Raw genomic sequence first — 56903 nt, forward strand, 5'->3', positions numbered from 1 at the left:
GCTTGTTGAAGGTGTACACGTGCAGGCCGGGCGTGCCGGCGTCGAGCACCTCGCGCGCGAGCGCCGCGGAGTACTCGATACCGTGCGCGTGCTGGGCCTCCGGATCGACGGCGCCGTCGGGCGCGGTGAGCCGGTCGAGGTCCCGCAGGAGCTCGGCGGGCGCCGCCACACCGGTGAGCTCCTGGACGCGGCGCAGACGGCGGGCCTCGGTGGTGGGCAGGATCCCGGCGAGGATCGGGATGGTCACGCCCTCCGCCCGGGCCGCCTCGACGAACCCGGTGTACGAGTCCGCGCGGTAGAAGAACTGGGTGATCGCGAAGCTCGCGCCCGCCTCCTGCTTCTCCAGCAGCCGGCGCACCTCCTGCTCACGCGTGGTGCCGGCCCCGGGGTTCCCGTCCGGGAACGTGGCGACGGCGATCGCCAGGGGCCGGGCGGCCGAGCGCAGCGCCGTGCTGACGTCGGCGGCACACCGCCGCTCGTCCACCTGCCGCAGGAGCCGCACGAGGTCCACGCTGGACCGCACGCCGTCGGCCGGCGGGCTCCAGTCCGGCTCGTCGCGCGGCGGGTCGCCGCGCAGTGCCAGGAAGGACCGGACGCCGGCCTCGAGAAACTCCTCGATCACCTCGGACACGTCCTCCCGGGACGCGCCCACGCAGGTCAGGTGGGCCACCGGGAGCACGGGCGTGCCCCGCAGCAGCGTCGCGAGCACCTCGCGCGCGGTGGCCCGGTCGCCGCCTGCCGCGCCGTAGGTCACGGACACGAAGTCCGGACGGGCCGCCACGAGCCGCTGCGCCGTCTCCCAGAAGTTGGGCGCGGCGTTCGGCCGACGCGGAGGCATCAGCTCGAACGACACGGTGGGACGGTGTGGGTGCGGCTCGGCGACCATGGCTGCTCCATCGAACCTGGCGTGAGCACCTTGCGTCCTCGGCTCCGCGGCGACGCGGCACCAGGTCGGCAGGTTGCTGCGGTGTCAGGGAGCCAGGACTCTCGACCGCTCTGGATGGGGTTCGCCACCATGCTAAGCGACCGTCCAGCACTGGGACAGAATTCGTCCGGCGGTCGAGACGGCCCGGTCCACGGAGCGTGGACCGGGCCGTCCCACTACTTCACGGAACCGGCCACCAGGCCGCCCACCAGGCGCTTCTCGATGATCATGAACAGGATGACCACGGGCACGATCGCCACCACGGACACCCCGAACACGTAGTGCCAAGACGTCTCGTACTGGCCCACGAACTTGGTGAGCGCCACGGACAGCGGCTGGTTGCCCGCCGTCGTCAGCAGCACGAGCGACGCCGCGAACTCGTTCCAGGAGGCGACGAACGTGAACACGACCGCCGTGACGATGCCCGGCCAGACCAGCGGCAGGTTGATCTTGGTCAGCACGGCGAAGGTTCCGGCGCCGTCGAGCTGCGCCGCCTCGTCGACCTCCTTGGGGATGCCGGCGAAGAAGCTGTGCATGATCCAGACCGCGAACGACAGGTTGAACGCCGCGTTGACCAGGATCATCGCGGCCCACGTGTCGAGGATCCCGAGGGCGATGAACTGGCGGAACAGGCCCGAGGTGAGCACCGCGGGCTGCACCATCTGGGTCACGATCACGAGGAACAGGAAGAACAGCCGCCCCGGGAACCGGAACCGTGCCGTGTAATAGGACGCCGGCAGCGCCACGGCGAGCACGAGCAGCGTGGCGCACAGCGAGATCACCAGGGTGGAGATCAGGTTCTGCGCCAGCGGTGTCTCGGGCGTGGACCACATGGTGACGTAGTTGTCCCAGTGCCACTCGGTGGGGAAGTAGGTGGGGTCGACCGACCTGATCTCGGCCTTGGTCTTCACCGAGCCGAAGAACATGATCAGGTACGGCAGCAGGAACACCACCAGCACCACGAGCCCGGCCAGCAGCCGCAGCAGCAGGGACCCGAGCGGCACCTGGTCGCTCGTGTACTTCCGTACCCTCTGCCGGCTGTCCGACGGCGGCCGGGTCGCCTTGCGCGGGGTGGTCCCCGAATCGGTGATCGCGGTCATCAGACCTCCTCCAGGGGGCGGACGACCCGCACGTAGACGGCGACGATCACGACGACCACCAGGAACGCGATGACGGACAGCGCACTGGCCAGGTCGATCTGCCGCTGGTTCTGCATGTACTTGAAGATCATCGTCATGACGGTGTCGGCGTCGTACCCCGGGATGGACCCCGTCATGACGCGCAGGATCGGCAGCGAGTTGAACACGTTGATGATGTTGATCAGCACCGCCACCGAGATGGCGCCCCGCAGCTGCGGCAGCACCACGCTGAAGTAGGTGCGCGGGCCGCTCGCGCCGTCGATGCGTGCGGCCTCGACGGTCTCGCCGGGAACCGTCTGCAGGCCGGCCAGGATCGTGTACGTGGTGAAGGGCAGCGACACGAAGACGGCCACCGCCATCGCCCACGCGAACGCGGTACCCGGGTGCCGCGTCCAGCCGTAGCCCTCCGGCGTGCCGATCAGGCCCACGTCCACGAGGAACGAGTTGATGATGCCGAAGTACGGCTCCAGCCCGTAGTGCACCACCAGCGTGGTCATGACCACGCTCGAGGCCCACGGCACGATGACGGCCATCCGCACCAGGCGCCGGCCCGGGAACGCCTTTTTCAGCAGCGCTGCCAGGGCCAGCGACCCGACGAGGGTGCAGCCGACGACCACCACGACCCACACGACGGTGCGCCCGAGGATCGGCCAGAAGTACTGGAAGCCGATGACCGTCGCGAAGTTCGCGAGGCCCACTCCCCCGTCGTCCACGCCGCTCTGGCTGATGTCGCGCGTCGAGTTCCAGAACATCAGGCCTACCGGGAACAGGACCACGGCCGCAATGAGTGCGACCGCGGGCCCGATCCACGGCAGGGCCTTGGCAAGGTCCTTCACCGGTTTCCCCTGTTGCTTTCCGTTCGGCGTCGTTCGTGGCAGGCCGTGCCGGGCACGGCGGTCGGTGCGGGCATCAGCCCGCGTCGACCTGCTCCTGGATCTCCGTCAGGACGTCCTGGGCGGACTTCTTGCCGTCCAGCTGGCCGAAGAGCGCCTTGAACGCGGAGTCGGCGGCCTGCCAGTCCGGGTTGGTGCTCGGGTAGAACTGCGCGTCCGGCAGCACCTCGAGGAACGGCGCCAGGGCCTCCTCGCCGGCGAGCTGCTCCGAGCCCGACAGGGTGGTAGGCAGGAAGCCCTCGGCCTGGACCCACGGCACGTACACGTCGGCGGAGTAGAAGTAGTCGAAGAAGGCGGTGATGGCCTCCTGCTTGTCGCCGTCGTTCTGGAACGCCATCAGGTGGTCCGCGACGCCCAGGGTGAACGGCGAGCCGTCCTTGGTGGGGATCGGGTGGATGGAGTACTCCAGGTCGGGGTTGTCGGACTCGATCTGCCCGACGCTCGGCGGCAGGCCGATCTGCATGCCGACCTTGCCCTGCACGAAGATGTCGAAGAGCGGGCTGCGGTCCGTCGCGCCGGCGTCGGCCTGCGTGGCGCCCTCGTCGATCATCTTCTTGACGAACTCGGCACCCGCGAGGTTCTCCGGGGTGTCGATCGTGATGGACTCGGCGTCGCCGAAGCTGCCGCCGCCGCCCCACAGCCACACCGCCGCCTCGGCCTGCGCCTCCTCCGAACCGAGCGGCATGCCGTAGCCGGCCACGCCGCCGCCGAGGTCGGAGACCTTCTTGGCCGACTCGAGCAGCTCGTCCCAGGTGGCGGGCACCTCGGCGCCGGCCTCCTCCAGGAGCGCGTCGTTGACGAACAGGGCACGGGCCGACGCGATGAACGGCAGGCCGTAGGTGGTGCCGCCCACCTGGGCGTTCTCCAGGAACGTCGGCTGGAAGTCGGCGTAGGTCTCGTCGGAGGTGACGTCCTCGACCGGGTACAGCAGCTCGTCCTCGGCGAAGCCGGCGAAGGGGCCGCCGTTGTAGATGTCGGGTGCGTCGCCGCCCTGGATCTTGGTGGCGATGACGGACTCGAGGTTGTCCCATGACTCGACCTGGAGGTTCACGTCGATGTCGGGGTTCTCCTCCTCGAACCCGGCGATCACGTCGTCCCAGTTCCCCTGGGTGGCGTCGGAGTAGCTGGGGACGAGCAGGTCGAGAGTCGTGCCGTCACCGGTCGCCTCCCCGGTGGACCCGCCGAACCCGCAGGCCGTCAGTCCGGTCGTCGCGGCGAGCGTGATCGCCATGATCCCGCCGAGCCTCTTGTACTGCGCCATTGCCGTCCCTCTCCTTCGTGGTGGTGCAGGTCACGTTTTCACTTGGGTCATAATCTGTCAATGGTTCTAACAAACCTGTGACAAACGGGTGACGCGGCGTGTCGCGAGGGTTCGGCTGCTCGGCGCGGCGGCGGCAGAAAGGGCCGCAGCGCGCGGCTGCGGCCCTGTTCCGGCAGGCCTCGGGGCCGCCGTCGTGGGTACGGAGATGCGGCAGCGCCCGCCCGGTCAGGGACCGGGCGGGCGCTGCGCGTGCTTCTATCGTTCGGTGGCGCCGATCATCGGCAGGCCGAACGACAGGCCGACGGCGAGGATGCCGCCGACGAACAGGTAGGGCGACGACGCAGCGTCACCGATCGAGCCGACGGCCATCAGCGCGAACCCGCCCAGGAACAGGGCGAAGCACACGATGAAGCGAACCACCAGCGCCGCCGTGGGCTCCTGCTTCTGCCTGCGGGCCACCTCGAAGTTGCTCATGAGGTAAATCTACCGGCTCGTCGTGACCATGAGCTCGCCGCGCGTCCCGTTGACCGTGACGGTCACGGTGGCGCGCCCCGGGCGCAGGGCGGTCAGCTCGTGGGTTGCGGGGTCGAGCGCGAGCGCCGCGCGGCGGGAGCACTCCCGCAGGGCGGCACGGCCCTGCTCATCGGTCACGCACACGCCGGGGCCACCCCAGCTCGCGGAGACCGGCCACGCCACGGGCACCTCGCGGGACCCGTCCTGCACGACGACGGCGCTCACCGGCGCGGAGCCGCCCACCCGCAGCGACTCCGGCCCGGAGAGCGTGACCTGCTCGGCGCGCGTGTTGACCTCCCAGGTGAGCCACGGGTCGGCGGGCCGGCGGCCGCCGCTCGACGACTTGCCCGCCGCCGGACGCACGCCCAGCATCGACCACCCCGTGAACCCGCCGTCGGCCGGGGTGCTCGCCGGGCTCTTCCCGGAGTTGCCGTTGACCAGGTACGGCACGCCGTCCTGCGTGCTCGCGTGGAAGACGCCCACGTGGGAGCCCACCGACGCGACCGACTTGCCGGACCTCTCCTCGAAGTCCTCGAACCAGCCGCGCAGCGTGTCGGCCTCCAGCCGGTCGGTGAGCTGACTGGCCTTGGTCGGCAGCGGGTCGTCGAGCGGGTGGTGCGCGAACACCACGACGCCGGTGACGGCGCGGTCGGTCGCGGCGTCGTCGAGCGCCTCGCGCAGCATCCGGACCTGGGCGAAGTCGGCGCCCAGGCGGCCGGCCGACGAGTCGAGCATGACCAGGCGCGTGGTTCCGCCGGCCCGGCCCGGCGTCGGGACGTCGAGCACGCGGGTGCGCTCGCCGAACTCCTCCTCGAAGTTCGCGATCGAGCCGCCCATCACCTCGTGGTTGCCCGGCAGGTAGTACCAGGGGAAGTCCGCGTCGGCGAGCTCCTCCGTCAGGACGCGCCGTGCGAGGTCGAAGTCCTCGGGCGCGGCCTCGTCCACCAGGTCGCCGTTGATGACCAGCAGGTCGGGGCCGTCGGCGACGATCTCGCGGAGCGCGGACCGGGCCCCGGCCACCGCACCCGACTCCGGGTCGCGCGCGACGAACTGGGCGTCGGACAGCACGGCGACCCGCAGGGGCGCGTCGTCGGTGCCGCCGTCGGCGGCCACGACCGCGTCCTCGACCCGGGGTGCCTCGGGCGCGTCCACCGCGGGCGGCACCTGGGCGGCGATCGAGGACAGCGTGAGCGCGCCCGTGTACTGCTCGCCCGCCGTGGTCTCCAGCGCGCGCACACGCTGCAGCTTCAGAGGGAACGCGACGCCGTCGGGCACCGGGAAGGTGACCTGCCGCCAGCCGGTCCAGGTGACCTCCGGCCCGTCGAGCTGCGTGACGACGCCGTCGCCCTGCCGCACCTGGAGCCGCAGCCAGGCGCCGTGGCCGTCGCCGTCGACCCACATGGTCACCGCGCGCGGTGCGCCGGGTAGCTCGCGGCCGCCCGCCGCGGACTCGGGCAGCACCGCGTACTGGCCGCGCGTGGCCGTGGACCGCGTGAAGTCGTAGGTCATGCGCAGTCCGGCCGCACCGTCGTGCCCGGCCGCGGGGGCGAGGGTGCCGCCCGGCGCGCGGTCGTTCGCCGAGGTCCAGGAGGCCGCGTCGGCGAAGTCGGCGACGACGTCCTCCTCCAGGCTGACCGTCACCGCCACACGGGTCGTCAGCGGCGTCCCGTCGGGTCCGGGCACCGACAGCTCGAAGGTGGTGCCGCCCACCTCGGCGAGCGCGCGGACCTCGAAGGAGCCGTCGGCGGCCGGGACGAGCTCGGCGACCGGTTCGCGGGTCGCGCGCACCCCGGCGATCCGGGGCTCGCCCGGCTCGACGGCCGTCACCGTGACGTCCCGCGCCTCGATCGGCGCGGTGAAGCCCTGCGCGTCGTAACCGGTCAGGACGAGCGGCGCGGTCGCGTCCGCGTCCTCCAGCCCGACGACCGGGGTGTCCACGCCCGTGCGGACGAGGTCACCCAGCACCTCGACCTCGGTGGTGCCGGTGGCCAGGCCCCAGCGGCTCAGGGACGCCGCGGTCACGGTGGTGCTGCCCGCCCTGCGGCCGGTCACCACGCCGTCGCGCACCGAGGCGACTGCGCCGTCGCGGGCGCGCCACGAGGACGGCTCGGTCGCGACGGGGCCCATCGTGTCGTCGTATCCCTTGCCGACCAGCGTGCGGTGCAGGCCGGGGAAGACGCGGTCCGCGTCGTCGGCCGGGACCGTGGTGCGCACGTCGTACGCGGCGACGCGGCCCGAGCCGGCCGGGACGTACAGGCCGAGGCCGTTCGCGTCGGCCCGCTCGAACCCGTCGGACGGGCTGTTCAGGATGGTGTTGGCGGCGTCCCCCGGCAGCCGGGCGACCATCTCGGAGGAGCCGCCGCCGTCGAGGTTGATCGCGTCGTCGGCGCCGAGCTGGGCCATGAGACCTCCGAGCTCGTACAGGTTCATGCCGATGCTGTGGGTCTGGCGGCCGTCGACCACCACGAAGTACGCGCGGGTGCCGGACTCGTCGAAGCCCACCGCGGTGCGCGGGTGGCGCAGCTCCACGTGGTCGCCGGTCGCGGAGGTGACCTCGCCGTCCTCCAGCAGCGGGTCCTCGACGCCGCCGCCGATGGCGACCGCGACGTCGCCCGCGTCCTCCCGCAGGCCGTACGCCAGGTCGATCCGGTCGCCCGGGCGCAGGGTCGCGAGCGCGTCGGCCGCGGCCCCGGGCCGCGCGACGACGGCGCGTGTCCCGTCCGGCAGCTGCCCGCCTGCCGGCTGCCCGACGGTGGTCACGGTCCCGTCCGCCGAGACCGTCACCTCGATGCCCTGCTCACCCGCGGCCAGGGGCCGCGTGCGGGTGAAGGTGCCCCATCCGGCGTCGAACACGGCGACGCCGCCGGGCGGCACGGCGGTGACGTTCAGGCCGCTGACCGGCACCTCGGTGCGCGCGCCGTCGTCAGCCGGGGCCCAGCTCACCGAGCCCTCCAGGAAGATCTGCGCCAACCGCCCGACGGCGCGCTGCCCTGAGCCTGAAGGGTCGGACCCGATCACGACCGAACGTTCGCGGCCCGGGGACGCCGACTTGAGGAGCCTGCCGTCGTCGACGCTCGCTCCGAGGGCGGCGCCCGAGTTGTTGATGTCGAAGTAGTCGCCGTTGATCGCGGCGATGGCGCCGCGCGCGGCCGCCATCTGCGAGACCGTCGCGTTCCCGGCCACGTGCTCCGGGCCCACGTAGCCCACCTGCACCTTGCCCTTCGGGACGACGCCGTCGGCGCCCGGGGCGCCGAGGTCCGCGACGAGCACCTCGCCGCTGAGCCAGCCGTTCTCCCCCAGCCGGGCGAACCGGGTGAGCTCCAGACCGGGCGCGATCCGGCGCTCCTCGCGGCGCGTGACGATCGCCGTGCCGTTGTCGTCGAGGTCCAGCGGGGTGACTTCTCCGGACTTCTCGGCTGACGCGCCGGAGACGAGCGGAGCGTTCGCGAAGGGCACCGGAGCGCTCAGCGCGGAGGCGTCGCGCGGCACGTCCTCGGGGGCCAGGAGCGGCGCCGCGAACGCGGCGCCGCTCGGCGCGACAAGAAATGCCGCGGTAACTGTGCAGGTCAGCGCTTTGGTGACAATTCCTCGCGGCTTTTTCGGGCGCACCGATGACATGTCTGGTCGCATGCTCGTTCCTTCTGGGGAATCGGGGGGGAGCGGACTGCGGCAGGCTTGCGCGGCGAGGTTATGACCCAACGACCAATGTGTGAATATCACCCGAATCGCAACGTTGTTCACTGAACGCGAAACATGGGCGAGTTCGGGTGACACTACGATGCCTTCGTGGCAAACACGTCCCCGGCCTTCGACCAGCGTCCTGCCCGTGTGCGCACGGACTGGGGCATCTCAGGTGCTCTCGCCCTCACCGCCACCGATGCGCGCTCGTCGCTCGTGGTCGTCGTGGACGTGCTCTCCTTCTCGACCACGGTCACCGTCGCCTGCGAACAGGGCGCCGGCGTGTACCCGTTCCCGTACCACGACCCCGCCGGGGCGGCACGGCTTGCGCGCACCATGCGCGCCGCCCTCGCCGGCCCGCGGTGGGAGGACGGCATCAGCATCTCGCCCGCGTCGCTGCAGGACCTGGACGCCGAGCGTCTCGTCATCCCGTCCCCGAGCGCCGCCCAGATCTGCCACACCATCGCGAACCGCGGCGCCCTGATCGTCGCGGGCAGCCTGCGCAACGCGAAGGCCGTCGCCGGCCTCGCGGCCGCGCACCTGGACGCGTCCGAGCGGCACGACGTGGTGCTCGTGCCGGTGGGCGAGCGCTGGCCCGACGACACGCTGCGCCCCGCGCTCGAGGACTACCTGGCCGTGGGCTCCATCGCCTCGCGGCTCACCTCGATGCTGCCCGACGTGAGCATCTCCCCCGAGACCGAGGCCACGGTCACGCTGTGGAAGGGCACCAAGGACATCGCCGACTCCGTGGGCGGCACGGCGAGCGGCCGCGAGCTGCTCGACTCCGGGTTCGCCGACGACGTCACGATCGCCACCGAGGTGGATGCCACCGACGTCGTGCCGGTGCTGATGGACGGCGCGTTCGTGCCGCTGGGGCACCGCGTCGCTGCGGCCCGCGGGCGCAGGAACGTGGGCGCGGGCGCGCGCTGAGCGTCCGCTCTCCTCGGGGCCCGCTACCTCGGCGCGAGGTAGGGCGCCAGGGCGCGCACGATCTGCACGTCGCCGGGCAACCAGGGCACGTCGTCGAGCTCGGCCGCCGTCAGCCAGCGCAGCTCGTCGTGATCCTGGAGCGGTTCCGGGGTGCCACGCTCCGACAGCGCGAACCACACCCGCATCCGGTGCCGGGCCGTGATGGGCCACGCGCCGTCGGCGGGTCCGGGCACCTCGGTGCCCACAGCGACCCGTACGCCGAGCTCCTCGGCGAGCTCCCGGCGCAGCGCGTCGAGCGGCGTCTCGCCCGGCTCCACCTTGCCGCCGGGGAGCTCCCATCGGCCGGCGAGGGACTCCGGCGCGGACCGACGGGCGGCGAGCAGCCGGGTCGGGCGGTCCAGGTGGTCCACGATCGCGGCGGCCACCACGTCGATGAGGGTCTCCTGCATGCGGAGCAGTCTCCCACCGGCCGGATGGTGGCGGCCCTGCGGCTCACCACCACCCGGACACAGCACGACGACGGCGCCTCTGGGGAATGGCGCCGTCGTCGGTGAGCTGCGTGTGTCAGGCGACGATCTCGAACTCGTTCGCCTTGGCGATCGCCTCCGCGCGCGAGGACACGCCGAGCTTGCGATACACGCTGCGGACCTGCGTCTTCACCGTGTTGCGGGTGACGTACAGGCGTCGAGCGATCTGCTCGAGAGTGGCGTCCTCGGTGAGGTTCGCCAGGATCACCCGCTCACGACGAGTGAGGCTGGGGAGACGGTGGTCAAGGGTCATCGCGGTCATGATCGTTTTCCTCCACACAGCGGCCGGTTCTGGGGTTCCGGCCTACGGTTGCTGCTATGAGAAGGACTTCGCCGACGCAGATTCATGACGCGGTTCTGCAAGAACTTCTTGACCGTTATCCTTCCGAGACCAAAACCGCCCCCCAAGCGCATGAAAGTGCACGTCGGAGGGCGGTTTCGCCCGAAGGACCAGCCGGCCCGGGATCGGTCAGCTCCCGGTGTGCTCCGCGTACTGGGCCGCGGAGAGCAGCTCGCCCGCGCCCGTCACCTCGACCTTGAAGAGCCAGCCCTTGCCGTACGGGTCCTGGTTGACGATCTCCGGGTTGTCCACGGCCTCCGAGTTCACCTCGGTGACGGTGCCGCTCACCGGGGAGTAGAGCTCGGACACGGACTTGGTGGACTCGATCTCGCCCACCACGGAGCCCGCCTCGATCGTGGCGCCCACCTCGGGCAGCTCCAGATAGACGACGTCGCCGAGCGCCTCGGCCGCGACGTCGGTCACGCCGATGACTGCGGGGGTGGACTGGTCCAGCCACTCGTGCTCGGTGGTGTACTTCAGGTTCTCGGGGAAGTCAGCCATGAAAGCTCCTTGCGTGTAGGTCAGTTCTGGGGACGACGGTAGAACGGCATGGGCACGACCACGAACGGTTCGGCCCGGCCGCGCACGTCGACGGCGAGCTCGGTGCCCTCGGCCGACACCTCGGGCGTCACGTATGCCATCGCGATCGGGTAGCCGAGCGTGGGCGACGGCGCGCCGGACGTCACGCGGCCCACGACGGCGCCCACCTCGGTGCCGACGCCGCGCTGCACCACCTCGTAGTCGGCGCGGGCGGGGCGCCGCCCCTCGCCGCGCAGCCCGACGAGCACGCGCGCGGGCGCCGACTCCTTGCGGGCGGCCAGGGCCTCCCGGCCCACGAACGGGATCGGCGTGCCGTCCTCGGTCGCCTTGTCGAGCCGCACCACGCGGCCCATCCCCGCCTCGAACGGCGTCGTGGTGGTGTCGAGCTCGTGACCGTAGAGCGGCATGCCGGCCTCGAGGCGCAGCGAGTCGCGGGCCGAGAGCCCGGCCGGGACCAGCCCGAGGGGCTCGCCGGCGGCGAGGAACGCGCGCCACAGCGCGACCGCCTTGTCGGCGGAGACCCAGATCTCGAACCCGTCCTCGCCCGTGTACCCGGTGCGGCCCACGAGCACGGGCTCGCCCTCGAACCGCATGCCCATGCACGCGTAGTACTTGAGGTCGGCGAACGCGGTGCCGCCCGAGATCTCGGCGTCCTCCACCAGGCCCGCGGTGGCGAGCATGATCTCCTCGGCCCGCGGACCCTGCACGGCGATCAGCGCCTGGCCGGGCTGGACGTCCTTGAGCACCACGTCGAACCCGGCGGTGCGCTCCTGGAGCTTTGCCAGCACCAGCTCGGCGTTGGACGCGTTGGCGATGACCGAGTACTCGCCGGGCGCGTTGTGGTAGACGATCAGGTCGTCCAGCACGCTGCCGTCCTCGGCGCAGATCATCGAGTAGCGCGCGCCCATCTCGCGGACCTTCGAGATGTACCCGACCAGTGCGTGGTCGAGGAACGCCGCGGCGTCCGGCCCGGTCACGCTGATGTCGCCCATGTGCGACAGGTCGAACAGGCCCGCGGCCTCACGCACCGCGCGGTGCTCGGCCAGGTCGGAGGTGTAGCGCAGCGGCATGAGCCAGCCACCGAACGGCGTCATCGACGCTCCGAGCGCCACGTGCTCGTCGTGGAGCGGGGTCTTGCGGTCCTCACCCATGGATCAATCCTCTCGTCGGCGACGCGTCAGACGTACAGGCCACCCGAGTGGCCCGTACGTCTGACACGGGCGGCGTGTTCTGACAGGTCACTCGGCGAAGGCCTCGACCGGCGGGCACGAGCACACCAGGTTGCGGTCGCCCTTGGCACCGTCGATGCGGCGCACCGGGGGCCAGTACTTGTTCCCGCGGAGCGACGCCACGGGGAACGCGGCCAGCTCGCGCGAGTAGGGCTTGTCCCACTCGTCCGTCATGACCGACGCCGCCGTGTGCGGCGCACCGCGCAGCGGCGAGGTCTCGGCGGTCCAGCGGCCGGCCGCGACGGCGTCGATCTCGCCGCGGATGGCGATCATCGCGTCGACGAACCGGTCGAGCTCCGCCAGGTCCTCCGACTCCGTGGGCTCCACCATGAGTGTGCCCGGCACCGGGAACGCGAGCGTCGGAGCGTGGAAGCCGTAGTCCATGAGGCGCTTGGAGACGTCCTCCGCGGTCACGCCGGTCTCGGCGGTGATCTTGCGCAGGTCGAGGATGCACTCGTGCGCCACCAGGCCGTTCGGGCCGGTGTAGAGCACGGGGAAGTGCGGGTCGAGCCGGCTCGCCACGTAGTTGGCGGTGAGGACGGCGGCCTTGGTCGCCTCGGTCAGCCCGTCCGGGCCCATCAGGGCCACGTAGGCGTACGAGATCGGCAGGATGCCGGCGGAGCCGTAGCGCGTCGAGGCCACGGGGATGCCCGCCGCGCCGGCGTCGCCCTGCCCGAGACCCGGCGTCGGGTCGCCCGGGAGGAAGGGCACGAGGTGCTCGGCCACCGCGACCGGGCCCACGCCCGGGCCGCCGCCGCCGTGCGGGATGCAGAACGTCTTGTGCAGGTTCAGGTGCGAGACGTCGCCGCCGAACTCGCCCGGCTTGGCGAGGCCCACCAGCGCGTTCAGGTTGGCACCGTCGATGTACACCTGGCCGCCGGCCTCGTGCACCAGGTCGCAGACCTCACGCACGTGCTCCTCGTACACGCCGTGCGTGGACGGGTAGGTGATCATGATCCCGGCGACCTGGGGGCCGTGCTGGTCGAGCTTGGCGCGCAGGTCGTCGAGCAGGATCTCGCCGTCGTCGGCCGTGGCCACGACCACGACACGCAGGCCCGCGAGCGCCGCCGACGCCGCGTTGGTGCCGTGCGCGGAGGCCGGGATCAGCACGATGTCGCGGCTCTCCTCGCCGCGCGAGGCGTGGTAGCCCTTGATCGCGAGCAGGCCGGCGAACTCGCCCTGGCTGCCGGCGTTGGGCTGCACGGAGACGGCGGCGTAGCCGGTGATCTCAGCGAGCTGGGCCTCCAGCGCGGTGACGAGCTCGGTGTAGCCCTGCGTCTGGTCGGCGGGGGCGTACGGGTGGATGTCCGCGAAGCCCGGCCAGGAGATGGCCTCCATCTCGGCGGTCGCGTTGAGCTTCATGGTGCAGGAGCCCAGCGGGATCATGGTGCGGTCGAGCGCCAGGTCCTTGTCCGAGAGCTTGCGCAGGTAGCGCAGCATGCTGGTCTCGGAGCGGTGGCTGTGGAAGATCGGGTGCTGGAGGTACGAGGTCGTGCGGACCATCTGCGCCGGCAGGGCTGGGTCGAGGACCGGGCCGGACACCTCGAAGGGCTCGTCCGAGAACACGGCGAGCACTGCCGCGACGTCCCGTGCCGTGGTGGTCTCGTCGGTGCTGATCTGCACGTGGTCGGCGTCCGGCACGAACAGGTTGTACCCGGCGTCGGCCGCGGCGCGGGCGATCTCGCGGGCCCTGCCCGGGACCACGGCGCGGACCGTGTCGAAGAAGACGTCGTGCTCGACCTCGACGCCTGAGGCGTGAAGGCCCTCGGCGAGAGACAGCGCGTACCCGTGCACGCGAGTCGCGATCGCCCGGAGCCCCTCGGGGCCGTGGTAGACCGCGTACATGCTGGCGACGATGGCCAGCAGCGCCTGGGCGGTGCAGATGTTGCTCGTGGCCTTCTCGCGGCGGATGTGCTGCTCGCGGGTGGCCAGCGCGAGGCGGTAGCCGGCGGCGCCGTCGACGTCGATCGAGACGCCGACCAGGCGACCCGGGAGCTGCCGCTCCAGGCCCTTCTTCACGGCCATGTACGCGGCGTGCGGGCCGCCGTAGAACAGCGGGACGCCGAAGCGCTGTGCGGAGCCCACGGAGATGTCGGCGCCGAGCTCACCGGGGCTGACCAGGAGCGTCAGGGCGAGCAGGTCGGTGGCGACGGTGACGAGCGCGCCGGCCTCCTTGGCCTCGGCGACGACGGCGCGGGCGTCGAGCACCCGGCCGGACGCCCCGGCCTGCTGCAGCACGACGCCGACCAGCTGGCCGGCCGGCAGCTCGGCGGGCAGGCCTGCCCGGAGGCCGTTCGAGAGGTCCGCGACGACGACCGGGAGGCCGATCGCCTCGGCTCGGCCTCGCGCCACGGCGAGCGACTGACCGAACAGGTCGGCGTCGAGGACGACGTAGCCCTCCTTGGCGCGCGAGGCGCGCCACATCAGCGCGACGGCCTCGGCCACGGCGCTGGCCTCGTCGAGCAGGGAGGCGTTCGCGATCTCGAGGCCCGTGAGGTCCTCGACCGCGGTCTGGAAGTTGAGCAGGGCCTCCAGGCGGCCCTGGCTGATCTCCGGCTGGTACGGCGTGTAGGCCGTGTACCAGGCGGGCGACTCGAGCACGTTGCGGCGGATGACGGCGGGTGTGTGCGTGCCGTAGAAGCCCTGCCCGATCATCTGGGTCTTGACCTGGTTCTTGCCCGCGAGCTCGCGCAGGTGGGCGAGCACCTCGGCCTCGGTGCGGGCGGCGGGCAGGTCCAGCGGCGCCTGGGTGCGGATCGCCTTGGGGACGGCCCGGTCGACGAGGGTGTCCATCGTGTCGATGCCGAGCTGGTCCAGCATGGTGCGAACCTCGCGGCCGCGCGGGCCGAGATGCCGGTCGGCGAAGACGTCGGGGTCGAAGACGTCGGAATGGTGGGGCGTGCTCACGGCGGGCTCCTGGCTGTCCGAGGGCGTGGGGACGACTGCGGTCCCTCCCCGCTCTGTCATCGGACTCCTGCCCGCTCGCGGGCACGCGTCGACCTGAGAGTTTTGCCGGTCCGTCGTGTTCCCTCCCGGACGTCGGGGAGGAGGGCGGGACGCGCCGGCTTGCACCGTCGGTGGAGCCCCGCGCCGGTTGCCCGACGTCGGAAGCTCGCTTTCCAGAGTTGCCTCACCGCGGCGGTACGGGGGCCTGAGAGATTCCCGGGGAGGAACTTGCTCCTTCGGCGCCGGTTCGCGCGGCGTCTGGACGACGACGGCGCGGGGCCGGACTCTCCCGCCGCGGTTCTGGCGGCACGGTCCTGGTCGGCTGAGCGAGCCAGAGCCGTTGAAGATGTTCAGTTATGCGGACATCGTAGCCGCCGCTACCCCAGGTCGATCTCGCGGGCCGCGAGGACCATCTCGTCCACCACCGCACGGACGATCGGGCCGGGCTCGTGCCGGTTCTGGCGGTGCCGCACCACCAGCCGGCGCGAGCCGAGCCCGGCGAGCGACACGACGACGACGTTGTCCGGCACCTCGCGCTGGAGGGCCAGCGCGGGCAGCATCGCGACGCCCTGACCCGCGGCGACCAGCGAGATGGCGGTGTCGAAGTCGTTGTACGCGTGACGGGTCTCGAACGTGGTGCCGAGCTGGGCGGCCAGCCGGCTCAGCGCACGCTCGGCCGCCGACTCCGCCTGCGGGCCCACCCAGGCGAGCGTGGCGAGGTCGTCGAGCCGTTCGGGCTCGGGCAGGCTGGTGGGCACCACGATGCGCCACGGCTCGTCGAGCAACGGCACGTCGTGCGCGCCGCGCGGCGCCGGGGCGTCGACGGCCACGTCGCGCTCCAGCACGACGGCGTCCAGGTCACCGGCCCGCAGCCGGCGCACGGACTCGATCGGGTCGTACTCCTGCACGTCGACCTCGATGTGCGGGTGCCGCTCGACGAGCGAGACGAGCATGGGCGCGATGACGGTACGGATCGCCGTCTGGATGGACCCGATCGAGATCCGGCCCGTGAGCTCGCCCTCCAGGGCGGCCACGGCCTGCCGGGCCTGGACCAGCTCTGCCTCGATGCGCTCGGCCGCCTCGGCGAGCACCCGGCCGGCGGGCGTGAGGGTCACGCCGCGGGGCCCGCGGTCCAGCACGTCGATGCCCTCCTCGGCCTCCAGCCGGGCGATCTGCTGCGACACCGCCGACGGCGTCACGTGCAGCAGGTCGGCCGCCGCGAGCACCCCGCCGGCACGGTGCACGGCAAGGAGGAAAGCGAGTCTTCGCGGGTCAGTGGCCATGTAGCGATGCTACATCCCGGAGTCACAAACATTCGATTGTGCTGAAGGCGCGAGTGACTCATGATTGACCCTGGCAGCGGCCGGACCCAGCTCCTCCCGGACCGCCGGCCACCCCTTCCCCCTTGGACGCCACATCTCGGCCTCCGCCACTTCCTCGAATCGTTTCGAGCAGTTGCCCCAGGAGTTTCATCATGTCCCTCATGCTGGTCGTCACCGTCCTCGGCTGGGTTGGCGCTATCGCCGGCCTCGTGGCCTATGCCATGGTCAGCCGCGGGCGCTGGAGCGCCGACTCCCTCGCGTTCCAGGGGACCAACATGCTGGCCGCTGTGACCCTGCTCAGCGTGGCCGCCGCCAACGGCATCTGGCCGTCCGCCGCATCGAACATGGCCGCCCTCCTGATCGGCGTGAACGCGGTGTTCACCGTGGTGCGCGGCAAGAAGCGCTCCGCCAAGGAGCGTGTCGCCAGGGAGGCGGCCGCGCTGCGGGCCGTCGAGGACACCGTTTCCGACGTGGCCCCCGACCACGTCCCGGACCACCTCGTCGACCACGCGCCCGCGCCGCGGCCCGCGGTCAGCTACCGCGCGTACGCCGAGGCCGCCTGACGCACCGCGTCAGCCCGCCCCGCGGGATCCGGTGTCTCCCCCCGGATCCCGCGGGGCACGTCTGTTTCCGTCGAACGTAGGCTTCGTCGCTCTCTGCGCGCTCGGACGCCGACGAACCCTACGTTCGAGGGCGGCAGCCTCTACGTTCGACGGCGGCGGCGCCGGATTTGTGGTGCGCTGGCACCATGACCCCGCACATCCGACAGGTGGTGCTCGACACCACGGACGCCCGCGCTCTCGCCGAGTTCTACCGGGAGCTGTTCGGGCTCACGTACCGCCCCGGCGACGAGCCTCCGCCGGAGGGCGAACCCGACCACAACGGCGGCGACTGGCTGGTGCTGCGCAACGACGACGGCGTACAGCTCGCGTTCCAACAGGTCGACGACCTGCCGAGGTCCACCTGGCCCGAGTCCGGCATCCCGCAGCAGCTCCACCTCGACACCACGGTTCCGGACGTCGACGCGCTGGTCGCGGCCCGCGACCACGCCCTCGCGCTCGGCGCGACGCTGCTCCATGACCGGTCCGACGACCCGGAGGAGCCGCTGTACGTGTTCGGCGACCCGATGGGTCACCCGTTCTGCGTCTTCGTGGGCTGACGGCGGGGAGGCCGACGGCGGGCACGTCTAGAAGGCCACGTCCACGACCAGTGCGCGGTGGTCCGAGACGCCGGTGTCCACGACCCGCCCGACGGCGGCGGGAACAGGGGCGCCGGCCGCGGCGTCGGCCCGGGCGCCCGCGTCGTCGTCCAGCAGCACGTGGTCGATCTGGAACCGCGGGTCGTGGCGCGGGAACGTGTCGCCGATCCCGAGCGGGCGCCAGCCCGTGCGGTCGGCCGGGACGGATCCGCGCAGGTTGAAGTCGCCCAGCAGCACCAGAGGACGCGGCAGCCCCACGAGCCGCCGGCGCAGGTAGTCCACCTGGTGCTCCGCCTGCCGCTCGCCGGGGGCACCCAGGCGGTAGCCGACGGCGCGGCGCACCATCCCGGCCGCCCGGCCGACAGCGGAGAACCGGTACACGCTCAGGTGGGTGCACACCACGGTGACCGGGCCGGACGGGGCGTCGACCCGGGCCGCGAGCGCCACCCGCGGCTCGTCGGTGCCGAGCTGCACCCGGCCCCAGACCCAGGGCGTCGCGGGTGGGAGCAGCACGCTGTGCCAGCTCAGCACCGGGAACCGCGACAACAGCGCGACACCGTAGCCGGGGGCGCCTGGCCGGTCCGCGCGTCGGGCGCGGCGTCGGACACCGGGGTAGCGGAACGGGCCCGCGAGCGCAGGCCGGAACCGGTGGTCGACGGCGCCCATCGCCGCCGCGCACAGCGCCGCCTGGTCCGCTCCCCCGGACCGCGCCTGCCCGCGGTCCACCTCTTGCAGCCCGACGACGTCGGCGTCGAGCGCGGCGACGGCCTGAGCCAGCCGGTCGTTGTCGACGCGGCCGTCGGGACCGAGGCCGTGCTGGACGTTGAACGTGGCGATGCGCACGTGGACGATCCTGGGCCCGGCAAGCGGGGAGCGCGACCCGGCAGGAGGGCGCCAGGTCCGCCGCCCCGGGCGAACCGTGCAACCTTTGACCCGGACTCCCCGTAGTGGGTGGCATGACGCATGAGGGCAGGACGAACGTGAGCGACCTGTGGACGAACGAGCCATCGGGCGAGGACCTGGCGGGTGGCGTGCGGGTGTCCGTCGCGCGTTCCCGCGACGCGGAGTTCACCGCGTTCGTCCGGGAGTCCAGCGCGTACCTGCACCGCACCGCGTACCTGCTGTGCGGGGACCGGCATCGGGCGGAGGAACTGGTCCAGTCGACGTTCGAACGGGTCTACCGCACGTGGGCCAAGGTCCGGCCCGGCACGGCGCGCGCCTACGCCCGCCGGGTCCTGGTGAACCTGCGGATCGACGGGTGGCGGCACGGGCGCCGGGAGTTGTTCCCCGGTGACGAGAAGATCCCGGTCGCTCCGGCGTCGGACCATGCCGGGCAGGTGGTGCTGCGTGACGAGCTGGTCCGGGGGCTGGCGCTGCTGCCGGTCAACCAGAGGCGGGTCGTGGTGCTGCGGCACCTGCTGGACCTGCCGGAGGCGGAGGTCGCCCGGGAGCTCGGGATCGCCGTCGGGACGGTCAAGGCGGCGAACTCGCGCGGGCTGGCCCGGTTGCGGGACCTGTTGGTGGCGCAGGCCGAGGTGGTCGAGCCCGTGGTCGTCGACGAGCAGGCCGTGCTCGACCGGAGCCGCGCCGCGCTGCGGCGACGCCGGACGGGTCAGGTGGTCGGGGCGGCGTGCGTGGTGCTCCTGGTGGTGCTCGGGGTGCTGACCCGCGGGCCGGTGCCGCTGCCCGGGATCGGGCCGGTGGTGCTGCCGGGCGGGGACCTGATCGCCCGCCTGCTCGACGACGGACCCACCGACGGTTTCGGACCTGTCCCGCGGACGGAGCCCCGGCCGTCCGCGGTGGTGGACCTGGCAGGCAGCACCCCGCTCCCGTGCCCGGAGGAGCTGCCCGCGCCGTCGCCGGTGCGGGCCGCCGAGCCGGGCGACATCGGCCCGTTCGAAGGATCCGTGGTGGTCGATCTGACCGACGCACGCCCGGTGACCTGCTACGACGTCCGCACCGAGAGGGTCACACCCGGGCGGTTCGACGAGCGGACGGGAAGGCCCGTCACTGACGACGGGGGCGAGCAGATGCCGCTGCTCGACGGGCTCGCCGAGAGCGGGGACATCTGGGCCGCCGCCAGCGAGCTGAGGCCCGGCAACAACACGATCGAAGGCGCCTTCGTCCGTGCCAATGCCCACCGGAGCGACGGACCGACCGAGTCGATCCCGACCGACACGATCGACGACGTGATGCTGGTGCCGTACGACGTCGCCGCACGGGGCGCGCGGGTGGTGTGGGGCGAGACGACCGGTGGGGAGGGCGCCACACGCACCAGTCAGATCCGCACCACCCGGGCCGGGGCGGTGCCGAGGACGCTCGCCACGTACGAAGGGTACGTGTGGGAAGTCGCTCTCACCCGCGACCACGCACTGTGGACGGACGGGGCGACGGAGGACGAGCCGCGACTGCTCAGCACGACCATCGACGACCCTGGGACGCCAGTGGTGCTGGCGGACCCCGTCACGGCTTTCGCGGCCGACGACAACGAGGTCGTCGCAGCCGTGCTGGAACCGGGGTCCGGCGACACCCGAACGACGACGATCTGGCTGCTGGACAGCCCGGCCGGCGGGAACCTGTCCGGCTCCACGGCGCTGTTCTCGATCGACCACGGGGTGACGGACCAGATCACGGAGGTCGCCGTCTCGGACGACCTCGTCGCATGGACGACCGTGTCCGAAGAAAAGGGAACCACTCTCTTCGTCTTCGACCGGCGCGACGGAACGCACAGCATCGTGCGGGCTGACGACGAGAGCGTCAACGGGCTGCGCGCCTCGGGCGGCCTGCTCCTGTGGAACAGCGCGGACGACGACGACCCGGAAGGGCCGGCCTACCTGTACCGCGCCACGCGTACAGCTTCCGGGTACGACGGCCCGGACGTCGCACGGTTCCCGAGCGGCTCCGAGAGGGCGAGCCTGGCCGGCGACCGCCTCGCCTGGGGCGAAGGCTTCCGACGAGACGCTCTCGGCCGAGCCTGGATCATCGAGGGCGCCGTCGCCCCGACACTGGCGCGCGGATGACCAACACGCCGCGGCGCGGAACGACGTGGGTCCGCGGTCCGGATCGGCGTCCGCCCGGTGCAGGGCTGACACACCGGCCGGACGGCTCCGAGCGTGCGGGATGTGCGGCGGGTCAACCCTCGGGCTAGCGTGAAGTGGGTTCAACGAGGAGCCGTCGAGACGTCGCACGACGATGGAGGACGACATGAGCGAGGACCAGGCGTTCCCACCGCAGCAGCAGAATCCGCCGGGAACCACCGACCGGATGGACCCCCAGCCGGACCACGGCGAGACGAGCTACGTCGGCAGTGAGAAGCTCGTCGGCCGCAAGGCGCTGGTCACCGGCGGAGACTCCGGGATCGGGCGCGCGGTCGCCATCGCGTTCGCGCGGGAGGGGGCGGACGTCGCCCTGTCCTACCTGCCCGAGGAGGAGCACGATGCCCGGGCGACGGCGGAGCTGGTGCGCGACGCGGGACGCCAGTGCTCCCTGCTGCCGGGCGACCTGCGGGACGAGGCCACGGCGAGGGGCGTGGCGCACCGGGCCGCGGGCGAGCTGGGCGGCATCGACGTGCTGGTCAACAACGCGGGGTACCAGATGGCGCGGCGGCGGTCGGTCGCGGACGTGACCACCGAGGAGCTGGACCGGGTGCTCAAGACCAACCTGTACGCCCTGTTCTGGGTGACGCAGGCCGCGCTCGGGCACATGGGTTCGGGCAGCTCGATCATCAACAACTCGTCGATCCAGGCGTTCCAGCCGTCCACGTCGCTGCTCGACTACGCGGCCACCAAGGCAGCGATCAACAACATCACCGTGAACCTCGCGGCCGAGCTGGGACCCCGCGGCATCCGGGTGAACGCGGTGGCTCCGGGGCCGATCTGGACCCCGCTCCAGCCCGCGACCCAGCCGGAGGAGAAGATCACGTCGTTCGGCACCGATACCCCGCTGGGCCGGGCCGGGCAGCCCGCCGAGGTGGCACCCGCGTTCGTCTTCCTCGCGTCGCCGGTCACGGCCTCGTACGTCTCCGGGACGGTGCTCGGCGTGACCGGCGGCAAGCCGGTCTTCTAGCCGCCCTCACCTGGCGCGAGCACCTCGACCGTGCCGTGCTCGCCGTCGACCCGCACCCGGTCGCCCGTGCGCAGCCGCATGGTCGCGTTGCCGCAGCCGACGACAGCCGGGATGCCCAGTTCCCGCGCGACGATCGCGGCGTGCGACAGGGGCGCGCCGACGTCGGTCACGACGGCGGCCGCGCGCGGGAAGAGCGGGGTCCAGCCGACGTTGGTCACCACGGTCACCAGCACCTCGCCGGGCAGCAGCGCCTCGCCGTCGTCTGCCGAGAGCACCACGCGGGCGACGCCCTCGGCCACGCCGGACGCCCCGGGGAAGCCGCGGACGTGGTCGGACCGCTCGGCCTCCTGGCCGTGCTCGTCGAAGACGTCGGACCGCCGCTCCGGATCCGCGGCCCACCGCACCGGGTCGAACCGGCCGCGGATCACCGTGGGATACGGCGGCAGGCTCCGGTAGAGGTCGTAGGTCGCGCGGCGCACGGGGACGACGTCGGGGCCCCGCTCCCCCGCACGTCGGCTGGGGCCGGACGGCGCGCGAAGCACCGCCAGCAGCTCGTCGACGTGCAGGTAGAAGACGTCGTCACCCAGGCCGGTGAGCTCGCCCGCCCGCACCGCGAAGGCGCGCAGGGCCCAGAACGCGCGGATCACCTCGGACCGCGCGCTCTCCCGGCCGCGCGCGTTGCGGGCCCACCGGTCGAGCTGCCTGCGCAGCGTCGCGGCCCGGCGCGGGGACAGGCCCTCCAGCCGCTGCCAGACGGCGGCCCGGGCACGTTCCTGCCGTTCGAGCAGCGCGTCGACGTCGGTCCCGGCCGCCGCGGCGATCTGCCGGTCGAGCCAGGCGGGGTCCTCCGCCGGCCGGGGCCGCGAGACCTCGAACTCGTCGACGCAGCGGTGCCCGAACCGCGTCACGTACGTCGCGCGGTCGAGCCGGCCGAGAGCGACCTCGCGCAGACCGATCAGGGTCTCCATGCTGGCCAGCGCGTGCCCGCCGGACGACAGGCCCGAGGTCAGGGTCTCCGTGTCCGCGTCGCCGAGCAATGCGCGCAGGTCCCGGCGCAGGGTGAGCAGCCTGGTGCCGTCCTGCCGGGCGGCACCCCGCAGCACGCGCGACGCAGCCTCCAGGTACGGGCCGAGCTCGGCGTCCCAGAAGTCCGCGAGCTCGGCCGGGCCGACGACGGCGGCCGCGCGCTCCCGCAGCTCCGTGCCGCGCCGCTCGGCGGTGCGCAGAAAGCCCGGCACGGCCCGCACGTCCCGGACGAGCGTCGTGAGGTTGCGGCCCACCATGGGCAGGAGCCGCCGGATCAGCTCCGCGCGGCCGATCGGGACCACCGGGATGTCGGGCTGACCGGGCAGCCGCCCGAACACCTCCCGGTACGCCGCGTCGACGGTCTTCTGCAGGCCGAGCGTCCGGGCAACGGTCTCGGTGGTGCTGAGGTTCATGTAGAACCGGCCGCCGATGGTGCCGTACGCGGGCACGCCGATGTCGGTGTCGGCCATCGCGTTGGCCATGAAGATCTGCACGAGCGACCAGGTCAGCGGCGTCATCACGCTGGGCAGCGCCTCGCCGAGGTTCGCGTTCGTCCACAGGAAGTCGCCCAGCAGGCTGTCGTTCCACACCTCGGTGACCGCGACCTCGCCCGCCGCGCCCGTGACAGGGCGCGCCTGGAGCACCGCTGGCTCGCCGCCGTGCAGCGCCCACTCCACGTCCATCGCGACGCCGTACAGCTCCTCGATGCGGACCCCGAGCGCGGCGAGCCGCGCCGCCTGCGCGTCGGTGAGCGCGGGGCGGTCCCGGAGCTCGGCGGGGACAGGCTCGTTACGGGTACCGGCGGCGGTCCGCACGGTGCGGACCTCCTTGGTGCTCACCGTGCCCTCCACAGCGCCGCCCACCCGGGCCACCAGGTAGGTGTCGGGCGTGACCTGCCCGCCGACGACAGCTTCGCCCAGCCCCCAGGCCGCGTTGATCAGCACCCGGTCCCGCGAGCCCGTCATCGGGTCGACCGTGAACAGGATGCCGGCCACGTCGGCGTCGACCAGCCGCTGCACCACTACCGCGAGCGCCGCCTCGTCGGCAGGGATGCCGTGCCGCGCCCGGTAGCCGATCGCGCGCGCCGTCCACAGGGAGGCCCAGCAGTTCCGGACCGCGTCGAGCACGGCGTCCGCGCCCCGGATGTCCAGGAACGAGTCCTGCTGACCGGCGAACGACATGCCGGGCAGGTCCTCAGCCGTCGCGGAGGAGCGGACGGCGACGGCGGGGTCGCGGTCGGGCGCGGCGTCGGGCGAACCGCCCGGGGCGAGCAGACCGGCGTACCCGGCCCGGACGGCGTCGGCCACGGTCCGCGGGATCTCCAGGGCGGCGAACACCTCGGCGATCCGGACCGCCGCGGCCTCGTGCGTCTCGGGGCGGTCGGGGACGACGTCCCGCGCGGCGGCCACGATGGCCTGCTGCGGGGCGCCCGCCACGGCCGCCCGGTAGGCGTCGGTGGTGACGTGGAAGCCGCCGGGCACCGGCAGCCCGGCCGCAGCCAGACGCGCGAGGGACGCCCCCTTGCCGCCGGTTATGGCCAGGTCGACCGCCGCGGGATCCGCGAGCGGCAGCGTGAACGAGCTAGTGACCTCGGTGCTCACGACGGTTCCCCTTCTTCTGGCGGGAGGTCGTCGCCGAGCGATTCCCGCAGCTTGGCCCGCGCGACCGCGTAGGCCTGGTCGACGAACTCACGGGTGGCGTCCGCACAGGCGGCACGGGCGGCGTCGGACGGCGGGTGGTCCGCGGCGAAGGCGCGCGCGAGCGTGTCGCCGATCAGCTCACCGGCGCGCTCGTCGGAGACCCGCAGGGACTCGGGCATCATCCGGAGCGAGACCAGCGAGCCGTGCAGCACCGCGGCGATCACGGTGAGGTGGTCCTCGACGCTCAGGTCGCCACGCACCGCCCCGTGCTCCCGGAGCGTGGCCAGGTACTCACCGAAGGGGACCACGATCTCGGGCGTCGTGGTGCTCGTCTGCTTGCGGGCCACGAGCTTGCCCAGCACCGCGGAGTCCTGCACCATCGCGGCCTGCAGCAGCGGACGCCGGTGGATCTCGTGCGCGAGATGGCCGAACAGCCCGGGCAGGGTCGCGGACGCCGGGTCCTCCCCGAGTCGCCGACGCACCGCGCCGATCATCTCGGCCCGGTCCCGGCGCATGAGCGCGGCGAACAGGTCCTCACGACTGCCCCAGTGGAGGTAGATCGTGCCCTTCGCGACCCCGGCGAGTCTGGCGACGTCGTCGATGGTGGTCTTGTCGTAGCCCCAGCGCAGGACGAGCTCGGTGCCGGCGTCGAGGATCCGCTCCGCCCGCTCGACCCGTCGCTGCGCCGTGCCGCGCCGCCGCGTCGGTGCTGCCGCACTCATACCCGCCTCCGCTTCGTGAAAGTATGACCAGATTCGTTGATCTGGTCATACTTGGAGGCTAGACCTGGTCTCTGCCCTGGTCAAAAGCTCATCGGATGGTGCGGGGCGGACAGATACTGCAGTGGAACCGGCACGCGAAAGGTCCGCCTCCGGAAGGCGATCCGGCCCGGTTCTGCACAAGAACCCATGCCTGATGGCCTCCTGGAGGCGGACCTTCGCGCGGCCGAGGCGGCTAGCGGACCGTGATGGTCACCGAGCGCTTCGACGGCGCCTGGAGGCTGGTGCCCTCGTACTTGGCGATCCACGTGCCGGACCTGCTGGTCCTGACGGTCGTCCGGTAGGCGCCCTTCGAGTTCGTGTGGACGGTCTTGTTGTAGACAGGACCGGCCGAACCGGCCGGGTCGAAGTACAGCTTCACCGCGGTGTTCGGCGCCAAACGGTTCGCCGCCTCGCGGAAGTTGATGAGTTGCACCTTGCGCACCGATCCCCGCAGCTCGATGTTCCGGGACCCGGTGAACGACGTCGATGACGCGGCGACAGTGGTGGTGCTGGCGCGCCGGACCCGGATGGTGGTGATGGGCTTGCGCGACATCCGGATGATCTCCTGCGTAGCTCTCACGCCGTCGCCGTCACTGTCCCACTGGTCCTGGTAGACGCCTATCCAACCGTCGTAGTAAACGTCGTAGAGACCTGCGGGATGAACCGCGGACATCCTAAGAGTCCGCACGCCGTTGTAGGCCGTAGACCACTTTGCCGTCCCACCTGCATGGAATTCGCCGACGCCGTACCGCCCCTCGGCCCTCCGATTGTTCAGGTACGGGATGTCATACAGGTTGTGGTGAGTGCCCGGCACCATAATGCCGAAGTCGAGGTAAACGGTCTGCGGCTCAACCCCGGTCACGACATCCTGAGTGACCACTCGCATCTTCGCGGTGTAACCGTTCTTCGAGGCCGAGGTGACAGCGGATCGAATGGTCTGACTGGTCGGCCGAACCGTGAACTCCCTGGTGTTGACCCCCCGGACCTCGCCTCCACCTACGACAAGCACCTCGTAGGTACCCGATGTGCGAGGCTGGAGCGTCGTCGCGAACCAGCCTTCGTCGTCGGTGACAGCAGTCGCGACGGCTCGGCGCGCCAAGGTCCCGGCGGGATCGACGTAGATCGTCACTGTCACTCCGACCTGCGGGTTGAACATGCCTTCGTCCCCGACATACCCCTGCACCTGGACCGGTGCACCAGCCGGCCCGGCGTTCGGCGCGAGAACAAGGTCATAGCTCGTGGCCGCAGCCGACGACCCGACCGAGTTCGGGGCCATGTCATCTGTGCTCGCGGCAGTCGCCGGCGACCCGCCCAAAAGCGTCCCGGCGAACACTAGGCTGAGCGCAGAAGTGAACAGTTTTCGGACACCGACAACCATGGGATACCTCGCGGGGAGAATGGGGCCCGGGAACCGGGAGCAAACCCAAATCCTGCCAGCCCAGGACACTTCGAAAGGCCGCTATACGCACTTCGGGCGGGTGAACTTCTGTGCGGCACAGCCGGTCCGCCACCAGAATGCGATCAGACAGGAAATCGCGTGGAAGCCCATGCCTGATGGCATTCTCGAGGCGAAGCTTCGTGTTACCAACGGCTAGCGGACCGTGACCGTCACCGAGCGCTTCGACGGTGCCTGGAGGCTGGTGCCCTCGTACTTCGCGATCCACGTGCCGGACCTGCTGGTCCTGACGGTCGTCCGGTAGGCGCCCGTCGGCCCCGTGCGGACGGTCTTGACGTAGGAAGGCCCGGCCTGACCGGCAGGGTCGAAGTACAGCTTGAGCGCCGTGTTCGGCGCCAGGCGATTCTCCGCCTTGGTGTCGCTGACCAGCTGCACGCGGCGCAGCGAGCCGCGCAGATCGATGTTGCGGGGGCCCGTGAACGACGTCGACGACGCGGCGATGGTGGTCGTGCTGGCGCGGCGGACCCGGATGGTGGTGATGGGCTTGTGCGGCATCTGGACCTCTGTGAGGTGGGTGATGCCGTCACGGTCCATGTCCCAGTACTCGTTGTAGACACGGACGGAGTCGTCGTAATGGACGTCGTACAGACCTGCAGGATGCAAGGCGGACATGCGATAGGTACGCACCCCGCTGTAATTGGAAGTGAGCTTCGCCGACCCGGGGGCAGCGAACTCACCCACCCAGTACCGCCCCTCAGCGCGGCGATTGCTCAGATACGGGAAACGGTCGCTGGGCGCGGAAGCGCCCAGCGTCTGAATCCCCATATCGAGGTAGACCGTCTGTGCCTCTACCCGGGTCACGACGTCCTGGGTCGTCACTCGCATCTTGGCGGTGTAGCCGTTCTTCGATGCAGAGATGACTCCGGATCGGACGGTCTGGTCGGCCGGCCGTACGGTGAAGTTCGCCTTGTTCGTACCACGGACGTAACCCGCAATCTGGGCAACGACTTCGTATGTCCCGGAGGTACGGGGTGTGAACATCCGAGCGAAGGCACCGTATTCATCGGTGATGACCGTGTCCACGACCTCACGCGGCGCCGTCCCGACCGGGTCGAAGTAGATCAGCAGTTCCGCCCCGATGGAGGGCCGGGCCTCTGAGTCCCAGAGGTACCCGTGGAGCTGGACCGGCGCACCCACTGTCGAAGTATTCGGCGCCAAGTACACGTTGTAGTTGGTGTACGAGTTCTGTGGGCCGACAGAGCTCGAGCCTGCGTCGACGGGGCTCGCCGCGACTGCCGCCGGCACGCCCAGCAAACTCCCGGCGAGCGCCAGCCCAAGCGCAGAAGTGAACAGCTTTCGGGCACCGACAACCAAGGGACACCTCGAGGGGGAGAAGGGGGCCCGGGAACCGGGAGCAAGCACAGATCCTGCCAGTCCAAGCGATTCCCAGCGGGTCCTTTTCCGGGTGAACTTCCGCCCAGCACAAAGGTCCGCCCCCACCAGCCGATCAGGCATGGATCCGCGTGAGAACCCATGCCTGATCGCCTGGCGGAGGCGGACCCCTGTCCGCCGTCGGCCGAGATGGAGCTAGCCGACGGACACGTTCACGCCCGCCTTCGACGGCGCCACCAGGCTCGTCCCGGCGTACTTGGCGATCCACTTGCCCGACGTGGTGGCACGGACCGACGTCGTGAACGTGCCGTCAGCGCCCGTGGTGACCTCCTTCTTGAGGACCGGCGCCGCCGAGCCCGCGGGGTCGAAGTACACCTTCACCGCGACGTTCGGCGCCGGCCGGATCGCCGCGCCGCCGCCGGTCACCAGCTGGACCCGCTCGACGTCGCCGCTCAGCGTGATGGTCCGCGCCGTGGGCACCGACGTCCGCGAGGCGGCCACGGTCGTGGTGCTCGCCCGCTTGACCACGATCGTCGTGACCGTCGGGTCCTCGACCAGCACGTTGTGCGTGCAGTTGCTGGTGCCGCCCTCGAGCCCGTCCCAGTCCGGTGCGGAGCATGCCTTCATCTCGTCGCGGATGCCGATGTCGTAGATGCCGGCGGGGAGCGTCGGGTTGAAGGTGAACGTCGCGTGGCTCGTACCGAGCCCGGAGTGTGTCAGGTCCCGCTGCACCCGGTAGCCGTCGGGGAAGTTGCCCTCGCCGCGCCGGCTCTCGGCGCTCAGCCAGCCGGACGTGCCGCCCACGGTGAAGTCGAGGCTGCCCACGTCGACGCGACGCTGCACCGGGGCCAGGCCCAGCACGACGTCGTGCGTCATGAGGTGGTCGCCCGCCGTGAAGCCACCCGCGGTGGCGGTAACCGTGCCCTCGCGCAGCGTGGTGTCGCGGGCCCGCTCCGCCGAGGTCAGGGTCCACACCGCCTTCGCGCCCGTGTCGGTCATCGGCATCTCGGCACGCCACTTGCCCGACGCGCCCGGCTTCTGCCGGGTCGTGAAGTAGCCGCGGTCGTCGGTCGTAAGCGTGTCGATGAAGCGCTCCGGCGCGTCGCCCGAGGGATCGAAGTACAGCTTGACCTCCTGGCCCGTGGCCGGCGAGTAGTCACCGGTGCCGAGGCTCCGGATGTTCGCGGCGCCGTGGACCGAGATGGTCGAGCCCGCGGGCGCGCTCGACGTCGAGGTCCAGATCAGCGGGATGTTGCGCTTGGCCCGGAACGGCACCAGGACCGGGTCCGCCGTGCGGATCGGCACCTTGACCACGCCGTCGGCGGTGGTCACGTCGATCTCGGCGTTCACCGAGACCTCGAAGGTGCCGGACTCGACGTCGGCGGGGAGCTGGACGGTCGAGGTCCACGTGTTCGCCGTCCCGGAGGCCACGAACTGCGCACCGGTCAGGCTGCGGCCCTCAGGGTCGATCATGGTCATGCGCCCGGAGCGCATGGCCGCCGAGGACCCGTTGTGCGTGATGGCCAGGGTTCCGGTGACGGAACCGACCACGTCCCCGCCGGGTGGCAGGGAGATCTTCGCGGAGACGACGACGTCATCCACCTTGTTGGTCACGCGGTCCGCGGTGATGCCCGGCGGCGGCGCCGTGCTCACCTCGGCCGCGACGCTCGGTGTCGCGGCGACGCCGGTCATCAGCAGTGCGGCCCCGAGCGCCAGGCCCATCGGCGCACGCATCCTCGATCTGTTCAAAGCAGCCCCCTCGTCAGAGGGACGCGGACGCGTCCCGCCCAGCCAGATGTTCTCCCGGCGGGCAGTGGCGGGCCACGGGAGGCGGTGATGCGAGCGGGTGAATTTCCCTCGCCCAGCTCGGTAAATCGGACGCCAGGTAAGAATGGGGACTATGCAGACCGACGGACGCCAGGAGACGCCCAACGAGCGCGCGGACCGGAACTGGAACGAGCTGCTCCAGGAGCTGCGCGTCATGCAGACCGGCGTGCAGATCCTGACCGGGTTCCTGCTCACGCTGCCGTTCCAGTCCCGGTTCGCCGACCTCGACCGGTACCAGGTGAACGTCTACCTGGCGCTCGTCATCGCTGCGGTGGTCGCGACCGCGCTGATCGTCGCGCCGGTGAGTGTCCACCGTGCGCTCTTCCGCAAGCGCATGAAGGGCAACATCGTCACGCTGACCGACCGCATCACCCGGATCGCGCTCGCCGTGCTCGCCCTCGTGATCACGGGCGTGGCGGTACTCGTCTTCGACGTCGTGGTCGGGCGGACGGCGGGCATCGTCGCCGGTTCCGCCGCGCTCGTCGTGATGGTGCTCCTGTGGGTGCTGCTCCCCGAGGTGCTGCGCCGGCGCGGGTGAGTCGGCGCAGCCGCACGCGTTACCTCACGGCGACGGTGACGGCCCCCTTCGAAGGCGCCTGGAGATCCGTACCCGGATACTTCGCGATCCAGGTGCCCGACCGGGTCGTGCGGTACGTCGTGGCGTAGTAGCCCTTCGAGTTGGTCCGCACAGTCTTCTTGTACTCCGGGCCGGGCGCGCCGGCCGGGTCGAAGTAGAGCTTGACGGGCGTGTTCGGCGAGAGCCGGACCGCCGCCTTGTTCTTGCTGACGAGCTGCACCTTGCGCACCGCGCCACGGAGCGTGATCGTCTTCGCCCCCGTGAGCGACGTCGCCGACGCCGAGATCTTGGTGCTGCTGGCGCGTCGGACCCGCACGGTCGTGACCGACTTCCATGGGATCGGGACATCTACGGACTGCCGCGAGCCATCGCCGTCGATGTCCCAGTGATCCGCCTCCACGCGGATCGGCCCCTCGTAGTAGACGTCGTAGAGCCCGGCAGGGTGCAGGGCCGACAGTCGATAGGTGCGCGACCCGCTGTAGGGCGTGTCCCACAGATCTTGATCGGCGGTGAGCACGCCGCCCTTCCGGTAGCGGCCCTCCGCGCGGCGGTTGGTCATCGAGGGCCCGGCAACGGCGTTGGCTGAATACCCCGGCGTCAGGATTCCCGCGTCGAGATAGACGGTCTGCGGCTCGACCTTTGTGACGACGTCCTGCACCGCCACCCGGACTCGTGCGGTGTGACCACCCTTGGATCCCGATACCACCACCGACCGGACCGGTTGACTTGCAGAGCGTCTCGTGAACTTGGCAGTCCTGGTGCCCATGACATCTGAGCCCTGGTTCGCGACGACGACGTCGTAGGTACCTGAGGTCGTCGGACTGAAGGTCTTGGCGAACCACGCATCGTCATTGGTGACGGCCGTGGCCACGCGCTCGCGAGGAGCCGTACCGGACGGATCGAAGTAGATGTCGACCGGCAGTCCCCGCCCAGGCTGGGATCGCTCCCAGATGGTGTCCGGCTGAATCCCTATGTAGCCGTGGACCTGGACCGGTGTTCCCGCAGGGGCCGTCGCCGGAGCGATCGCGAGGTTATACCAGGTCCGCGCGTACGCCGTGGGCGACGGGCCATCCGCGTCGGTGCCCGCGGCGGCCGCGGGCAGACCAGTCAGGAGGCTGCCGCCCAGCGCGACGCCCAGCGCGGAGACGAGTATCTTTCGTGCACCGATGATCATGGACTGACCTCGCGGGAGACGGGCCCGGAAACCGGGAGCACACCGCATCGTGCCAGACGTGGGCGCCCCTGGACCGCAGTATTGAGGGCGTCCACAGGGTGAACCTGCCGCCGACGTCAGAGCGTCTTGTGCCAGGCCTCGATCCGGTCCACCGCCCGCGACACCGTGTCGAGCGACGACGCGAACGACAGCCGCACCCAGTCCTTGCCGTGCACACCGTCGAAGTCGGTGCCGGGCGTGATGGCGACGTCGGCCTCCGCGAGCAGGCGGGCGCAGTAGGTCACCGAGTCGAGCCCGAACGAGGCGATGTTCCCGTACAGGTAGAACGCGCCGTCGGCCGGGGCGACGGGCCGCCAGCCGAGCCCGCCGAGCCGCTCCAGCAGCAGCCTGCGCGACGACGCGTACCGCGCCACGTTCTGCGCGGCCGCCTCGTACCCCTCGGGCGAGAAGGCGGCGATACCCGCGTGCTGCGCGAGCGCCGGCGGCGAGAGCGCCACGTTGCTCGCGAGCGCGTCGACGGGCGCGACCAGCTCGTCGGGCAGCACCAGCCAGCCGAGGCGCCAGCCGGTCATCGCCCAGTACTTCGAGAACGAGTTCACGACGACGGCGCCCCGGCCGACGAACGTCGCCGCCGTCGCCTGCGCCACCTCGTCCGAGTAGGCGATGCCGTGGTAGATCTCGTCGCTGATCAGCCGCACGTCGTGGTCGGCGCACCATTCCGCGACGGCCGCCAGCTCTACCGGCGTGATCATCGTGCCGGTCGGGTTCGCGGGCGAGGCGACCATGACGCCGTCGAGCCCGCCGCCGTAGTAGGCCTCGTTGAGCTGCGACACCGTGGGCTGGTAGCGGGTCTCGGGACCACAGTCCAGCTCCACCACCTCGCAGCCCAGCGCCGACAGGATGTTCTTGTAGGCCGGGTAGCCGGGCCGCGCGAGCGCCACCCGGTCGCCGACGTCGAACGACGCGAGGAACGCGAGCACGAACCCACCGCTCGACCCCGTGGTCACGGCGATCCGCGCGGGGTCGACGTCTACGCCGTACCAGCGCTGGTAGTGGCCCGCGATCTCGGCGCGCAGCGCCGGCACGCCCATCGCCTCGGTATACCCGAGGTTGCCGTCGCGGAGCAGGGCGATGGCGCGCTCCCGCACCACGTCGGACGCACCGGTCGACGGCTCCCCCGCGCAGAGGTTGAGCACGTCCGCACCGGTGGCGCGGCGCGCGTTCGCGGCGGCGAGCACCTCCATGACGGCGAACGGGGGCACGTGGGACCGGCGAGAGACCTTCATGTCGCCATCATGGCCCACGGTGCAGTCCGACGGCGGCCCGCCGGGCAAGGTTCACCAGCGCACCCGGCCGAATGTCAACGACGCGACGCCGTCGTCGCCGAGGCTGCTCCAGGCGATGTGGTCTCCGTGGATCCCGACCGCGGCCCGGTCGCGAGAGAGCCGGACGACGCTCGGCGCGCCGTTCCTGTCCACCATCGCGTAGGCAGCACCATCCTCGGTCGACCACGCGACGGTCCCGGCGGACACGTCCAGGGCGTTGACGGGCGAGGATCCTCGTACACGGAGGGTCGTGGACGTGGACACGTCGACCAGGTAGAGCAGGTCACCGGTGGCGAAGACGAGCTGTCCGGTGTCGTAGCCGAGCGCGGACACCGGCTCGTACCCGAGATCCTCGTTCCGGACCGACACGAGCGTCTGCGACTCCGCCTCGCCCTGGCCGGGGACCAGCTCGAAGACGGTCGTCCTACCGGATCCGGCTCCGATGCCCGGGCCGCCCGACCCCTCCTCGTACGCGACCAGCAGGCCGTCCGGCGTCGATCCCAGGGCACAGACGCGCTCCCGGACACCAGTGCGGACCGGCACGGATCCGTCGAGCGCCGCCGTGTGGAGCGTCTGGTTACAGCGGGTCCGTGCGACGTTCGGCGTGGTGGTCCACCCGAGCAGCGTGTCCGCGAGCGCCGCCGTCCCGGCCTCCGCGTCCTTCAGCACCGAGGAATCGCTGACCGTCGCCACGCTCCCGCCCTCGTCGAGGAGCCGCAGGGTCCACGGCAGCGTCCCCACGATCTGGGTGTTCGGCGTCTCGAACCAGGCGGCCCGGTCGTCCTGACGGACCAGGCTCCGGATCTGCGGCCAGCGCCCGTCGACCTGCTCGGTCTCCGCCAGCGGCATCACGTCCCGCCCCCCCTTGCCGTCCGGGGCCAGAGCCTCCAGGGTGAACGGGCCACGGATGAGGTCGCCGTCGAGCGTCTCGTACGGGTCGGACCAGTTGAGCACGCTCTCGCCCTCGCCAAGGGTCGTCGCCTCGACCCCGGCCCTGGGCCACTGATGGTCGATGATGACGTCGACGCACCGCTCGACTTCGTGCGCGTCCGCGGCGTCGATCGTCCCGGTGACGGCGAGGTCGCCCCAGTGGACGGATCGGGTGTCGACCGAGGTCGTGGGCGCCTCGTCATCAGGCCGAGTGCACGCCGCGGTGTCCGTGTGGTCCAAGGGCAGGGCGGAGATCCCCCCGCCGTCGAGCCCGAGCACCGTGCGCAACCACTCGCTGCCGGGCAGCACCACGGGACCCAGGCCGGGCATGCGGACCGGACCGGCCAGCAGGAGGCCGAGGACCAGCACGAACACCCCCGCGACGGTCACCACGGCCTGGATCACGCGCCGTCGTCGGGCCGCTGCCCGCGCCTGCCGCAGCACCTGGCCGCCGTCGGCCCGGAACTCCGGCGCGGCGCCGATCGCCGACGCGCTGAGCAGCGAGCGCAGCCGCGCGAGCCCGCGGGAGTTGGTGGACTTCACCGTGCCCGCCGAGATGCCGAGCTCGTCGGCGACCTGCGCCTCGGACAGGTCGAGCAGGTGCCGCAGGACCACGACCCGGCGCTGCCCCAGGGGCAGCGAGCGCAGCGCCCTGCCGAGCTCGTCCCGGACCGCGACGTCGTCCGCGTGGTCCGGCAGGGGCGAGAGCGGCACCACGCCGTCGTCCGTCACGGCGGACCGCCGGTCCTTGCGCCAGCCGTCGATGCGGAGGTTCATCAGGATGCGCCGCGCGTAGGCCCGCGGCTCCCCTACCCGGGCCTTCGCCCACGCCCGGTACGTCCGCTCGAACGTGGCCTGGACCAGCTCCTCGGCCTGGTGCGCGTCGCCCGACAGCAGGTACGCCGTCCGGTAGAGGTACGGGCCGGCCGACGTCACGAAGTCGACGAACTCCGCGTCGGTGTCGCGCGCGACCAGCACGCTGGCGCGTGCCGGGTCGACGACGGGCTGCTCGGCTGTCTCGGCGTTCATACCACCCACCACGGCCGAGACCACGAGGAGGTTGCCTGGTCCCCACATGGCCGAGCATCGGACCATGGGCTCATGCTCACAATTGTATGGCACGCAACATAATTATGTCGCTAGCGATACAATTGTGAGTCGCTCGGCCAGTGCCGCCGCACCCGGAAGGACAACCATGGACTGGACTCACCCGGAACACGTCTTCGGATCGGGTTTGGAGCCCGTCGTTCTCCGCGTCCTGTGGCGCGCAGGAGCGCCGATGACGGGCGCCGAGGTGCATCGCGTGGCGGGAAAGGGCTCCGTCGGAGGCATCCGGCTCGCGCTCTCACGACTCGCCCTGCAGGGGATCGTCCTGTCTTCCCGCGTCGGCATGGCGGCAACACACACCCTGAACCGGGAGCACCTCGGATTTCCCGCGATCGACGCAGCCTTCTCCGCCCTTGATCCGTGGACGCAGTTCCGGTCGCGTGTCACCGAGGTGATGGCGGAGCATGGTCCCGACGATCCTCTATCTGTCACGGTGGCGGTTTTCGGCTCTGTAGCGCGTGACGAGGCCCGGTTGGACTCGGACGTGGACCTTGCCGTGGTCGTCACCGACGTGGATGAGCGCGCCCAGAACCTCGCTGATGAGCTCCGCAAAGAGCTCGCTGCGGCCACAGGTCAGGCCGTACAGATCTACCTGACTACGCCGGCACGACTCCATGACGCCGTACGCCAAGGGGACCCGATCGTCGATTCCTTCCGTTCGGATGCTCGCAATGTCTCCGGACCGGACATCCGCACGTACCTCCAGGAGCATTGATGACCCCACGCCAGCAGCCCCGAACCCGAACAATGACCAGTGGCGACGTCCGAGTGCGCGCAGCGACGGCACGCAAGTACCAAGAGGTCGGCGAGATGGTCCTCGGTGAGGCGCCGGACGAACGCCAGGTAGCAGGCGGGCTCGCGGCACTGGCTGCCATCGCGGCCTCGGACGCGATCTGCGGTGCCCGACTCGGACGTTGCGCCATCGGGCAGGATCATGGGCAAGCCGAAAACCTGCTCGCCACCGTCAATCCCGACGGACGGGAGCTCGCAAAGAAGCTCTCGCGCGTTCTGGCGGAGAAATCAAACGCGCACTACGGGACCACCTACCTGAGCGGAGCGGAGACCCTGACCATGATCAGAAGCTCCCGCGCGCTGATCGACGCGCTCGACACCCATCTGAGGTGAGAGCTGTCGGCTCTGGTCGCCCTTTCCGGCCGTTTGTGAAAGTTGTAACATGACCGCCATGGCGCCGGGATCGCGCGACGACGCAGACAACGACCCCCTCCGCCGGGCCGCGCAGTACCGCGTGGACCGGGAGGCCGAGGCGGAGCGCGCCGAGCAGCCCGCCACCCCCGGCGACGCCGGCGACGCCGACGCCGAGCCGGCCGAGGACGGCGCCGACGAGGGCAGGCGTCCGGGGGCGATGAGTGTCGAGGAGCGCTCGCGCTACGTGGACGTGGTGATCGACCAGGCGATGCGCCGCGGGGAGTTCGACAACCTGCCCCTGCACGGCAAGCCGATCCCGGGCATCGGCGGCAAGCACGACCCCGACTGGTGGGTCAAGGGCCTGATCGAGCGCGAGAACATCACCGGCGTCCTGCCGTCGGCCCAGCTCCGGAAGGACGACGCCGAGCTCGACGCCCGGCTCGACCTCGAGGCGATGGAGGAGCGCGTCCGGGAGATCGTCGCGGAGTTCAACGCCCGTGTCGTCGACGCCAGGCGACAGCTCCAGGGTGGCCCACCCATCGTCACGCCCACCCGCGACGTCGACGAGCAGGTGCGCAGGTGGCAGGAGCGCCGGGCAGCGCGAAGGGCCGCCACCTCTGTCCCGGCGCCGCGACGCGGACCGGGAACCTCTGCCGGCAGACCCTGGTGGAAGTTCTGGTGACCCGGGTCAGAACCCGTATGCCGTCACGATGACCACGGCCGTCATCAGCCAGTAGGGAACGGACCCGAGCGCGAACCCCAGGCCCGCGGCGATCGCCATGCGGCCCCGGTGCGCCCCGAACCGGCTGGACACGGCCCCGACGGCCATCGTGATACAGCCGATGATCGTCACTCCCTCGGCGGCTCCCTGGGATATCAGCATCCCGAGGATGAGCGCGACCAGCCCGACGACAGCCTCGTTGCGGGCGAGGAACGGCCCGCCTCGGCGAGCCCGCGGGTGAGTCTCCTGGTGCGTTGTCATGGCGCATCGCCCCTCGTGCCCCACGTCGGAGTGGGCACCTCTTTTCCAGCATCGCACCATGACCCTGTCTTCGCCAGGGCCCGCCGGCTCAGGCGCCGGGCCGCTCCGCGGCCTCCTGGGCGAGCACATAACCGCGGAACCACCGCCCGGTCTCGCGCCACACCTGGTCGCGCGCAGGCTTCGCCGAGAGCGTCGCGTCGTGGAGCCCGCCGGCGATGCGCACGAGGGTGGTGAGGGAGCCGAGATCGGGCACGCGCCGGGCGATCCCGACCACGTCGAGCACCGAGTCGGTGACCTTCATGTCCTCGGTCCAGCGCGTCGGGATACTGCTGCGGGCGCTGAGCAGCACCAGCACCGGCACGTCGATACCGAGACCGCGGGCGACCTGGTCCTGCCCACGGAAGATCGCGGCGAGCCAGGCGGGCGTGGCGCGCCATCCGGCGTCGGGCCGCCAGGCGACGTCGTAGTCCCACTCGCCGTCGAAGCGGGACGAGATGGAGCGCGCGTAGAGACCGCGGTCGAGGTTGACGAGCTGGCTGCGCGGCACGAGCACGGACTGCACCCGGATGCCGGGCTCCATGAGCTTGCGCCCCGCCTCGCGCGTCTGGAACTCCAGCCACGGGCCGTTCAGCACCAGCCCCGCGACCCGCTCCTGGTTGCGCGCCGTCCACAGGCTGAGGATGAGGCCGCCCGTCGAGTGGCCCATGAGCACGAGCCTGCGGTCGGACCCGGCCTCACGCCCGTGGCCCATGACCTCGAGCGCGGCCTCGATCTCCTCGTCGTAGGTGGTCAGGTTGCGGACGTAGCCCGGGGTCTGGCCCTCGCGCAGGCTGCGTCCGTACCGCCGCAGGTCGAGCGCGTGGAACCGCACGCCGAGCGACTCCCAGAAGTCGGCGAGGTGCGTCTGGAAGAAGTAGTCGAGCCAGCCGTGCACGTAGAGCACGTCGACGCCGGCGTCCGGCGGGCCCGCGGGCTCGCCGTCGGTGGGCCGGTGCGCCGCGCCCGGCAGACGCAGCCGCCGGCCGAGCTCCGAGAGCTCCTCCCAGAGGCGCGCGAGCTGCGGGTTCTCCGCCCCGTTGCGCCGGGTCCCGCCGGGCGTGTCGGCGCCGCCGTCCTCGGCGGGGTCGACACGGGCCCGGCGCACGAGCGTCGCCACCACCTCGGCCTCCTCCTCGTCGGGCTCGAGCGGCAGCGTCAGGCGCTCGAAGCCCGGCAGCACGTCGGGCTCCCAGGCCGGCTCCTGCGCCGGTTCGTCGTCCAGACCGGGGGAGAGGCTCGTCATCTGACCGACGGTAACCGGAGGTGGGCCCACTCCGCCGGATAGTCGTCGAGCCAGACCTCGAGCGAGCGGGCCCTCCGCCCGGCCAGGTGCCCGACGTCGGGGCTCACCTGTGCGAGCACGCCCGCCTCGATCGCCTGGCACAGCGTGATCCAGTCCTCCACCTCGGTGGCGGTCGACCGGGAGAACTGGGCACGCGCCTGCTCGACCGTCTGCGGCACGTACCGGATCGTACGGCCGATGGCGGCGGACAGCGTGGCCGCGATGTCGTCGAACGTCAGGGCCTCGGGGCCGGTCAGGAAGTAGGTCCGGCCCGCGTGCCGGCGCGGGTCCTCGTCGAGCAGGACGGCGGTGGCGACGTCCGCCACGTCGTCGTGGGACACGGTGGCGACCGCGCCCTGCCCTGCGGGCGCGCGGAGCAGCGCCTGCTGCCCGGCACCGGACGACTCGTCGTGCACCGCCAGGGTCGGCGTGCGGTGGAACATGCTGGTGCGCAGCATGGTCCAGGCCAGATCGGTGCCCCGCAGGTACTCCTCGGTGAGCCAGTCGTCGCGCGCGCCCGACGCGATGGCATCCGGTGCCGCCCCGATCGACGAGACGTAGACGACGTGCCGCACCCCGGCCAGGACGGCGGCGTCGATCGCCGCACGGTGCCGGGCGAGCCGGCCGGGCCGGTCCCGGCCCGGCACGAGAAAGACGGCGTCAGCTCGCGCGAACGCGCTGCTCATGGCCCTGGCATCGGCCTCGGCCGGGATCACGACGACCTCGGACTCGGGCAGCGGAGTGCCGTCGGGCAGCCGCGGGGCGGCGCCCCTGCCGGAGATCAGCAGGCGCTGCCGGCCGCCTGCCGCGGCGACACGGAAGGCGAGCCTGGAACCCAGGCGGCCGTCGGCCCCGGTGAGCACGACCAGCCGGTCCGGCGAGGCGGGCGTCATTCCCACACCGTAGACGCCGGATCGTCGACGGGCCGGGTGGGGGTGGGTGAAACGTGCCTCAGGCGTCCGAGGAGACGCCGAGCTCCGTCCGGACGAACTCGACCACGCCGTCCGCCGCCGCCTCGATCTCGGCGAGGCACTCCTCGAAGTCCTCGGGCCCGCCGTACCAGGGGTCGGCGATGTCCAACCGGTGCTCCGGAAGGCCGTCGGCGGCGGGATCGAACGACCGGTACATCCGGATGTCCGGGTCGGCCTGGGCGCGGCCGGCGAGGTTCCGCAGCGCCTGCGCGTGTCGCGTCGTCATGGCGAGCACCAGGTCCCGCGAGCCGACGTCGTCCCGCGTCACCTGACGAGCCCGGTGGCCGTCGCCCGTGGCGTAGCCGTGCTCGGCGAGTACGGAGCGGGCGCGCCGATCCACCGGGTTGCCGTGCTCCTCGTCGCTCACGCCGGTCGAGTCGACGACCACGGTGTCGCCCAGGCCCGCGGCCTCGAAGCGGTCCCGGAGGACGATCTCGGCCATGGGGGAGCGGCAGATGTTCCCCGTGCAGACGGTCATCACGCGGTATGCAGTCACGCGCTCATTCTCCCCGGCGGCAGGGGAAAGCCCGCGGGGCGACGAATGTCAGCCGTGCTGGACGAGGGCACGGCACCCGCGGGCTCCGGTGGTCGCGAGGAAATCGCCACCAGTGTCCCGTGCGCCTGAGCGTCCGGAAGGCCCCGTGCTGAGCCCTCCGACCGCCGCCGGCGCGAAACGCCTACAGCGTCACGCGACTAGCGCGCGACCACCTCATGGGTCCGATGTGAAATCACTTCTCGGATCACCTCCCTTCTCATGTGCCAACGAACCTACGCCGCCTCGTTCCGTATGCACAGGTTTTTTCCTCGCGGCGAAATCCGCGGCGCGGGCGCACGGCCGAGCGACGAGTTTCGGCCGAGCGCCCCGTCTGCCCTGCATGACCATCACCACCGTGGACGCCTCCACGACGTCCGCAGACGGCACACGGATCGCGTTCGACCTCACCGGGCCGGCACGCGGCCTGGCCCCGGCGGTCGTGGTGGTCGACGGCGTGCTCGCGCACCGGGTGCCCGTCACGCTCGCCGTGGCGTCGCTGCTGGGCGACCGGGTGACGACCCTCCGGTACGACCGGCGCGGCCGGGGTGGCAGCAGCGACACACCGCCGTACGGCGTGGACCGCGAGGTGGACGACATCGCCGCGTTGTTGGAGGTCACGGGCCCGGCGGCGTTGCTGGGCATCTCGACGGGCGCGTTCCTCGCACTACGCGCGGCGGCCGACCTGGGCTCCCGCGTCACCGGCGTCCTGTGCTACGAACCGGCGTACGACGTCGCCGGCGGCGAGCCGCCCACCGACCCCCGGATGATCGCGGGGGTGGAGGCCTGCGTCGAGGCGGGCGACCCGGGCAGCGCCGTCGAGCTGTTCCTCGACCTGGTGGGCATGCCGTGCCGGCTCGTGCCGCGCATGCGGGCGTCGCCGTCGTGGGCGGACCTGGAGTCGATCGCACCGACCATCGCGTACGACGGCCGGGTGCTCGCCGAGATCGCCCTGGGCCGGCGGGCCCTGATGGGGCGCTGGCACCGCATCGAGCAGCAGGTGGTGGTGGCCCACGGCGCCGCGAGCGCCGCCGGGACCGCGACGGCCGCGCGGTCCCTGGCGGCGGTACTTCCGGCGGCGCGTCGGGTGACGCTGCCCGGTCACGGGGCGGACGTGCCGCCGGAAGCGATGGCGGAGGCCGTGGCCGGCCTCCTCGGGATCAGTCCGTGACCATGGGCCGGAACCCGGCCAGCGGGGCGACGTCCGCCGGCCCGGCGACTCCGAGCCCGATGGCCGTGGCGCCGAGGCTGGTCCGGGCGTTGGCGCTCACGCTGACGGAGCTGTCCCGCCGGTAGGTGACGTACTGGGTGTAGGTCTGCCCGTCCGAGCGGTCGGTGATGCGCCACCGGCCGCCCTCGCGCACCGACTGCGGGGCGTCGGAGTAGGCCCCGAACCAGCCGCAGCCGTCCGCGTCGAGCGGGACGCCCCGCGAGAGGTGGTCGCTCATCTCGTAGCCCGCGTCACCGTAGACCCGCCCGTTGTTGCCGACGAACCGGACGCTGAGGTCGCTGCTCGGGTCATAGCCCGGTGCCGCGCAGACGAAGACGCCGGCGGCCAGATGGCCGTCGAGGTCGTCGACGGAGTCGCTGACCAACGCGTTGTAGTTCCACAGGCTGAACCACTGGTTCGTCGCGAGCGGGCGCGACAGCGAGGACTGGATCCACACGTAGGTGCCCGCGCTGGTGTCCCTGCCGGCCATGTTGGTCACGACCACGCGGATCCGGTTGAGCTCGTAGGACGTCGACGCGGTGAACGTGAGCGTCGAACTGGTCTTGCCCGACATGTTGGTCCACTTCGGGTTCGCCGGCGTCCACCTCTGCCACTGGTAGCGCAGGCTGCCGCCGGTCGCGGAGACCTTGAGCGTGATGGTCCGGCCGGCGACGGTCTCGACGGAGCGCGTCGGGTTCTTCGTCACGGTCGGCACGCTGATGCCGACGGGCCACTTCACGAGAGCCGTGCTGGCGCTGGTGCGGGTGGCCGTGATGTAGGCGTGCTTGCGACCCGTGATCTGTACCGAGATCCGCTTGCCGTACTGCGCGCTGGTGAGCTTGAAGGTTCGGCTCGTCGCGCCCGAGATCGTCTTGCCGTTGGCGAGCCAGCGGTAGCTGACCGAGGTCGGCGCCGGCGACCAGGTGCCGCGGTAGGCGGTCAGCGTCTGGCCGACACGGAGCGTGCCCTTGATCGCCGGGGCGGACGTCCTCGCGAACGGCTTCACCACGAGGGACGACGCCGACGTGGTGCTCCGGGTCGTGTACCCGTCCCGGTACGCCGTCGCGGTGACGGTGAGCCGGTCCCCGTGCAGCCGCGAGGGGATCGTGAGGATGCGGCTGTTCGCGCCGTAGATCGGCTCGCCGTTCGCCCTCCAGCGGTAGGTCACCTTGCTGGGCTTGGGGGAGAAGTTGCCGGTGCTGCCGCTGACCTTGGCGCCGACCTTGACGGTGCCGATGATCTTGACCGTCGTGGCGCTGAAGGACGCCTTCGCGACGGTCGTGGTGGCGCTGGACACCGTCTTCGAGCCGTAGCCCGCCTGGGTGCCCGTCACGTCGAGCCGCAGGCTCTTGCCCGCCTGGGTCGTCAGGGGCGTGAACGTGGAGGCGGTGCCGACGGTCGCGCCGCCCACCACCCACCGGTAGGCGAACGTGGTGCCCTCGGGCCAGCCGGCCGCCCGGGCGAGCAGCCTGGATCCGACCCGGACCGTGCCCGCGACGGATGCGGTGCCCGCGGCAAGGTCGCCCTCCACCACGGGTCCGACGGCGGCGGCCGCGACGGGGTCGCTCGTGAGGCCTGCGGCCGTGCCGGTGACGGTGCCGATCACGTACTTGCCGAGGTGCTCGGGCAGGAGGGTGAGGGACTCCGTGGCGGCGTCGGCGACGGGGACGTCGGCGGCGTCGAGCACGGCGTCGTCGCTCAGGAGCCAGGCGTAGCCGAGGCTCTCGGGCTGGGGCGTCCAGGTGCCGCCGGTCTGGTCGATGGTGAGCACGGAGCCGACGGCGGCGTCGCCGTCGACCGCCAGGGTGCCTTCGAAGACCGGGCCGTCGGACTCGGCCGCGGACGCGGGGGCCGCGGCGAACGGCGTCGCGACCAGGGCCAGGGTGGCGAGCGATGCGGTGCCGCGCCAGCGGCGGGCCGCAGTTCTGATGGGTACAGCGGACGCGGAGGAGGCGTCGCCAAGGACTGCAGGATTCATGGGGGTCCTTCGTGATCCGTGACGGGACGGGCACCAGGACCGACGTCGGTCCCGGGCGCCGCGAACCTAACGCGCGCCGGCCCCCACCAGAAGCGCATTTGCTGCGAATTGGCAGGATTTCGAATGACTTCACCCTGTACTTCACCCGCTGCGCAGCCTCCGCCCGGCGCTGCGGGAGCGTGCCGGGGACGTGGCCCCGGCACGCCGAGCTCAGAAGGGCCGGCGCGCCGTGACCAGGATGCGCGGCGCCTCGTCCACCAGCTCGTTCCCCGTCGCGAAGTGCATGTGCAGCCCGCGCAGGGCCGCCTCGTGCCGGGCGACGGCGGCCGGCGTCAGGTCGGCGAGGTCGGGCACCTGCCAGGCCGCGACCCGCAGGTACCAGAGCACGGACGACAGGTCCTTGAAGGTGCGCGTGCCCGGGTATTCCTTGGCCTCGACGATCTCGAGCCCGGAGGCGACGAGCCCGTCGCAGATCACGTCGATGGTCACGCCGTCCGGGTCCCAGCCGAGCGGCACCCGGAGCGCCTGGTTCAGCGCGATGCCGTCGCGCGTGTCCACCTGCTCGGTGATGAATGTGCCGCCCGGCTCGACCACCCGGCCCACCTCGTCGGCGTCGATGGTGCTGAACCGGCTGAGCACCACGCTGAACTGGCCGTCGAAGAAGGGCAGCAGCACGTCACCGGTCCAGGACGGCTCCACCCGGCGCACGTCCACACCGAGCGGCTCCAGGCGGCGTCGAGCCGTGAGGAACGCCGGGCCGACCTCCGTGGCGGCCGACGCCGTCGGCAGCGGGCCGAGGCCCGCGAAGAAGTTGCCGTCACCGGTGCCGATGTCGAGCACGGCACCCCGTGATGCGCGCACGATCTTCTGCGCCAGGGCGGGGTAGTCCCACTCCGGCGTGTCGGTCGTGAGACGGTCGTCGACGGGGGTGGCGTCGAGACCACCGGTGAACAGCGCCGCGGGCGTCGCGGGGGTAGCCGGGGCGTTGCGGGCCCATTCGATGTGGTCCTCGAAGGGCGCGTCCGGCGCCGGGGCTGGGGCGATCGAGACGTCAAGCATGTGGGAGATTGTGGCGCAAACGGGGAGTAAGGGCTAACACTGGTGCAAACACGACCGGAGGAGTCGTCGTGATGGCAGATCCAATACCGGGGACAACGCTGCCACCAGCAAAGACACGATTTCCATTGCGAGTGGTCGGCTTGATGTCCGGGACATCCCATGACGGGGTCGACGCCGCCGCGTGCGATCTGCGGCTCTCCGGCGACACGCTGGTCCTCACTCCTCTCGGACACCTCTCGGTGCCCTTTTCGACGGCGCTGCGGTGCGAGCTGGTGGCCGCCCTGCCGCCGTCCACCACCTCGGCGGAGGCGCTGTGCCGCCTCGACACCGGTATCGGGCAGGCCTTCGCCGACGTCGCGGCGCGTGCCGTCGACGAGCTCTGCGCCGGGCACGCCGATCTGGTCGTCTCGCACGGTCAGACGCTCTTCCACTGGGTGTCGGAGGACGACGCGGGTGCTGCAGGGCGGGTGCGCGGCACCCTGCAGATCGGCGAACCCGCCTGGATCGCCGAGGCGACCGGACTGCCGGTCGTCTCCGGCCTGCGCACGCGCGACGTCGCCGCGGGCGGGCAGGGCGCGCCACTGGTCGGCCTGTTCGACACGCTCTGGCTCGCGGGCCGCCCGGGCACCGCCGTCGCGCTGAACCTGGGTGGCATCGCGAACGTGACGCTGCTGCCGACGACGGACGGCGCCCCGGTCACCTTCGACACCGGCCCCGCCTGCGCGCTGCTCGACGCCGCGACCCGGTACGTCACGAACGACCACCTCGCCTTCGACGCCGACGGCGCGCTCGCCGCGCGCGGCCTGGTGGTCCCGGACCTCCTGGCGCGGCTGCTCGACGAGCCCTATTACAGGCGGCCCGCGCCGAAGACCACGGGCAAGGAGCTGTTCCACCTCTCCTATCTGCTGGACCGTGTCGGCCCCACACCGCCGACGGCGGAGGACCTGCTCGCCACGCTCGTGGCGCTCACCGCCCGCACGGTGGCCGACGCCGTCCGCGACACCGCGACCGAGGTGGTCGCCTCGGGCGGCGGCACGCGCAACCCGGCGCTCATGACCGCGCTGCGTGCGGAGCTGCCCGGCGTCGTCGTCCGGACGTCGGACGAGCTGGGCGTGCCGAGCCAGGCCAAGGAAGCACTGGCGTTCGCGGTGCTGGGCTGGCACACCTGGTACGGGCTGCCCGGAGTGCTGCCGCGAGCCACCGGGGCGCGGCATCCCCGCGTGCTGGGGTCGGTGACGCCGGGAGCGGACGGGCGGTATCCGCCGGGTCGGAGTGCGGGTGTGGCGCGTCCGGGGCGGCTGGAGGTCTCGCCGCCGGTCTGACCTGTGTACCCGTGCCCTCGGTGAAGCCCGTGTGGAAGGAGAACGGAACGACCATCTCCACCCGATCTCGCGGGGAGAAGTACCCATGCCGGCAGCTCTGGGCGGCCACGGAGCCCGGACATGACGAAGGCCCCGACTCGATGAGCCGGGGCCTTGCGTACAACGTGCGCGAGGGGGGAGTTGAACCCCCACGCCCTTTCGGGCACACGGACCTGAACCGTGCGCGTCTGCCTATTCCGCCACTCGCGCGCTGCGAGGAAGACGTTAGCACGGCTCAGAGGCAGATCCCGAATCGAATAACGGTGAAGTGGTTCACGTCCCGTCGCAGGTCTAGTAGCGTGCGGATCCGCCCACGCCTCTCCTCGCCGCGCCACCTGAGGGAAGATCGGAGAAGATCCGCAGGACATCCACAGTATTGGAGTCTGCGGGGACCTACCGGTCTATACGATCTAGGTAGTCTGCCCGGCGCAGACCCTGGAAGGAGGTGGCATGGGCGCCCTGGACCGCTTCGAGAAGAGCGTGGAGCGCATGATGAACAACGCGTTCGCCAAGGTGGGACGTGGCGAAGTGAAACCCGTCGAACTGGCGAGCAGGCTGCGGCGCGAGCTGGACGACCGTGCCGCGGTCGTCGGACGCGACCGTACCGTCGCACCGAACGAGTTCACGATCGAGCTCGCTCCCGACGACTTCGCCCAGATCGAGGCGTGGGGCGCACAGACCCTCGCCGACGAGCTCGCGTCCAACATCACGGCGTACGCCGCGACGCAGCACTACGCGTTCGTCGGCCCCGTGAGCGTGACGTTCGACGAGCAGTACGAGCTGGTACCCGGCCGATTCACCGTGCGCTCGCGCAGCGTGCAGGGGAGCGTCGCCCCGGCGACCTCCGGCGCGCCGACCGGACGGCACCCGCTCATCGACATCGACGGGCAGCGATACCTGCTCACCGGGCCGGTGACCGTCATCGGGCGGGACGCCGAGGCCGACATCGTGGTGGACGACCCGGGCGTCTCCCGACGGCACCTCGAGATCCGCGTGACGCCGGACGGCGTCGTCGCGACCGACATGGGCTCGACCAACGGCCTGTACGTCGAGGGCCACCAGGTACCTGCCGCGACTCTGCTCGATGGCAACACGATGACCATCGGCCGTACCCGCATCATGTTCTGGACCGGCAGCGCGTCCGGTGCGGACAACGAGGACTGGTGAAGATTCCGAGATGAGCGAGCTGACGTTCACCCTGCTCCGGCTGGGCTACCTCGTGCTGCTGTGGGTGTTCGTGCTCTCCGCCGTCGCCGTGCTCCGGCGCGACCTGGCAGGACCACGCGCCTCCAGCAGCCGGCGTCGCCGGCCTGAGCAGGCGGGACCGGCCCCGACGCCGGCTCCCGGTGGCGGCGCGTCCCGTGCGCCCCAGCGCGGTGGCCCGTCGCGGCTCGTCGTGGTGGCCGGTCCCCTCACCGGGACGACCATCCCGCTGACCTCGTCCGGAGTGCTGATCGGTCGCGCGCCGAGCTGCACCCTCGTGCTCGACGACGACTACTCGTCGTCGCGTCACGCGCGGATCTTCCCCCAGGGCGGCCAGTGGTTCGTGGAGGACCTCGGTTCCACGAACGGCACCTACATCGGCGAGGAGCGGGTGCAGGGCGTCATCCCCCTCGGTCCAGGTGTGGGCGTGCAGATCGGACAGTCCGTAGTCGAGCTCCAGGGATGACCACCACGTGACCGTGACCTTGCGGTATGCCGCGCGCTCCGACGTCGGCCTCGTCCGCTCCAACAACCAGGACTCCGCGTACGCGGGGCCCAACCTCCTCGTCGTGGCCGACGGCATGGGCGGGCACGCCGGCGGCGACGTCGCGTCCGCGCTGACCATCGCGGCCCTTGTGGGCCTGGACCGGCCCGACCACAGCTCCGAGCAGTCGATGTCCGAGCTCGAGCGCACGATCGACCGCGCCCGGCAGGACCTCGTCGACGCCACGACGGCCGACCCCGACCTGGCCGGCATGGGCACCACGGTGACGGCGCTGCTCAAGTCCGGCAACACGCTCGCGATGGCCCACCTGGGTGACTCGCGCGCGTACCTGCTGCGCGACGGCGCCCTGGCGCAGGTCACGGTGGACCACACCTTCGTGCAGCACCTGGTCGACACCGGCCGCATCACCCCGGACGAGGCCGAGAGCCACCCGCAGCGCAACGTCGTCATGCGGGTCCTCGGCGACTTCGACCTGGACCTCACGCCCGACCTCTCCATCCGCGAGGCAGTGCCCGGCGACCGCTGGATGCTGTGCTCCGACGGCCTGTCCGGCTTCGTGCCGGACGAGGAGGTCGCCGAGGTCCTCAACACCGTTCCCGAGCCCTACGACGCCGTCGAGCGTCTGGTCTCGATGGCCATGCGCGCGGGCAGCACCGACAACATCACCGTGGTGGTCGCGGACGTGCTGGACGACGCCGCCTCGGCCGGCACCGCCGCCACGGTCACCCCGGAGATCGTCGGCTCGGCCGCCCTCGCCGGAGTGACCGCCGCGGGCGGCGGTACACCGTCCGCGAGCGCCGCCCCGCACTCCGACATCGACGGCGACACCGTCACCGGGTTCAGCCGGGGCACCGCTGCGCCCGGCGGACAGCCGGCTTCGACGCCCGTGGCGGTGGGCGTGCTGACCGACCCCACGGCCCCGGAAGACCTCGCCGACACGCTCGAGCAGGCCATGATCGCGGGCGGCTCCGACGAGGAGCAGTACCAGCCCGACATCCGGCCGGACGACGACGAGACCGAGGAGTCCGGCGAGGAGACGCCGGTGCGCAAGAAGCGCGCCTGGCTGACCGTGCTCGGTGCGCTGCTGCTGGTTGTCGGCCTGGGTCTGGCGGGCTGGGGCGGGTACCGCTGGACCCAGACCCAGTACTACGTAGGTGAGTCCGACGGCCAGGTCGCGGTGTTCCGCGGCATCCCTGCCACGGCGGGTCCGCTGACCTTCTCCACGGCGGTCGAGCTCACGGGCACCCGTGTCGACGAGCTGCCCGCGTTCGTCGGCGACCGTGTGAACGAGACGATCCGCGCCAACTCCCTCGAGGACGCCCGCGGCCGCGCCGAGCGGCTGATCTCCGAGGCCACCGCGGAGACGGAGCCGTCGGCCTCGCCGACGCCGTCCTCCACGCCGTCGCCGTCGGCGACCACGAGCTCGTCGCCGACGCCCACCCCGGACGCCTCGACCAAGAGCAGCGGGGGCAACGGATGAGCATCCTCCAGCCCGAGGAGAAGGCCCCGGCCCGTGTCGCGGAGGCGGTGCTGCTCCTCGTCGCGCTCGCGCTCGGCATGGGCGGCATGTGGATGGTGGGCTACTCGCTCGAGGACGGTCTGCCCGAGGGCTTCTGGACCTACTCGATCGTGCTGGCCGCGCTGGCCTTCACCATGCACATCGTGCTGCGTCTGCGCGCACCGTACGCCGACCAGGTGATCCTGCCGGCGGTGGTGCTGCTGAACAGCGTCAGCATGGCGATGATCCTGCGGCAGGACCTGGACGGCATCAACGGCGCGAACGCGTCCCGGCACCTGATGTGGACGGCGCTGGGCATCGTCGTGGCGGCCGTCGCACTCTTCGTGATCCGCGATCACCGCAGCCTGCGCCGCCTGACCTACACGGCGATGGTCGTCGGCATCGTGCTCGTCGTCCTGCCCCTGATCCCGGGTCTGGGCCGCGAGATCAACGGCGCGCGGATCTGGATCTACGTCGGCAGCTTCTCGCTGCAGCCGGCCGAGTTCGCCAAGATCGCGTTCGCCGTGTTCTTCGCGGGCTACCTGGTCGCGAACCGCGACACGCTGGCCCTGGCCGGCAAGAAGTTCCTGGGCCTGCAGCTCCCGCGTCTGCGCGACCTCGGTCCGATCCTCATCGTCTGGGCGGTGTCGCTGGCGGTCCTCATCGGCGAGAAGGACCTCGGTACCTCGCTTCTGTTCTTCGGCCTGTTCGTCGGCATGCTCTACCTCGCCACGGACCGGGTGGGCTGGATCGTCATCGGCCTGGCGATGTTCGCCGGCGGCGCCGTCGTGGCCTGGTCGATCTTCAGCCACGTGCAGCTCCGCGTGAACATCTGGCTGGACGCGCTCAACCCCGAGCTCATCGCCGGGCCGTCGTTCCAGCTCGTCCAGGGCCTGTTCGCCATGGCCTACGGCGGCATGTTCGGCGCCGGCTGGGGCGGCGGGTACCCCGAGTACGTGCCGTTCGCGTTCTCCGACTTCATCTACGCCGCGCTGGGCGAGGAGCTCGGCCTCACCGGCCTGCTCGCGATCCTGCTGATCTACCTGGTGATCGTGCAGCGCGGCCTGCGCCACGCCGTGGGCGTACGGGACGGCTTCGGCAAGCTGCTCGCGGGTGGCCTCGCCTTCGTGATGGCGCTCCAGCTCTTCGTCGTGGTGGGCGGTATCACCCGCCTCATCCCGCTCACCGGTCTGACCCTGCCGTTCATGGCGCAGGGTGGTTCCTCCCTGCTCGCGAACTGGATTGTCATCGCCCTCATGCTGCGTATCTCCGACGCCGCCCGTCGCCCCTCGGCCCTGCCCACCCGCGGCGCGCTGGCCGAGCCGGTGCCCGCCGCCGTCGCGAACGGCGGTGCCATCGAGGTCGGTGGCCCCGGCGTGGGCCCGGTACAGGCCGGGACCGAGGCCGGCGCGGGCCGTAACGCGACGCCTGACGACGCGACCCAGATCGTCCGGGGGGTAGACCTGTGAACGCGACCCTGCGCCGGCTGTCGACCGTCGTCATGGTGATGTTCCTGGCCCTGATGGTGTCGACCACCTGGATCCAGTTCGTCTCGGCGGGGAGCCTGAACGAGAACCCCCGCAACGTGCGCGGCACCTACAGCGCGCTCTCGCGGGACCGCGGCCCCATCGTGGTCAAGGGCGGCGAGGCGATCGCCACCTCGGTGCCCGTGGAAGACAACTACAAGTACCAGCGCACGTACTCCGACGGGGACGCCGGTGCCGCGGCGGTCTACGCACCGCTCACGGGCTACTACTCCGTGGTCGGCACGATCAGTGGCATGGAGCGGTACGCGAACAGCTACCTCGCGGGCGAGGACGACTCGCTGTGGCTCGACCGCCTGCAGAACCTCATCACCGGTGAGGAGGCGCAGGGGTCCTCGGTCGAGCTGACCATCGACCCCAAGGTGCAGAAGGCCGCCTGGGACGCTCTCGGCGACTACACCGGTGCGGCGGTCGCGATGGACCCGAAGACGGGCGCCATCCTCGCGATGGTCTCCAAGCCGTCGTACGACCCGAATCCGCTCGCGTCGCACGACTCGGAGGCGGCCCGGGTCGCCGCCGAGAAGGTCATCAACGACAAGCCACAGGTCAACTCGGTCGGCGGCGAGGAGCGGTTCAGCCCCTACGGGCCCACCATCAACCGCACGATCAACGCCACCTTCCCGCCCGGGTCGACCTTCAAGCTGCTCACCTCGGCCGCGGCCATCGAGTACGACGGGAAGACCCCGGACACCGAGATCCCGGCGCCGAACACCTACACCCTGCCGGGTACCTCCACCGACGTGGCGAACTTCGGTGGCATCCCGTGCGCGGCCTCGCAGCAGATGACGCTCCTGGAGGCGCTCGAGATCTCCTGCAACACCGCGTTCCTGAACCTGGCCGACGAGGTCGGCAAGGACGGTATGCAGCGGATGTTCCAGGACTTCGGCTTCACCGACTCGATCGAGGTCCCGATGACCACCTCGGTCGGCGCCTACCCCGGTCTGATCGGCGGCGAGAACGACGACGACTCGGACGCGCGCATCGCGCTGTCCGGCATCGGCCAGGGCAGCGTCCGCATGACGCCGCTCCAGGTCGCCATGATCTCGGCGGCCATCGCGAACGACGGCGACCTCATGGAGCCGTACCTGATCCAGAGCGTGCGGGACAGCGACCTCGAGCTCGTGAGCCAGACCAAGCCGAGCCGCTACAAGAGCCCGTTCTCGTCGTCGACGGCCGACGCACTGACCAAGATGATGGAGGCCGTTGTCAGCAACGGCTCGGGCAAGGGGGCGCAGATCCCCGGTGTCGCGGTGGCCGGTAAGACCGGAACTGCCGAGGACGACCCCCGGTCGCCCACGCTGTGGTTCACCTCGTTCGCCCCGGCCGACGACCCCCAGGTCGCCGTGGCCGTGGTCCTGGAGAACGAGGGCCAGTCCACCAACGAGTCCACGGGTGGCGCCCTCGCCAGCCCGATCGCCAAGCAGATCATGCAGGCGGCGATCTCGAAATGAGACCGGTCGAGGGTCTGTCGCTGGGCGATCGCTACAAGCTGGTGCGGCGCATCGCCATGGGCGGCATGGGCGAGGTCTGGGTGGCGCGCGACGAGAAGCTCGCGCGCGAGATCGCCGTGAAGGTGCTCCGCGAGGAGTACACGGGCAACGAGGACTTCCTCCGTCGCCTGCGCACGGAGGCCCGGAACTCGTCGACCCTCGTCCACCCGAACATCGCGCAGATGTTCGACTACGGCGAGGAGAACGGCGCCGGCTACCTCGTCATGGAGCTGGTCCTCGGCGAGCCCCTCGCCGACCTCCTCGAGCGGGAGCCGGTGCTCCAGCCCGCCCGGCTGCTGCCGATCCTGGCGCAGACGGCACGTGGGCTGCACGCCGCGCACCTCGCCGGCGTCGTGCACCGCGACGTCAAGCCGGGCAACATCCTGCTGGAGCACTCCGGCACGGTGAAGATCACCGACTTCGGCGTCTCGGTGGCGCAGAACCAGGTGCCCATGACGGCCACGGGCATGGTCATGGGCACGGCGCAGTACCTGTCACCGGAGCAGGCCGTGGGCCAGTCGGCCACGGGCGCCTCGGACATCTACGCGCTCGGCGTGGTCGCGTACGAGGCGACGGCCGGCCGCCGCCCCTTCACCGGCCGGACGCCCGTCGACATCGCGATCGCGCACGTCAACGCGCCGATGCCGCTGCTGCCGACCTCGGTACATCCCGGGCTCGCCGAGACCATCACGCAGATGCTGGAGAAGGACCCGGCCCAGCGCATCGCCTCGGCCGACCAGCTCGCGCGGCACCTCGACGTCCTCGCCGCGGAGATCGCCGAGGACCCGTTCGGCAGCTCGCGCTACGCGCGCCGGACGCGCAGGGACAGCCAGAGCTCCGGCGGGCAGCGCTCCGGCAACGGCCGGTCCTCCGCTCCGCAGCCCGGCCCCTCGCACGTCCGCGGCCGTCAGACTCCCTTCGGCCCGACCAGCGGCGGGCGGCACACCACCGTGGCCAACGCCCAGTCCGCACCTCCCCAGCCGGCTCCTCGTCCGGCAGCGCCACCCAGCACCTACAGCCCGGGCACGCCGGCCGGTGGCTACGGGTCGGGCACGCAGTCGGGCGGCTACGGCACGAGTACCCCTGCGGGCAGCCACGGCTCCGGCCCGTTCGGCTCGGGCTCCTACGGCTCGGACTCGGCCGGGTACGGCACGACGTCCGGTGCCTACGGGACCGACGCCTACGGCCGCCCCTACGCGCCAGGTCAGGACGGCGCTGCCACCGGCGGTCCCGGTTCGGGGGCGTACGGCACGGACTCCGCCGGGTGGGGCTCGGACTCCGCGGGCTACGGCACCACGTCGGGCTCCTACGGGTCGGACGCCTACGGCCGCCCGACCACGCCCGGCTACGTACCACCGCCAGCAGCCGCGAACGGGGCCGCGCGCTCCTATCCGTCGCGGCGTGACCTGCACTCGACACGCCAGGACGGACGAAGGGTCCCCCAGCAGGGACGCTCGGGAGGGCACCCTGGTAAGGGACGGCGCAGCCTGTCGTCCGACATCCAGGGCTTTCTCAACGGGATCGAGGATCGTCTGGGGGTGCGCGTGTCCTGGCCACTGGTCGCGCTCGTCGCGCTGCTGCTCATCGTCCTCGTCATCACGCTTGTCACCGGGGGCGGCAACGACGGCGCTCTGGGGGAGCCGTGGGGTTCCTCCGAAATCTACGCTGAAACGCTGAATCCCCCGGCAGCGGCCGGACTGGCCGCTTCTGGGATGATGCTCCTCAACGAGTCGTATGCCTTGAGGCCGACGGCCATGACATCAAAGGACCTATGAGTGGTGGAGAACACGCCCCGCGTACTCGCCGGCCGTTATGAGGTCGGCGAGCTCGTCGGCCGTGGCGGCATGGCCGAGGTGCACATCGGCCACGACACCCGCCTCGGTCGTACCGTCGCGATCAAGGTGCTCCGTTCCGACCTGGCACGCGACCCGTCGTTCCTCACGCGCTTCCGGCGCGAGGCGCAGTCGGCTGCCGCGCTGAACCACCCCGCCGTCGTCGCCGTGTACGACACCGGCGAGGACATCCACCAGAACGCCGCCGGCGAGGACGTGCACGTGCCGTTCATCGTCATGGAGTACGTCGAGGGGCACACCGTCCGCGACATCCTGACGGACGGCGCCGCGGTGCCGATCGAGGAGGCCGTCGAGATCACGGTCGGCGTGCTGAGCGCGCTGGAGTACTCGCACCACGCGGGCATCGTGCACCGCGACATCAAGCCCGCGAACGTGATGATCACGCCCACGGGCGCGGTCAAGGTGATGGACTTCGGCATCGCCCGGGCCATGGCCGACTCCGCCGCGACCATGACGCAGACGCACGCCGTGATCGGCACCGCCCAGTACCTCTCGCCCGAGCAGGCCCGCGGCGAGCAGGTGGACACCCGGTCCGACCTGTACTCCACTGGCTGCATGCTGTTCGAGCTGCTCACGGGGCGCCCGCCGTTCCAGGGCGACTCGCCGGTCGCCGTCGCCTACCAGCACGTGGGCCAGGAGCCGCAGCGCCCGTCGGAGGTCGCCACCGACGTCCCCGAGGTGCTCGACCGCATCACCCTCAAGGCCCTCACCAAGGACCGCGACCACCGGTACAGCACGGCGGCGGAGTTCCGCCGCGACCTGGAGGCCGCGATGCGCGGGGGCCAGGTCACCGCACCCATGGTCGGCGCCGCGATGATGGGCGCCACCCAGGTGGGCGGCCAGCCCGCCTACGGGGCCACGCAGGTCATGACGCCGGGCCAGGGCAACTGGGGTCAGACGACGGCGCAGCAGAGCCCCGTCACGCCCGGCAACGGGTACCCGGGCCCGCAGACCCGCAGCGGCCAGCGCGAGCCCGAGAAGAAGAGCAAGGCGCTGATGTGGTGGCTGCTCGGGATCGCCCTGGCAGCGGTCGCGGCCATCGTGATCGCCATGGTCATCAACGGCGGTGGCGAGGAGGAGCCGACGACGGTCGCGGTGCCCAGCATCGCGGAGGGCATCACCGGGGACGAGGCGAAGGCGCAGATCGAGGCCGCGGGCCTGACGTTCCAGCAGGCCATCGACAAGGAGTCGGACCTCGACCAGGGCCTGACCACCGGCAAGACCGACCCGGGCGTGGGCACAGAAGTCGAGCCGGACTCGACCGTCACCGTGTACGTCGCGGGCGCCCCGGGGGAGGTCAACATGCCCGCGCTGAAGAACCTGTCAGAGGCCGACGCCAGGGCCAAGCTCGAGGAGCTGAACCTCTCGGTCAGCGGCACCGAGACGGAGAACAGCGCGGACGTCGGCAAGGGCCAGGTCACCAAGAGCGAGCCGAGCGCGGGTCAGACCGTGCAGGAGGGGTCGGACGTCGTCCTGTACCTCTCGACCGGCCAGGTCACCGTTCCCGACCTCACCGGCCAGTCGCGCGAGGCCGCCGAGCAGCAGCTCAAGGCCATCGGCCTGAGCTACGAGTTCAAGGAGGAGCCGAGCGAGGACGTCTCCGAGGGACTGGTGGTGCGTACCGACCCCAAGGGTGACGTCGACCAGAGGTCCTTCGTCACCGTCTTCCTCGCCAGCGCTCCGGAGCCCAAGGAGACCACGGTCCCTGCGGATCTCAGGGGCAAGACGCTTGAGGAAGCTCAGGTCGCATGCACCGGCCAGCAGATCACCTGTGACCAGACGGCCGAGGAACCATCGGACATCTTCCCCGCGGGCCAGGTCATCCGCTCCGACCCGGCGCCCGGTTCCACCGTGGACATCGGCGCCTACATCGGCCTCGTGATCTCGACCGGCCCGGAGGGCGGCGGTCCCCCCGAGGGCGACGGCGAGGACATCATCCCGTAAGGCGCGCGGCCCTGACCGGACTCCCGGTCAGGGCCGCTGCACTACTCGGCGTCGCAGGTCACGAGGTGACCAGCGGCGCCATTCCCTTTGCCCGCTCGACGGCGCCGTCGAGCCCGCACATCTCGAGCCAGTTCGCCAGCAACCGGTGCCCGCCCTCGGTGAGCACGGACTCGGGGTGGAACTGGACGCCGTGCAGCGGTAGCCCGCGGTGCTGCAGACCCATGACGATGCCCGACTCCGTGGTGCCGGTGACCTCCAGCTCGGCGGGAACGCTGTCCGGCGTCACCGCCAGCGAGTGGTAGCGCGTGGCGGTGAACGGCGTGGGCAGGCCGGCGAGCACGCTCGGCTGCGCCAGGTCGCCGTCCGCCGCGAACACCTGGCTCGTCTTGCCGTGCATGAGCTCGGGCGCGTGCGTGACCTTGCCGCCGAACACCTCGGCCAGCGCCTGGTGGCCGAGGCACACGCCCAGCATCGGGGTGCGGGACCGGGCGCACGCGCGGATCACGTCCTCGGAGGCCCCGGCCTCCGCCGGCGTCCCCGGCCCCGGTGAGACGAGCACGCCGTCATAGGGCACGGGCGCGCCGTCGTCACCGTCGTACCAGTAGCGGCCGTCGGCGTCGGGTGTGGGTACGGCGTCGTTCCGGACCACCACGGTCCGGGCGCCGATCTGGTCGAGGTAGCCGACGATCGTGTAGACGAACGAGTCGTAGTTGTCGACGACGAGGATGCGCGTCATGGCCACATGCTACGGCCCGGACGGTTACTCGCCCACGGTCGTGTCGTTGAACGGCATGTAGTCGCTCAGCCATGGGAAGAACTGGGTGAAGCACACCGCGATCACGCCGAACGCGAGCACGAGGCAGACCAGGAACTTGAACCAACCGGGGCCCGGGATGGCCCGCCACAGCAGCCCGTACATCAGCTGATCAGCTCCTTCGGCTTGCCCTCGCCCACGGGGGACCAGTACTCGAGCTCACCGTGGACGATGTACCGCTCGGTCGCGGAGAACATCGGGTGGCACGAGGTCAGCGTGATGAACCGCTTGGTGAGCTCGGGCATCGGCTCGTCCTTGGTGACACCCGGGACCGGCGCGATGACCTCGACGTTCTGCGGGTAGACGATCTTCGACTCGGTGACCTTGTACACGTACCAGGTGTCCTCGGTGCGGACCACCAGGGCGTCGCCGTTCTTGAGCTCCGCGATCTGGTTGAACGGCTTGCCGTACGTGGTGCGGTGCGCGGCGAGGGCGAAGTTGCCGAGGTCGCCCGGCATCGCGGTGTCCACGTAGTGCCCGATGCCGATGGTGTCGAGCACCGTGGCCTTGTCCGTGCCCTCCGCGACGGGCTTGACGTAGTCGTCACCGAACCGCGGGATGTACATCTGCGCGAACAGCGTGCCGGCCTCCGGCGGCTCCTCCATCACCGGCGGCGGCCCGTGGTTCTCGACGGCGGTCTCGGGGCCGGTCGGAGCGGCCTCCCAGTCCATGCCGGCGATGATCTCGCTCTGGGCACGTGCGCCCTCGACGTCGGTCCACCAGAGCTGCCACACCACGAACAGCCCAAGCACCAGTCCCGCCGTCACGAGGAGCTCGCCCATCACGCCGATGAGCCAGGCGACGGGCCGCATGGGGCCGCCCGACGACTGC

48 protein-coding genes, 1 tRNA gene and 2 riboswitches (2 of these 51 cut by a window edge) are annotated in these 56903 nt (G+C 71.4%); of the genes, 18 read left to right on the forward strand and 31 right to left on the reverse strand.

What is annotated here, in order from left to right:
- From ACH47X_RS09710 to ACH47X_RS09735, 6 genes are all read right to left on the reverse strand, one after another.
- Window positions 1-853: the 5' portion of a methylenetetrahydrofolate reductase gene (locus ACH47X_RS09710; protein WP_397403684.1), read on the reverse strand. 59 nt of this gene lie to the left of the window's left edge; 853 of the gene's 912 nt are visible here — the first part of the coding sequence; it begins with the start codon at window positions 851-853; its stop codon lies beyond the left edge, outside the window.
- A gap of 37 nt (window positions 854-890) precedes the next feature.
- Window positions 891-1007, reverse strand: a riboswitch (SAM riboswitch).
- Between the two features lie 94 nt (window positions 1008-1101).
- Entirely contained in the window at window positions 1102-2025 is a 924-nt protein-coding gene (locus tag ACH47X_RS09715; RefSeq protein ID WP_211239977.1) for a carbohydrate ABC transporter permease, read from the reverse strand.
- Window positions 2025-2900: a carbohydrate ABC transporter permease gene (locus tag ACH47X_RS09720; protein WP_397403687.1), complete on the reverse strand. Its 876-nt coding sequence runs from the start codon at window positions 2898-2900 to the stop codon at window positions 2025-2027. Before ACH47X_RS09720 ends, ACH47X_RS09715 begins: the two co-directional genes overlap by 1 nt.
- 73 nt (window positions 2901-2973) lie before the next feature.
- A complete protein-coding gene (locus ACH47X_RS09725) occupies window positions 2974-4218 on the reverse strand; it encodes an extracellular solute-binding protein (RefSeq protein WP_397403689.1) in 1245 nt (414 codons plus the stop codon).
- Between the two features lie 255 nt (window positions 4219-4473).
- A complete protein-coding gene (locus tag ACH47X_RS09730) occupies window positions 4474-4692 on the reverse strand; it encodes a hypothetical protein (protein WP_020013596.1) in 219 nt (72 codons plus the stop codon).
- A 9-nt stretch (window positions 4693-4701) separates the two neighbouring features.
- Window positions 4702-8361, reverse strand: a complete 3660-nt coding sequence (locus ACH47X_RS09735; protein WP_397403692.1) for a phosphodiester glycosidase family protein — start codon at window positions 8359-8361, stop codon at window positions 4702-4704.
- A gap of 156 nt (window positions 8362-8517) precedes the next feature.
- Between ACH47X_RS09735 and ACH47X_RS09740 the strand changes: the two genes are divergently transcribed.
- Window positions 8518-9339: a 2-phosphosulfolactate phosphatase gene (locus tag ACH47X_RS09740; RefSeq protein ID WP_084467701.1), complete on the forward strand. Its 822-nt coding sequence runs from the start codon at window positions 8518-8520 to the stop codon at window positions 9337-9339.
- Between the two features lie 23 nt (window positions 9340-9362).
- On the opposite strand, the gene ACH47X_RS09745 is transcribed toward ACH47X_RS09740, so the two are convergent.
- The 6 genes from ACH47X_RS09745 to ACH47X_RS09770 form a co-directional block, all read right to left on the reverse strand.
- Complete coding sequence (locus tag ACH47X_RS09745) at window positions 9363-9788, reverse strand: (deoxy)nucleoside triphosphate pyrophosphohydrolase (RefSeq protein WP_397403694.1); 426 nt, start codon at window positions 9786-9788, stop codon at window positions 9363-9365.
- Between the two features lie 115 nt (window positions 9789-9903).
- Window positions 9904-10128, reverse strand: a complete 225-nt coding sequence (locus tag ACH47X_RS09750) for a helix-turn-helix domain-containing protein (RefSeq protein WP_026365353.1) — start codon at window positions 10126-10128, stop codon at window positions 9904-9906.
- 207 nt (window positions 10129-10335) lie between these two features.
- Window positions 10336-10707 carry a glycine cleavage system protein GcvH gene (gcvH, locus tag ACH47X_RS09755; RefSeq protein ID WP_020013591.1) on the reverse strand — a complete coding sequence of 124 codons (372 nt, stop codon included), beginning with the start codon at window positions 10705-10707 and terminating at the stop codon, window positions 10336-10338.
- Window positions 10708-10727: 20 nt separating this feature from the next.
- Window positions 10728-11897 carry a glycine cleavage system aminomethyltransferase GcvT gene (gene gcvT, locus ACH47X_RS09760; RefSeq protein ID WP_397403697.1) on the reverse strand — a complete coding sequence of 390 codons (1170 nt, stop codon included), beginning with the start codon at window positions 11895-11897 and terminating at the stop codon, window positions 10728-10730.
- 87 nt (window positions 11898-11984) lie between these two features.
- Window positions 11985-14942 (reverse strand): aminomethyl-transferring glycine dehydrogenase, encoded by a 2958-nt coding sequence (gcvP, locus tag ACH47X_RS09765; protein WP_397403699.1) that lies wholly within the window; start codon window positions 14940-14942, stop codon window positions 11985-11987.
- Between the two features lie 162 nt (window positions 14943-15104).
- Window positions 15105-15223, reverse strand: a riboswitch (glycine riboswitch).
- 75 nt (window positions 15224-15298) lie between these two features.
- Window positions 15299-16204, reverse strand: coding sequence for a LysR family transcriptional regulator (locus tag ACH47X_RS09770; RefSeq protein ID WP_377241769.1), 906 nt, complete (start codon window positions 16202-16204; stop codon window positions 15299-15301).
- Window positions 16205-16395: 191 nt separating this feature from the next.
- On the opposite strand from ACH47X_RS09770, the gene ACH47X_RS09775 reads away from it, so the two are divergent.
- Window positions 16396-16806 carry a hypothetical protein gene (locus ACH47X_RS09775; RefSeq protein WP_397403701.1) on the forward strand — a complete coding sequence of 137 codons (411 nt, stop codon included), beginning with the start codon at window positions 16396-16398 and terminating at the stop codon, window positions 16804-16806.
- 185 nt (window positions 16807-16991) lie between these two features.
- On the forward strand, window positions 16992-17402 hold the full coding sequence (locus ACH47X_RS09780) for a VOC family protein (protein ID WP_397403703.1): 411 nt from the start codon (window positions 16992-16994) through the stop codon (window positions 17400-17402).
- Window positions 17403-17429: 27 nt separating this feature from the next.
- Here the strand turns inward: ACH47X_RS09780 and ACH47X_RS09785 are convergent, their stop codons facing one another.
- Window positions 17430-18284 (reverse strand): endonuclease/exonuclease/phosphatase family protein, encoded by an 855-nt coding sequence (locus ACH47X_RS09785; RefSeq protein ID WP_397403705.1) that lies wholly within the window; start codon window positions 18282-18284, stop codon window positions 17430-17432.
- Between the two features lie 137 nt (window positions 18285-18421).
- On the opposite strand from ACH47X_RS09785, the gene ACH47X_RS09790 reads away from it, so the two are divergent.
- Window positions 18422-20461: a SigE family RNA polymerase sigma factor gene (locus ACH47X_RS09790; RefSeq protein WP_397403707.1), complete on the forward strand. Its 2040-nt coding sequence runs from the start codon at window positions 18422-18424 to the stop codon at window positions 20459-20461.
- A gap of 184 nt (window positions 20462-20645) precedes the next feature.
- Window positions 20646-21506: an SDR family oxidoreductase gene (locus ACH47X_RS09795; RefSeq protein ID WP_397403709.1), complete on the forward strand. Its 861-nt coding sequence runs from the start codon at window positions 20646-20648 to the stop codon at window positions 21504-21506.
- Here the strand turns inward: ACH47X_RS09795 and ACH47X_RS09800 are convergent.
- The 5 genes from ACH47X_RS09800 to ACH47X_RS09820 all read right to left on the reverse strand — a co-directional run bounded on the left by ACH47X_RS09800 (window position 21503) and on the right by ACH47X_RS09820 (window position 29470).
- Complete coding sequence (locus ACH47X_RS09800) at window positions 21503-24133, reverse strand: PEP/pyruvate-binding domain-containing protein (RefSeq protein ID WP_397403711.1); 2631 nt, start codon at window positions 24131-24133, stop codon at window positions 21503-21505. The genes ACH47X_RS09795 and ACH47X_RS09800 overlap by 4 nt on opposite strands.
- On the reverse strand, window positions 24130-24894 hold the full coding sequence (locus tag ACH47X_RS09805) for a TetR/AcrR family transcriptional regulator (RefSeq protein ID WP_397403713.1): 765 nt from the start codon (window positions 24892-24894) through the stop codon (window positions 24130-24132). The genes ACH47X_RS09800 and ACH47X_RS09805 overlap by 4 nt, the downstream gene beginning before the upstream one ends.
- Before the next feature lie 232 nt (window positions 24895-25126).
- On the reverse strand, window positions 25127-26209 hold the full coding sequence (locus ACH47X_RS09810) for a hypothetical protein (RefSeq protein WP_397403715.1): 1083 nt from the start codon (window positions 26207-26209) through the stop codon (window positions 25127-25129).
- Window positions 26210-26524: 315 nt separating this feature from the next.
- Window positions 26525-27703: a hypothetical protein gene (locus ACH47X_RS09815; protein WP_397403717.1), complete on the reverse strand. Its 1179-nt coding sequence runs from the start codon at window positions 27701-27703 to the stop codon at window positions 26525-26527.
- 213 nt (window positions 27704-27916) lie between these two features.
- Window positions 27917-29470 (reverse strand): hypothetical protein, encoded by a 1554-nt coding sequence (locus ACH47X_RS09820; protein ID WP_397403719.1) that lies wholly within the window; start codon window positions 29468-29470, stop codon window positions 27917-27919.
- A gap of 151 nt (window positions 29471-29621) precedes the next feature.
- Here ACH47X_RS09820 and ACH47X_RS09825 point away from each other — a divergent pair, with 151 nt between their 5' ends.
- Window positions 29622-30086 (forward strand): DUF6328 family protein, encoded by a 465-nt coding sequence (locus tag ACH47X_RS09825; protein WP_397403721.1) that lies wholly within the window; start codon window positions 29622-29624, stop codon window positions 30084-30086.
- Window positions 30087-30105: 19 nt separating this feature from the next.
- Here ACH47X_RS09825 and ACH47X_RS09830 read toward each other — a convergent pair whose 3' ends face one another.
- From ACH47X_RS09830 to ACH47X_RS09840, 3 genes are all read right to left on the reverse strand, one after another.
- Window positions 30106-31299 (reverse strand): hypothetical protein, encoded by a 1194-nt coding sequence (locus tag ACH47X_RS09830; RefSeq protein WP_397403723.1) that lies wholly within the window; start codon window positions 31297-31299, stop codon window positions 30106-30108.
- Window positions 31300-31415: 116 nt separating this feature from the next.
- The gene (locus ACH47X_RS09835; protein ID WP_397403725.1) at window positions 31416-32585 is read right to left on the reverse strand and encodes a pyridoxal phosphate-dependent aminotransferase; all 1170 of its coding nucleotides are present in this window, start codon (window positions 32583-32585) and stop codon (window positions 31416-31418) included.
- Window positions 32586-32636: 51 nt separating this feature from the next.
- The gene (locus ACH47X_RS09840) at window positions 32637-34583 is read right to left on the reverse strand and encodes a SigE family RNA polymerase sigma factor (protein ID WP_397403727.1); all 1947 of its coding nucleotides are present in this window, start codon (window positions 34581-34583) and stop codon (window positions 32637-32639) included.
- A gap of 250 nt (window positions 34584-34833) precedes the next feature.
- On the opposite strand from ACH47X_RS09840, the gene ACH47X_RS09845 reads away from it, so the two are divergent.
- Genes ACH47X_RS09845 through ACH47X_RS09855 form a run of 3 tightly spaced genes read left to right on the forward strand, consistent with a single transcriptional unit; the run spans window position 34834 to window position 36489 of the window.
- The gene (locus ACH47X_RS09845) at window positions 34834-35376 is read left to right on the forward strand and encodes a nucleotidyltransferase domain-containing protein (RefSeq protein WP_397403729.1); all 543 of its coding nucleotides are present in this window, start codon (window positions 34834-34836) and stop codon (window positions 35374-35376) included.
- Window positions 35376-35786 (forward strand): hypothetical protein, encoded by a 411-nt coding sequence (locus ACH47X_RS09850; protein ID WP_397403731.1) that lies wholly within the window; start codon window positions 35376-35378, stop codon window positions 35784-35786. The genes ACH47X_RS09845 and ACH47X_RS09850 overlap by 1 nt, the downstream gene beginning before the upstream one ends.
- A 58-nt stretch (window positions 35787-35844) precedes the next feature.
- Window positions 35845-36489, forward strand: a complete 645-nt coding sequence (locus ACH47X_RS09855; protein WP_397404023.1) for a DnaJ family domain-containing protein — start codon at window positions 35845-35847, stop codon at window positions 36487-36489.
- A gap of 6 nt (window positions 36490-36495) precedes the next feature.
- Here ACH47X_RS09855 and ACH47X_RS09860 read toward each other — a convergent pair whose 3' ends face one another.
- The 4 genes from ACH47X_RS09860 to ACH47X_RS09875 form a co-directional block, all read right to left on the reverse strand.
- Window positions 36496-36789: a hypothetical protein gene (locus tag ACH47X_RS09860; protein WP_036958729.1), complete on the reverse strand. Its 294-nt coding sequence runs from the start codon at window positions 36787-36789 to the stop codon at window positions 36496-36498.
- Between the two features lie 88 nt (window positions 36790-36877).
- On the reverse strand, window positions 36878-38071 hold the full coding sequence (locus tag ACH47X_RS09865) for an alpha/beta hydrolase (protein WP_397403733.1): 1194 nt from the start codon (window positions 38069-38071) through the stop codon (window positions 36878-36880).
- On the reverse strand, window positions 38068-39003 hold the full coding sequence (locus tag ACH47X_RS09870) for an NAD(P)H-binding protein (protein WP_397403735.1): 936 nt from the start codon (window positions 39001-39003) through the stop codon (window positions 38068-38070). Before ACH47X_RS09870 ends, ACH47X_RS09865 begins: the two co-directional genes overlap by 4 nt.
- Window positions 39004-39061: 58 nt before the next feature.
- A complete protein-coding gene (locus tag ACH47X_RS09875) occupies window positions 39062-39559 on the reverse strand; it encodes a low molecular weight protein-tyrosine-phosphatase (RefSeq protein ID WP_397404025.1) in 498 nt (165 codons plus the stop codon).
- Window positions 39560-39956: 397 nt separating this feature from the next.
- On the opposite strand from ACH47X_RS09875, the gene ACH47X_RS09880 reads away from it, so the two are divergent.
- The gene (locus ACH47X_RS09880; RefSeq protein ID WP_397403737.1) at window positions 39957-40784 is read left to right on the forward strand and encodes an alpha/beta fold hydrolase; all 828 of its coding nucleotides are present in this window, start codon (window positions 39957-39959) and stop codon (window positions 40782-40784) included.
- On the opposite strand, the gene ACH47X_RS09885 is transcribed toward ACH47X_RS09880, so the two are convergent.
- Window positions 40774-42801, reverse strand: coding sequence for a hypothetical protein (locus ACH47X_RS09885; RefSeq protein ID WP_397403739.1), 2028 nt, complete (start codon window positions 42799-42801; stop codon window positions 40774-40776). The genes ACH47X_RS09880 and ACH47X_RS09885 overlap by 11 nt on opposite strands.
- A 210-nt stretch (window positions 42802-43011) precedes the next feature.
- The gene (locus tag ACH47X_RS09890; RefSeq protein WP_397403741.1) at window positions 43012-43860 is read right to left on the reverse strand and encodes a class I SAM-dependent methyltransferase; all 849 of its coding nucleotides are present in this window, start codon (window positions 43858-43860) and stop codon (window positions 43012-43014) included.
- Window positions 43861-43931: 71 nt separating this feature from the next.
- On the opposite strand from ACH47X_RS09890, the gene ACH47X_RS09895 reads away from it, so the two are divergent.
- The gene (locus ACH47X_RS09895) at window positions 43932-45182 is read left to right on the forward strand and encodes an anhydro-N-acetylmuramic acid kinase (RefSeq protein ID WP_397403743.1); all 1251 of its coding nucleotides are present in this window, start codon (window positions 43932-43934) and stop codon (window positions 45180-45182) included.
- Between the two features lie 165 nt (window positions 45183-45347).
- On the opposite strand, the gene ACH47X_RS09900 is transcribed toward ACH47X_RS09895, so the two are convergent.
- A tRNA-Leu gene (locus ACH47X_RS09900) sits at window positions 45348-45431 on the reverse strand.
- A 240-nt stretch (window positions 45432-45671) separates the two neighbouring features.
- On the opposite strand from ACH47X_RS09900, the gene ACH47X_RS09905 reads away from it, so the two are divergent.
- The 7 genes from ACH47X_RS09905 to pknB are packed head-to-tail and all read left to right on the forward strand — an operon-like array spanning window position 45672 to window position 55258.
- Window positions 45672-46388, forward strand: a complete 717-nt coding sequence (locus ACH47X_RS09905; RefSeq protein ID WP_020017306.1) for an FhaA domain-containing protein — start codon at window positions 45672-45674, stop codon at window positions 46386-46388.
- A 10-nt stretch (window positions 46389-46398) separates the two neighbouring features.
- Entirely contained in the window at window positions 46399-46890 is a 492-nt protein-coding gene (locus ACH47X_RS09910) for an FHA domain-containing protein FhaB/FipA (protein WP_142031821.1), read from the forward strand.
- Between the two features lie 7 nt (window positions 46891-46897).
- Window positions 46898-48409, forward strand: coding sequence for a PP2C family protein-serine/threonine phosphatase (locus ACH47X_RS09915; RefSeq protein WP_397403746.1), 1512 nt, complete (start codon window positions 46898-46900; stop codon window positions 48407-48409).
- A complete protein-coding gene (locus tag ACH47X_RS09920) occupies window positions 48406-49896 on the forward strand; it encodes an FtsW/RodA/SpoVE family cell cycle protein (RefSeq protein ID WP_397403749.1) in 1491 nt (496 codons plus the stop codon). Before ACH47X_RS09915 ends, ACH47X_RS09920 begins: the two co-directional genes overlap by 4 nt.
- Window positions 49893-51422 carry a peptidoglycan D,D-transpeptidase FtsI family protein gene (locus tag ACH47X_RS09925; protein WP_397403751.1) on the forward strand — a complete coding sequence of 510 codons (1530 nt, stop codon included), beginning with the start codon at window positions 49893-49895 and terminating at the stop codon, window positions 51420-51422. Before ACH47X_RS09920 ends, ACH47X_RS09925 begins: the two co-directional genes overlap by 4 nt.
- A complete protein-coding gene (locus ACH47X_RS09930) occupies window positions 51419-53236 on the forward strand; it encodes a serine/threonine-protein kinase (protein ID WP_397403753.1) in 1818 nt (605 codons plus the stop codon). The genes ACH47X_RS09925 and ACH47X_RS09930 overlap by 4 nt, the downstream gene beginning before the upstream one ends.
- Window positions 53237-55258, forward strand: a complete 2022-nt coding sequence (gene pknB, locus ACH47X_RS09935) for a Stk1 family PASTA domain-containing Ser/Thr kinase (protein WP_397403755.1) — start codon at window positions 53237-53239, stop codon at window positions 55256-55258. It begins immediately after the preceding gene.
- Between the two features lie 58 nt (window positions 55259-55316).
- Here pknB and ACH47X_RS09940 read toward each other — a convergent pair whose 3' ends face one another.
- The 3 genes in view from ACH47X_RS09940 to ACH47X_RS09950 are tightly spaced (at most 24 nt apart) and all read right to left on the reverse strand, a layout consistent with a single transcriptional unit that may run on beyond the window.
- Window positions 55317-55994 (reverse strand): anthranilate synthase component II, encoded by a 678-nt coding sequence (locus ACH47X_RS09940; protein WP_397403757.1) that lies wholly within the window; start codon window positions 55992-55994, stop codon window positions 55317-55319.
- Window positions 55995-56018: 24 nt separating this feature from the next.
- Window positions 56019-56177 (reverse strand): hypothetical protein, encoded by a 159-nt coding sequence (locus tag ACH47X_RS09945; RefSeq protein ID WP_020017313.1) that lies wholly within the window; start codon window positions 56175-56177, stop codon window positions 56019-56021.
- Window positions 56177-56903, reverse strand: partial view of a class E sortase gene (locus tag ACH47X_RS09950; protein ID WP_020017314.1) — the 3' portion only. Its footprint extends 107 nt past the window's final position; the window shows 727 of its 834 coding nt (coding positions 108-834); the start codon falls outside the window, past its right edge — the gene reads right to left on this strand; it ends in the stop codon at window positions 56177-56179. Before ACH47X_RS09950 ends, ACH47X_RS09945 begins: the two co-directional genes overlap by 1 nt.

This window comes from Promicromonospora kroppenstedtii (assembly GCF_044389675.1).
GTDB classification, from domain to species: domain Bacteria; phylum Actinomycetota; class Actinomycetes; order Actinomycetales; family Cellulomonadaceae; genus Promicromonospora; species Promicromonospora kroppenstedtii.

Excerpts from the sequence above, each read along its gene's own strand:
- ACH47X_RS09870 (WP_397403735.1), bottom strand. The coding sequence starts at position 39,003 with ATGACGCCCGCCTCGCCGGACCGGCTGGTCGTGCTCACCGGGGCCGAC.
- ACH47X_RS09885 (WP_397403739.1), bottom strand. The coding sequence starts at position 42,801 with ATGAATCCTGCAGTCCTTGGCGACGCCTCCTCCGCGTCCGCTGTACCC.
- ACH47X_RS09860 (WP_036958729.1), bottom strand. The coding sequence starts at position 36,789 with ATGACAACGCACCAGGAGACTCACCCGCGGGCTCGCCGAGGCGGGCCG.
- ACH47X_RS09880 (WP_397403737.1), top strand. The coding sequence starts at position 39,957 with ATGACCATCACCACCGTGGACGCCTCCACGACGTCCGCAGACGGCACA.
- ACH47X_RS09865 (WP_397403733.1), bottom strand. The coding sequence starts at position 38,071 with ATGACGAGCCTCTCCCCCGGTCTGGACGACGAACCGGCGCAGGAGCCG.
- ACH47X_RS09745 (WP_397403694.1), bottom strand. The coding sequence starts at position 9,788 with ATGCAGGAGACCCTCATCGACGTGGTGGCCGCCGCGATCGTGGACCAC.
- ACH47X_RS09810 (WP_397403715.1), bottom strand. The coding sequence starts at position 26,209 with ATGGCCCCGAACTCGGTCGGGTCGTCGGCTGCGGCCACGAGCTATGAC.
- ACH47X_RS09910 (WP_142031821.1), top strand. The coding sequence starts at position 46,399 with ATGAGCGAGCTGACGTTCACCCTGCTCCGGCTGGGCTACCTCGTGCTG.
- ACH47X_RS09825 (WP_397403721.1), top strand. The coding sequence starts at position 29,622 with ATGCAGACCGACGGACGCCAGGAGACGCCCAACGAGCGCGCGGACCGG.
- ACH47X_RS09830 (WP_397403723.1), bottom strand. The coding sequence starts at position 31,299 with ATGATCATCGGTGCACGAAAGATACTCGTCTCCGCGCTGGGCGTCGCG.
- gcvP (WP_397403699.1), bottom strand. The coding sequence starts at position 14,942 with ATGACAGAGCGGGGAGGGACCGCAGTCGTCCCCACGCCCTCGGACAGC.
- ACH47X_RS09940 (WP_397403757.1), bottom strand. The coding sequence starts at position 55,994 with ATGACGCGCATCCTCGTCGTCGACAACTACGACTCGTTCGTCTACACG.
- ACH47X_RS09795 (WP_397403709.1), top strand. The coding sequence starts at position 20,646 with ATGAGCGAGGACCAGGCGTTCCCACCGCAGCAGCAGAATCCGCCGGGA.
- ACH47X_RS09930 (WP_397403753.1), top strand. The coding sequence starts at position 51,419 with ATGAGACCGGTCGAGGGTCTGTCGCTGGGCGATCGCTACAAGCTGGTG.
- gcvT (WP_397403697.1), bottom strand. The coding sequence starts at position 11,897 with ATGGGTGAGGACCGCAAGACCCCGCTCCACGACGAGCACGTGGCGCTC.
- ACH47X_RS09805 (WP_397403713.1), bottom strand. The coding sequence starts at position 24,894 with ATGAGTGCGGCAGCACCGACGCGGCGGCGCGGCACGGCGCAGCGACGG.
- ACH47X_RS09840 (WP_397403727.1), bottom strand. The coding sequence starts at position 34,583 with ATGAACGCCGAGACAGCCGAGCAGCCCGTCGTCGACCCGGCACGCGCC.
- ACH47X_RS09780 (WP_397403703.1), top strand. The coding sequence starts at position 16,992 with ATGACCCCGCACATCCGACAGGTGGTGCTCGACACCACGGACGCCCGC.
- gcvH (WP_020013591.1), bottom strand. The coding sequence starts at position 10,707 with ATGGCTGACTTCCCCGAGAACCTGAAGTACACCACCGAGCACGAGTGG.
- ACH47X_RS09770 (WP_377241769.1), bottom strand. The coding sequence starts at position 16,204 with ATGGCCACTGACCCGCGAAGACTCGCTTTCCTCCTTGCCGTGCACCGT.
- ACH47X_RS09890 (WP_397403741.1), bottom strand. The coding sequence starts at position 43,860 with ATGCTTGACGTCTCGATCGCCCCAGCCCCGGCGCCGGACGCGCCCTTC.
- ACH47X_RS09725 (WP_397403689.1), bottom strand. The coding sequence starts at position 4,218 with ATGGCGCAGTACAAGAGGCTCGGCGGGATCATGGCGATCACGCTCGCC.
- ACH47X_RS09715 (WP_211239977.1), bottom strand. The coding sequence starts at position 2,025 with ATGACCGCGATCACCGATTCGGGGACCACCCCGCGCAAGGCGACCCGG.
- ACH47X_RS09775 (WP_397403701.1), top strand. The coding sequence starts at position 16,396 with ATGTCCCTCATGCTGGTCGTCACCGTCCTCGGCTGGGTTGGCGCTATC.
- ACH47X_RS09850 (WP_397403731.1), top strand. The coding sequence starts at position 35,376 with ATGACCCCACGCCAGCAGCCCCGAACCCGAACAATGACCAGTGGCGAC.
- ACH47X_RS09735 (WP_397403692.1), bottom strand. The coding sequence starts at position 8,361 with ATGCGACCAGACATGTCATCGGTGCGCCCGAAAAAGCCGCGAGGAATT.
- ACH47X_RS09945 (WP_020017313.1), bottom strand. The coding sequence starts at position 56,177 with ATGTACGGGCTGCTGTGGCGGGCCATCCCGGGCCCCGGTTGGTTCAAG.
- ACH47X_RS09750 (WP_026365353.1), bottom strand. The coding sequence starts at position 10,128 with ATGACCGCGATGACCCTTGACCACCGTCTCCCCAGCCTCACTCGTCGT.
- ACH47X_RS09730 (WP_020013596.1), bottom strand. The coding sequence starts at position 4,692 with ATGAGCAACTTCGAGGTGGCCCGCAGGCAGAAGCAGGAGCCCACGGCG.
- ACH47X_RS09920 (WP_397403749.1), top strand. The coding sequence starts at position 48,406 with ATGAGCATCCTCCAGCCCGAGGAGAAGGCCCCGGCCCGTGTCGCGGAG.
- ACH47X_RS09835 (WP_397403725.1), bottom strand. The coding sequence starts at position 32,585 with ATGAAGGTCTCTCGCCGGTCCCACGTGCCCCCGTTCGCCGTCATGGAG.
- ACH47X_RS09905 (WP_020017306.1), top strand. The coding sequence starts at position 45,672 with ATGGGCGCCCTGGACCGCTTCGAGAAGAGCGTGGAGCGCATGATGAAC.
- ACH47X_RS09895 (WP_397403743.1), top strand. The coding sequence starts at position 43,932 with ATGGCAGATCCAATACCGGGGACAACGCTGCCACCAGCAAAGACACGA.
- ACH47X_RS09875 (WP_397404025.1), bottom strand. The coding sequence starts at position 39,559 with ATGACCGTCTGCACGGGGAACATCTGCCGCTCCCCCATGGCCGAGATC.
- ACH47X_RS09845 (WP_397403729.1), top strand. The coding sequence starts at position 34,834 with ATGACGGGCGCCGAGGTGCATCGCGTGGCGGGAAAGGGCTCCGTCGGA.
- ACH47X_RS09855 (WP_397404023.1), top strand. The coding sequence starts at position 35,845 with ATGGCGCCGGGATCGCGCGACGACGCAGACAACGACCCCCTCCGCCGG.